47 protein-coding genes, 1 tRNA gene and 3 other annotated features are annotated in these 42,675 nt (G+C 33.8%); of the genes, 44 read left to right on the top strand and 4 right to left on the bottom strand.

Features of this window, described 5'->3' with window-relative positions:
- The 14 genes from Q0U74_RS04865 to Q0U74_RS04800 all read left to right on the top strand — a co-directional run.
- Positions 1–150: DHHA1 domain-containing protein (locus tag Q0U74_RS04865; protein WP_297392984.1), on the top strand; the 150-nt coding region annotated here is incomplete at its 5' end.
- Between the two features lie 47 nt (positions 151–197).
- Positions 198–452, top strand: coding sequence for an IreB family regulatory phosphoprotein (locus Q0U74_RS04860; RefSeq protein WP_297392983.1), 255 nt, complete (start codon positions 198–200; stop codon positions 450–452).
- A 57-nt stretch (positions 453–509) separates the two neighbouring features.
- Positions 510–926 (top strand): Holliday junction resolvase RuvX, encoded by a 417-nt coding sequence (gene ruvX, locus Q0U74_RS04855; protein WP_297392982.1) that lies wholly within the window; start codon positions 510–512, stop codon positions 924–926.
- 8 nt (positions 927–934) lie between these two features.
- Positions 935–1,174 (top strand): DUF1292 domain-containing protein, encoded by a 240-nt coding sequence (locus Q0U74_RS04850; RefSeq protein ID WP_297392981.1) that lies wholly within the window; start codon positions 935–937, stop codon positions 1,172–1,174.
- A gap of 8 nt (positions 1,175–1,182) precedes the next feature.
- The gene (locus Q0U74_RS04845; protein ID WP_297392980.1) at positions 1,183–1,641 is read left to right on the top strand and encodes a Fur family transcriptional regulator; all 459 of its coding nucleotides are present in this window, start codon (positions 1,183–1,185) and stop codon (positions 1,639–1,641) included.
- Positions 1,641–3,302 (top strand): ribonuclease J, encoded by a 1,662-nt coding sequence (locus Q0U74_RS04840; RefSeq protein ID WP_297392979.1) that lies wholly within the window; start codon positions 1,641–1,643, stop codon positions 3,300–3,302. Before Q0U74_RS04845 ends, Q0U74_RS04840 begins: the two co-directional genes overlap by 1 nt.
- A 43-nt stretch (positions 3,303–3,345) precedes the next feature.
- On the top strand, positions 3,346–4,002 hold the full coding sequence (locus Q0U74_RS04835) for an O-methyltransferase (protein WP_297392978.1): 657 nt from the start codon (positions 3,346–3,348) through the stop codon (positions 4,000–4,002).
- On the top strand, positions 3,989–5,218 hold the full coding sequence (locus Q0U74_RS04830; RefSeq protein ID WP_297392977.1) for a U32 family peptidase: 1,230 nt from the start codon (positions 3,989–3,991) through the stop codon (positions 5,216–5,218). Before Q0U74_RS04835 ends, Q0U74_RS04830 begins: the two co-directional genes overlap by 14 nt.
- Positions 5,208–5,825 carry a uridine kinase gene (udk, locus tag Q0U74_RS04825; protein ID WP_297392976.1) on the top strand — a complete coding sequence of 206 codons (618 nt, stop codon included), beginning with the start codon at positions 5,208–5,210 and terminating at the stop codon, positions 5,823–5,825. Before Q0U74_RS04830 ends, udk begins: the two co-directional genes overlap by 11 nt.
- A 44-nt stretch (positions 5,826–5,869) precedes the next feature.
- Positions 5,870–5,977 (top strand) — a sequence feature (ribosomal protein L20 leader region).
- Complete coding sequence (infC, locus tag Q0U74_RS04820) at positions 5,931–6,518, top strand: translation initiation factor IF-3 (protein WP_297392975.1); 588 nt, start codon at positions 5,931–5,933, stop codon at positions 6,516–6,518. (Overlaps the previous feature by 47 nt.)
- 12 nt (positions 6,519–6,530) lie before the next feature.
- Complete coding sequence (gene rpmI / locus Q0U74_RS04815) at positions 6,531–6,722, top strand: 50S ribosomal protein L35 (RefSeq protein WP_019107680.1); 192 nt, start codon at positions 6,531–6,533, stop codon at positions 6,720–6,722.
- Positions 6,723–6,734: 12 nt separating this feature from the next.
- Positions 6,735–7,085: a 50S ribosomal protein L20 gene (rplT, locus tag Q0U74_RS04810; RefSeq protein ID WP_297392974.1), complete on the top strand. Its 351-nt coding sequence runs from the start codon at positions 6,735–6,737 to the stop codon at positions 7,083–7,085.
- Positions 7,086–7,148: 63 nt separating this feature from the next.
- Positions 7,149–8,477 (top strand): TrkH family potassium uptake protein, encoded by a 1,329-nt coding sequence (locus Q0U74_RS04805; RefSeq protein WP_297392973.1) that lies wholly within the window; start codon positions 7,149–7,151, stop codon positions 8,475–8,477.
- A 2-nt stretch (positions 8,478–8,479) separates the two neighbouring features.
- Positions 8,480–9,130 (top strand): TrkA family potassium uptake protein, encoded by a 651-nt coding sequence (locus Q0U74_RS04800; protein ID WP_297392972.1) that lies wholly within the window; start codon positions 8,480–8,482, stop codon positions 9,128–9,130.
- A 33-nt stretch (positions 9,131–9,163) separates the two neighbouring features.
- Here Q0U74_RS04800 and Q0U74_RS04795 read toward each other — a convergent pair whose 3' ends face one another.
- Positions 9,164–9,337, bottom strand: coding sequence for a hypothetical protein (locus tag Q0U74_RS04795; protein ID WP_297392971.1), 174 nt, complete (start codon positions 9,335–9,337; stop codon positions 9,164–9,166).
- Positions 9,338–9,460: 123 nt separating this feature from the next.
- On the opposite strand from Q0U74_RS04795, the gene Q0U74_RS04790 reads away from it, so the two are divergent.
- Genes Q0U74_RS04790 through Q0U74_RS04775 form a run of 4 tightly spaced genes read left to right on the top strand, consistent with a single transcriptional unit; the run spans position 9,461 to position 12,600 of the window.
- Positions 9,461–10,570 carry a DUF3048 domain-containing protein gene (locus tag Q0U74_RS04790; protein WP_297392970.1) on the top strand — a complete coding sequence of 370 codons (1,110 nt, stop codon included), beginning with the start codon at positions 9,461–9,463 and terminating at the stop codon, positions 10,568–10,570.
- Between the two features lie 45 nt (positions 10,571–10,615).
- A complete protein-coding gene (locus Q0U74_RS04785; RefSeq protein ID WP_297392969.1) occupies positions 10,616–11,116 on the top strand; it encodes a DUF4342 domain-containing protein in 501 nt (166 codons plus the stop codon).
- 51 nt (positions 11,117–11,167) lie between these two features.
- Positions 11,168–11,914: an RNA methyltransferase gene (locus Q0U74_RS04780; RefSeq protein ID WP_297392968.1), complete on the top strand. Its 747-nt coding sequence runs from the start codon at positions 11,168–11,170 to the stop codon at positions 11,912–11,914.
- The gene (locus tag Q0U74_RS04775; RefSeq protein ID WP_297392967.1) at positions 11,911–12,600 is read left to right on the top strand and encodes a DUF6873 family GME fold protein; all 690 of its coding nucleotides are present in this window, start codon (positions 11,911–11,913) and stop codon (positions 12,598–12,600) included. The genes Q0U74_RS04780 and Q0U74_RS04775 overlap by 4 nt, the downstream gene beginning before the upstream one ends.
- Before the next feature lie 14 nt (positions 12,601–12,614).
- On the opposite strand, the gene Q0U74_RS04770 is transcribed toward Q0U74_RS04775, so the two are convergent.
- On the bottom strand, positions 12,615–12,953 hold the full coding sequence (locus tag Q0U74_RS04770) for a hypothetical protein (RefSeq protein WP_297392966.1): 339 nt from the start codon (positions 12,951–12,953) through the stop codon (positions 12,615–12,617).
- Positions 12,954–13,113: 160 nt separating this feature from the next.
- Positions 13,114–13,292: a binding site (T-box leader), on the top strand.
- Positions 13,293–13,337: 45 nt separating this feature from the next.
- Here Q0U74_RS04770 and thrS point away from each other — a divergent pair.
- The 13 genes from thrS to Q0U74_RS04705 all read left to right on the top strand — a co-directional run bounded on the left by thrS (position 13,338) and on the right by Q0U74_RS04705 (position 23,084).
- Positions 13,338–15,248 (top strand): threonine--tRNA ligase, encoded by a 1,911-nt coding sequence (gene thrS, locus Q0U74_RS04765; RefSeq protein ID WP_297392965.1) that lies wholly within the window; start codon positions 13,338–13,340, stop codon positions 15,246–15,248.
- Positions 15,249–15,393: 145 nt separating this feature from the next.
- Positions 15,394–15,461: a sequence feature (ribosomal protein L21 leader region), on the top strand.
- A 10-nt stretch (positions 15,462–15,471) separates the two neighbouring features.
- On the top strand, positions 15,472–15,777 hold the full coding sequence (gene rplU / locus Q0U74_RS04760; protein ID WP_019125826.1) for a 50S ribosomal protein L21: 306 nt from the start codon (positions 15,472–15,474) through the stop codon (positions 15,775–15,777).
- Positions 15,777–16,106 carry a ribosomal-processing cysteine protease Prp gene (locus Q0U74_RS04755; RefSeq protein WP_297392964.1) on the top strand — a complete coding sequence of 110 codons (330 nt, stop codon included), beginning with the start codon at positions 15,777–15,779 and terminating at the stop codon, positions 16,104–16,106. Before rplU ends, Q0U74_RS04755 begins: the two co-directional genes overlap by 1 nt.
- A gap of 1 nt (position 16,107) precedes the next feature.
- The gene (rpmA, locus tag Q0U74_RS04750; RefSeq protein WP_019125824.1) at positions 16,108–16,407 is read left to right on the top strand and encodes a 50S ribosomal protein L27; all 300 of its coding nucleotides are present in this window, start codon (positions 16,108–16,110) and stop codon (positions 16,405–16,407) included.
- A gap of 156 nt (positions 16,408–16,563) precedes the next feature.
- Positions 16,564–17,832 carry a GTPase ObgE gene (gene obgE / locus Q0U74_RS04745; protein ID WP_297392963.1) on the top strand — a complete coding sequence of 423 codons (1,269 nt, stop codon included), beginning with the start codon at positions 16,564–16,566 and terminating at the stop codon, positions 17,830–17,832.
- 19 nt (positions 17,833–17,851) lie between these two features.
- Positions 17,852–18,139 (top strand): ribosome assembly RNA-binding protein YhbY, encoded by a 288-nt coding sequence (yhbY, locus tag Q0U74_RS04740; protein WP_297392962.1) that lies wholly within the window; start codon positions 17,852–17,854, stop codon positions 18,137–18,139.
- On the top strand, positions 18,139–18,747 hold the full coding sequence (nadD, locus tag Q0U74_RS04735) for a nicotinate-nucleotide adenylyltransferase (protein WP_297392961.1): 609 nt from the start codon (positions 18,139–18,141) through the stop codon (positions 18,745–18,747). Before yhbY ends, nadD begins: the two co-directional genes overlap by 1 nt.
- The gene (gene yqeK, locus Q0U74_RS04730; RefSeq protein ID WP_297392960.1) at positions 18,737–19,309 is read left to right on the top strand and encodes a bis(5'-nucleosyl)-tetraphosphatase (symmetrical) YqeK; all 573 of its coding nucleotides are present in this window, start codon (positions 18,737–18,739) and stop codon (positions 19,307–19,309) included. Before nadD ends, yqeK begins: the two co-directional genes overlap by 11 nt.
- Positions 19,306–20,184, top strand: a complete 879-nt coding sequence (locus Q0U74_RS04725; protein WP_297392959.1) for an LCP family protein — start codon at positions 19,306–19,308, stop codon at positions 20,182–20,184. Before yqeK ends, Q0U74_RS04725 begins: the two co-directional genes overlap by 4 nt.
- 8 nt (positions 20,185–20,192) lie before the next feature.
- Entirely contained in the window at positions 20,193–20,552 is a 360-nt protein-coding gene (gene rsfS, locus Q0U74_RS04720; RefSeq protein ID WP_297392958.1) for a ribosome silencing factor, read from the top strand.
- Between the two features lie 2 nt (positions 20,553–20,554).
- Positions 20,555–20,932, top strand: a complete 378-nt coding sequence (locus Q0U74_RS04715) for a RidA family protein (protein WP_019125817.1) — start codon at positions 20,555–20,557, stop codon at positions 20,930–20,932.
- Positions 20,933–20,988: 56 nt separating this feature from the next.
- Positions 20,989–21,279 (top strand): rhodanese-like domain-containing protein, encoded by a 291-nt coding sequence (locus tag Q0U74_RS04710; RefSeq protein ID WP_297392957.1) that lies wholly within the window; start codon positions 20,989–20,991, stop codon positions 21,277–21,279.
- Positions 21,280–21,431: 152 nt separating this feature from the next.
- Positions 21,432–23,084 carry a DEAD/DEAH box helicase gene (locus Q0U74_RS04705; protein WP_297392956.1) on the top strand — a complete coding sequence of 551 codons (1,653 nt, stop codon included), beginning with the start codon at positions 21,432–21,434 and terminating at the stop codon, positions 23,082–23,084.
- 120 nt (positions 23,085–23,204) lie between these two features.
- Here Q0U74_RS04705 and Q0U74_RS04700 read toward each other — a convergent pair whose 3' ends face one another.
- Positions 23,205–23,939 carry a Fic family protein gene (locus Q0U74_RS04700; RefSeq protein WP_297392955.1) on the bottom strand — a complete coding sequence of 245 codons (735 nt, stop codon included), beginning with the start codon at positions 23,937–23,939 and terminating at the stop codon, positions 23,205–23,207.
- Positions 23,940–24,141: 202 nt separating this feature from the next.
- Here Q0U74_RS04700 and polA point away from each other — a divergent pair, with 202 nt between their 5' ends.
- The 3 genes from polA (at position 24,142) to Q0U74_RS04685 (ending at position 27,561) form a co-directional block, all read left to right on the top strand.
- Positions 24,142–26,799 (top strand): DNA polymerase I, encoded by a 2,658-nt coding sequence (gene polA / locus Q0U74_RS04695; RefSeq protein WP_297392954.1) that lies wholly within the window; start codon positions 24,142–24,144, stop codon positions 26,797–26,799.
- Positions 26,786–27,376, top strand: a complete 591-nt coding sequence (coaE, locus tag Q0U74_RS04690; RefSeq protein WP_297392953.1) for a dephospho-CoA kinase — start codon at positions 26,786–26,788, stop codon at positions 27,374–27,376. The genes polA and coaE overlap by 14 nt, the downstream gene beginning before the upstream one ends.
- A gap of 109 nt (positions 27,377–27,485) precedes the next feature.
- Positions 27,486–27,561, top strand: a tRNA-Trp gene (locus tag Q0U74_RS04685).
- A 100-nt stretch (positions 27,562–27,661) separates the two neighbouring features.
- Here Q0U74_RS04685 and Q0U74_RS04680 read toward each other — a convergent pair.
- A complete protein-coding gene (locus Q0U74_RS04680; protein WP_297392952.1) occupies positions 27,662–28,162 on the bottom strand; it encodes an OB-fold protein in 501 nt (166 codons plus the stop codon).
- A 232-nt stretch (positions 28,163–28,394) separates the two neighbouring features.
- Between Q0U74_RS04680 and pheS the strand changes: the two genes are divergently transcribed.
- The 10 genes from pheS (at position 28,395) to Q0U74_RS04630 (ending at position 42,463) form a co-directional block, all read left to right on the top strand.
- Positions 28,395–29,417 (top strand): phenylalanine--tRNA ligase subunit alpha, encoded by a 1,023-nt coding sequence (pheS, locus tag Q0U74_RS04675; protein WP_019125808.1) that lies wholly within the window; start codon positions 28,395–28,397, stop codon positions 29,415–29,417.
- A gap of 10 nt (positions 29,418–29,427) precedes the next feature.
- Positions 29,428–31,803: a phenylalanine--tRNA ligase subunit beta gene (pheT, locus tag Q0U74_RS04670; protein WP_297392951.1), complete on the top strand. Its 2,376-nt coding sequence runs from the start codon at positions 29,428–29,430 to the stop codon at positions 31,801–31,803.
- A gap of 10 nt (positions 31,804–31,813) precedes the next feature.
- The gene (gene zapA / locus Q0U74_RS04665; RefSeq protein WP_297392950.1) at positions 31,814–32,365 is read left to right on the top strand and encodes a cell division protein ZapA; all 552 of its coding nucleotides are present in this window, start codon (positions 31,814–31,816) and stop codon (positions 32,363–32,365) included.
- Entirely contained in the window at positions 32,352–34,697 is a 2,346-nt protein-coding gene (locus Q0U74_RS04660) for a U32 family peptidase (protein ID WP_297392949.1), read from the top strand. Before zapA ends, Q0U74_RS04660 begins: the two co-directional genes overlap by 14 nt.
- Positions 34,690–37,062: an endonuclease MutS2 gene (locus Q0U74_RS04655; protein WP_297392948.1), complete on the top strand. Its 2,373-nt coding sequence runs from the start codon at positions 34,690–34,692 to the stop codon at positions 37,060–37,062. Before Q0U74_RS04660 ends, Q0U74_RS04655 begins: the two co-directional genes overlap by 8 nt.
- Positions 37,063–37,071: 9 nt before the next feature.
- Positions 37,072–38,781: an arginine--tRNA ligase gene (gene argS, locus Q0U74_RS04650; RefSeq protein ID WP_297392947.1), complete on the top strand. Its 1,710-nt coding sequence runs from the start codon at positions 37,072–37,074 to the stop codon at positions 38,779–38,781.
- A 175-nt stretch (positions 38,782–38,956) separates the two neighbouring features.
- Entirely contained in the window at positions 38,957–39,559 is a 603-nt protein-coding gene (locus Q0U74_RS04645; RefSeq protein WP_297392946.1) for a hypothetical protein, read from the top strand.
- Between the two features lie 168 nt (positions 39,560–39,727).
- Positions 39,728–40,561 (top strand): exodeoxyribonuclease III, encoded by an 834-nt coding sequence (locus tag Q0U74_RS04640; RefSeq protein WP_297392944.1) that lies wholly within the window; start codon positions 39,728–39,730, stop codon positions 40,559–40,561.
- 1 nt (position 40,562) lies between these two features.
- A complete protein-coding gene (pgeF, locus tag Q0U74_RS04635; RefSeq protein ID WP_297392943.1) occupies positions 40,563–41,285 on the top strand; it encodes a peptidoglycan editing factor PgeF in 723 nt (240 codons plus the stop codon).
- 74 nt (positions 41,286–41,359) lie between these two features.
- The gene (locus Q0U74_RS04630) at positions 41,360–42,463 is read left to right on the top strand and encodes a lipopolysaccharide assembly protein LapB (protein ID WP_297392942.1); all 1,104 of its coding nucleotides are present in this window, start codon (positions 41,360–41,362) and stop codon (positions 42,461–42,463) included.
- Positions 42,464–42,675 lie beyond the last annotated feature (212 nt).

The following is a 42,675-nucleotide window of genomic DNA, read 5'->3' as shown; positions in this document are numbered from 1 at the left end:
GAAAAGAAAATTGCCGCAGGCAAAATTATAAAAGAAATTGCAAAGGTTGCTGGCGGTGGCGGCGGCGGAAGACCTGATATGGCAACTGCTGGTGCCAAGGACTTAGCTAAAGTCGAAGAAGCTCTAAATAAGCTAAGTGACCTATTATAATATTATCAAAATAGATATTTTATGATATAATCTATTTGGAGGTAATTATGGATCAAAACAATAATACACAAATTTTTGAAAAAAGCAGTTTGGAACAAGAGAGAATTAAGAGTGTTTTAAAAGTTGTTTATAATGCTCTAGTAGAAAAGGGTTATAATCCTTCTGACCAAATTATTGGATATATATTATCAGGCGATCCCACATACATTACAAGCCATGATAATGCAAGATCCATGATACAAGAAGTAGAGCGTGATGAGCTTTTACAAGAAATGTTAAAAGTTTATTTAGAAAAGATTTGAGATGGCTAGACCATCTCTTTTACATATTATATATGTACCTGTAAAGGTTGTGGTTATATGAATAGAGTTTTAGGCCTTGATGTTGGCGATGTTTGGATTGGAGTAGCTATTTCAGATGCTTTAATGCTTACAGCTCAACCTCTTATTACAATTAAGAGAGAATCAAATAAACTTGCCTATGATAAAATTCATGACATAATAAAAGAATATAATGTAGAAAAAATAGTGGTAGGTCTTCCAAAGAACATGAACAATACTATTGGGCCACAAAGTGAAAAGGTCATGAAGTTTGCAGAAAAATTGAAAAATAAATTTAATGTTGAAATTGAGTATGTTGACGAGAGAATGACAACTTTAATGGCAGAACAAGTTTTAATAGAGGGTTCTGTTCGCAGAGAAAATAGAAAAAAATATATAGATAAAATTGCAGCGACATATATTCTGCAATCCTATCTGGATAGATTTAATTTATAGGTGATAAAATGGATAAAATAAAATTATATGATGAAGATGGTGTTGAAGTTGAATTTTTTGTTGACGCAAAATTTTCAATTGATGATACTGACTATGTTGCACTCTATACAGATGAAGAAGAGCCAGAAATCTATATATTAAAAGTGATAGAAGATGAAGATGGTGATGAGCTTCTCTCTGGCATCGATGACGATGAACTTGAAGAAGCAAAAAAAGCCTATGAAGAACTTTTGGACGAATTAGAATAGGTGATAATATGGATATAAATATTGAGCCTGTTAAGAAAATCTTAAAAGACAAGGGTTATAAATACACAAAACAAAGAGCTAAGGTATATGAAATCTTTTTGGACAATAAGGATAAACACATGACTACTGAAGAAGTTTATAATTTAGTTGCAAAGAAAGATCCTGAAATGGGCATTGCAACTATTTATAGAACTGTCCAATTGTTTCACAAGCTTGGCATTCTAGATCAAATTGTATTTGACGACAACATTGTAAGATATGAACTTAGAGTTCCAAGTGAAGGTCATAGACATCATCATCTTGTCTGCTTAAATTGCGGAAAAGTCGAAGAAGTTGATATCGACAATTTAAATGAACTAGAAGCTAAAGTTGAAAAAGAAAAGAATTTTAAGATAGTAGACCACACTCTAAAATTTATGGGTTATTGCGAAGACTGCCGCCACAAATTTGAGGAGAAGGCAAATTAATGAAAAACACTAATAAAGTGAAGATAATTCCACTGGGAGGACTTCACGAGATTGGAAAAAATCTTACAGTTGTAGAATACAGAGATGATATTATTATTATCGACTGTGGTATGACTTTCCCAGAAGACGAAATGCTTGGTATTGATGTTGTAATACCAGATGTAACTTATTTGGAAAATAATAAGCATAAGATTAAAGGACTTGTATTAACTCATGGTCACGAGGACCATATTGGTGCCATTCCTTATGTTTTAAGAAAGCTAGACTTAGACATTTATGGAACTGGACTTACTATTGGCCTATTGGAAAATAAATTAAAGGAACACAGACTTTCTAAGGACAAGCTCCATGTAGTTAATGCTGGAGATGTAGTGAAGCTTGGCAAAATGGAAGTTGAGTGGATAAATGTAAACCACTCCATACCAGATTCCTGTGCCCTTGCCATAAAGACACCTCTTGGATATGTTTATCATTCAGGAGACTTTAAGGTTGACTTTACACCAATTAGTGGCAAGCCAATTAACTTAACTAGAATTGCAGAAATAGGCGAAAAGGGCGTTATTGCCATGATTGGTGAATCCACAAACGTGCTTAGACCAGGCTATACAATGAGTGAATCTAAAGTTGGAGAAACCTTTAATAGACTCTTCCAAAACTTGCAAGACAATAGAATTATCATTGCAACTTTTGCATCAAATGTGCATAGGGTCCAACAAATTATAAATTCTGCAGAAAAATATGGAAGAAAAGTTGTCTTATCTGGTAGGTCTATGGTAAATGTTACTGAGACTGCAAGAAGACTGGGACAATTTAGGGTTAAAAAAGACACCTTTGTTGACATAAGAGATATGGATAAGTATGACGACAGCGAAATTGTTTTAATAACAACTGGTTCACAAGGTGAGCCAATGTCTGCCCTTACTAGAATTGCCTATGGAGAACACAGAAAGATTCAGCTTACACCAAATGATGCTATAATTCTTTCAGCAACTCCAATTCCTGGCAATGAAAATGCAGTTACAAAGGTTATAAATAGACTTCTTGAAAGAGGGGCAAAGGTAATTTATGAAACTCTTTCAGAAATTCATGTTTCAGGTCACGCTTGCCAAGAAGAGTTAAAACTAATTTTAAGCTTAGTTAAGCCAAAATATTTTATTCCTGCTCACGGCGAAGTTAGACATTTGATGAAACACGCAAAAATTGCCACTCAAATGGGAATGTCAGAAGAAAATATCTTTATAATGGAAAATGGAAACTGCCTAGAAATTTCGCAAAAAGATGCAAAGATTGTGGGCGATGTTCCTTCAGGAAATATTTTAGTTGATGGACTTGGCGTTGGCGATGTAGGAAATATTGTATTAAGAGACAGAAGACATCTTTCTGAAGATGGACTTATTATAGTTGTCATAACTATTACAAAAGAAGGAAAAGTTGTATCAGGACCTGATATAATATCAAGAGGATTTGTCTATGTAAGAGAATCTGAAGATTTAATTGAAGACGCAAAGAATGTTGTTAGAAAAATCTTAAAGGAAGACTCAAGAGACAATTTAAAGGACTGGAATGGACTCAAGTCTGATATTAGAGATAATTTGAGATCCTATATTTTCAAAAACACAAAGAGAAATCCTATGATTTTGCCAATTATTATGGAAGTTTAGGACATTTAGGGAATCTATTAGGTTCCCTTTTTTTAGAGGAATTATGCCAAATATAAATTACGATTATATAGAAAATTATTTGAGAAATTTAAAAGAAATTAATGATGAGAAACTAAGAGAGATGAATGATTTTGCAGAGGAAAATCATGTGCCCATAATCGAAAGGGAAAGCGAAGAGTTTATAAATTTTTTGATCTCCATGCAAAAGCCAAAAAAAATTCTTGAGCTGGGCACAGCTATTGGTTACTCATCTATTTCCTTTGCAAAGAGAAATAAGTGCATAGAAAAAATCGACAGCGTGGAATTAAAGGGTGAAATGGCAGAAATTGCCCGAAAAAATATTTCTGATGCTGGCTTAGAAAATATTATTTCTGTTCACGAAAGTGATGCCTATGATTATTTACTTGACTTAGAAGAAAAATATGATTTAATTTTTATTGACGCGGCCAAGGGTCAGTACGAAAAATATTTTGACTCTGCACTTAAAAATTTAAGGGAAAAGGGACTTATAATCTGCGACAATGTCCTCTTTAAGGGCATGATTGCAGAGGACTCCCTAGTAAAGAGAAGAAAGATAACTATTGTAAAAAGACTTAGAAAATTTTTAAAGGATATTTCAGAAGACGAGAGATTTATATCCTCCGTGGTTCCCATTGGAGATGGAGTACTTTTAGTTAGGAGAAAAGATGAAGAAGATTGAACTTTTAGCACCAGCTGGTGATATTAATAAATTAAAAACTGCAGTGGAGTATGGTGCCGATGCAGTTTATCTTGGAGGAGAAAGCTTTGGCCTTAGAAAGGCATCAAAGAACTTTTCCCTTGAAGATATTAAGTGGGCAGCAGACTATTTGCACGAAAGGGGAAAGACCCTTCATGTAACTTTAAATATTATTCCTCACGATAAGGACATTGTGGGAGTAGAAGATTACATCAAAAAACTTTATGATATTGGAGTGGATGCCCTAATAGTTGCAGACCCAGGCATGTTTATGAAGGTAAAGGAAGTTGCACCTGATTTTCCAATTCACATTTCAACTCAAGGCTCAGTTACAAATGCCCAGACTGTAAAATTCTGGCAAAAACTTGGAGCAGAAAGAGTTGTAATGGCAAGGGAATTAAGTTTAAAGGAAGTTTCTGATATTATTAAAGAAGTTGGAGATTCCATTGAAATTGAAACTTTTGCTCACGGTGCCATGTGTATGTCCTACTCTGGCAGATGCCTTTTGTCAAATTATATGACTGGAAGAGATGCCAACTTGGGCGACTGCGCACAACCTTGCAGGTATAAGTACCACTTAGTTGAAGAAAAGAGACCTGGCGAATATTTTCCAATTGAAGAACATGATGAAGGCACTTTTATCATGAACTCCAAGGACCTATGTATGATTGAGCACATTGACGACTTAATTGAAGCAGGTATTGCCAGCTTAAAAATTGAAGGCAGAGTTAAAAGTGAATACTATCTTGCCACTGTTATAAGGTCTTACAGAATGGCAATTGACGCTTACTATGCTGACAGAGAAAATTATAAGTACGACCCCTATCTTTTAGAAGAGATAAAAAAAGTAAGTCACAGAGATTTTACTACGGGATTCTTTTATGGCAAAGCCAATGAAAATTCACAAGTTTATGAAGACAACTCCTACATCAGAGGTTATGACTTTGTGGGAATTGTCCTTGATTATGACAAAGATTCAAAGATTGCAACTATTGAGCAAAGAAATAGAGTTTTTGTTGGCGACGAAATCGAAATTTTTGGTCCTGGCATCAAGCACTTTGACTACAAAATCGAAAAGATGTTAGATGAAAAGGACAAGGAAATTGAAGTTGCAAACAAGGCAAAGCAAATTTTTAAGATAAAAATAGATAAGCCTATTGAAAAAGGATTTATTTTGAGGAGAGAAAATGAAGACTAAAGCCTGCATTATTGGCATATGTGGTGGAAGTGGCAGTGGAAAAAGCACTGTCACAAAAAAATTAATTGAGCTTATTGGAAAAGAAAATGTGTCTGTAATTGAGCAAGATTCTTATTACAAAGACCAGTCAAATCTTGTATTTGAAGAGAGAGTTAAGACTAATTACGACCATCCTCTTGCCTTTGACAACGACCTCTTATTTGAACATTTAGAGATGTTAAAGGAAGGTAAGGAAATTGAAAAGCCAATCTATGACTTCTCCCTTCACAACAGAAAAAAGGAAAAGGAGATAGTTTATCCAAAGCCAATTATAATTTTGGAAGGCATCTTAATTTTTAATGAGGTAAATTTAATCGACATCATGGACATAAAAGTTTTTGTGGACACAGATGCCGATGTTAGAATTATTAGAAGAATTAAAAGGGATATGCATGAGAGGGGAAGGTCTCTTGACTCAGTAATAGACCAATACATGGCAACAGTAAGACCATCTCACCTTCAATTTGTTGAGCCTTCAAAGAGGTATGCCGATATAATTATTCCTGAAGGCGGCGAAAATGAAGTGGCAATTGATCTTTTATACCAAAAAATTAAATCTTTAGTATAAAAAATATTTGACAAGATAAAAACTATGTGTTATTATATCATCTGTTATTAAAGAAGAAGTCCGCTTCTCACCTAATGGCAAGGTCATTTAGGTTGTTTTAAAATTATGATGAATTTGCGGGCATCTTTGGGTGCCTGCTTTTTTAATTTACGGAGGTGCTTAGAAATTAAAGAACTTCAAATCAATGAAGAGATAAGGGAAAAGGAAGTCAGATTAGTAGATGATGAAGGCAATCAATTAGGACTTGTGCCTAGGATGCAAGCCATTGATTTGGCTATATCTAAGAAACTGGACTTAGTCAATGTTGCGCCAAACGCAAAACCACCAGTATGTCGTATAATGGACTATGGTAAATACAGATACGAACAAGAGAAGAAAGAAAAAGAATCTAAGAAAAAACAAAAGGTAATCAATATTAAGGAGCTCAGATTAACTCCAAATATTGAAGATCATGACTTAAATACTAAAGCTAATAGAGCTATTGATTTCTTAAAGAATGGTGACAGAGTTAAGGTTTCAGTTAGATTTAGAGGTAGAGAGATGGGTCACACTGATCTTGGACGAGACGTTCTCGACAAGTTTTATGATTTAATTTCTGAGTATGGAGTTGTGGACAAAAAACCTAAAATGGAAGGAAGAAGTCTTGTGATGTTCCTTTCAGAGAGAAAAGACAAAGATAAGTCTGATAATTAAGGAGGATTTTTTATGGCAAAAATGAAAACTCACAGAGCTTCCGCCAAGAGGTTTAAGAGAACTGGTTCTGGAAAGCTTAGAAGATTTTATGCTTATAAAGGACATTTAACTGGTAAGAAAACTGCTAAGAGACTAAGAAAACTTAGAAAGGGCAGTTTAGTTTCTAAAGGTGATCAAAAGAGAATTGATCACATGATCCCTTAATAGGAGGTAAAGATGGCTAGAGTAAAAAGAGGCGTTAACGCTAAAAAAAGACATAATAATATCCTAAAACAAGCTAAGGGATATTTTGGTGCCAAATCAAAATTATTTAGAATTGCAAACCAAGCTGTTATGAAATCTCTAAACTACTCATATATTGGTAGAAAGCAAAGAAAAAGAGATTTTAGAAAACTTTGGATTACAAGAATTAATGCTGCTGCAAGAATTAATGGCATGAGCTATTCTAAGTTTATTAGTGGTCTTAAGAAAGCTAATGTTAATATTAACAGAAAGATGCTTTCTGAAATGGCAATTAATGACCCAGCAGGTTTTGCTAAATTAGTTGAAGTTGCAAAAGGAAATTAATTTAATGCTCCCTTTAGGGAGCTTTTTTTGTATAATGTATATATAAAAATTTACGAGGGTATTATGATTAGAAAATTAAAAAAGAATCCACCTCTTATGGTATGCCTTTCTTTTTTTGCACTGATTTTCTTGGGAGCTTGTCTTTTGGACCTTCCCATAGCAAGTGCAAATGGCGAGAGAATTGGATTTTTAAATGCATTCTTCACATCTACATCGGCATCTTGTGTGACGGGACTTATTGTCGCTAACACTGCCACTCAGTGGACTGCCTTTGGAAAAGTTATAATAATTATTTTAATTCAAATTGGTGGACTTGGCACAATGGTATTTTTATCACTTATTGCCATGGCGCTTAACAAGAGAATTGGAATTACTGAGAGAAGAATTATAAAGGAACAGACAAGTGCAGACACCAGCAAGGGTATCATTAGACTTGTAATTTATATTATTAAATTTTCTTTGATTGTGGAACTTATTGGGGCGATTTTACTTGCCACAAAATTTATCCCAGACTTTGGACTTGAAAGAGGAATTTTATTTTCTATCTTTCATTCAATTTCTGCCTTTTGTAACGCAGGCTTTGACATCATAGGAAATTCTCTAACGGATTATGTGTCTGACTTTACTGTCAACATGACAATTTCACTTTTAATAATTTTTGGCGGTTTAGGTTTCACAGTTTTTATTGACATATATAGAAAGAGAAGATTTAAAAATTTAAGTCTTCACTCAAAGGTTGTAATTTTCTTTACGGCAATGCTACTTTTAGTGGGCACTCTTGCTTTTTTCTTAATTGAATACAGGAGTCCAGCTATGGCAGGTTTGTCTCTAAAGGGGAAAATTTTATCTTCATTTTTTATGTCTGTCACAGCAAGAACAGCAGGCTTTAATACAATCGACATAGGAAAGATGCAAGAAGGCTCTGTAATTGTAACTATTATGCTAATGTTTATTGGGGCATCTCCTGCATCAACTGGTGGAGGAATTAAGACTACAACTTTTGGAGTTTTATTATCATCAACAATTTCTGTTTTAAGGGGAAATAAGGAGACAGAAATATTTCACAAGTCAATACCTTATGAAACTCTTATAAAATCTCTTTGTATTTTCACCTTGGGTTCTTTCTTAGTAATATTTTCATCTCTTTGGATTACGCTAATTGAGCAGGGAAAATTTTTATATTTAGATATTTTATACGAAATTGTTTCAGCCTTTGGAACTGTAGGAGTAAGCAGGGGTATTACTGCAGACTTAAGTTCTCTTTCCAAAATTATTTTAATTGTCTTAATGTATCTTGGAAGAGTGGGAGCAGCAACCTTAGGTGTTGGAATTTTAGATACACATAGAAAGAAACATACTAGATATTCAGAAGGAAAAATTATAGTGGGGTAATTATGAAGACATTTATTGTATTTGGCTGTGGTAGATTTGGCTCTACTGTTGCCACAAGATTATATGATTTAAAAAATGATGTTGTAATTGTAGATTGTGACGAAGAAAAAATTGACGCAATTTCAGAAAATGTCACTGAAGCAGTTATATGTGACCTTGAAGATGAAAAGGCAATGACAGAGCTTGCACTAAAAAATTATGATGTTGCAGTAATTGCCATTGGAGAAAATCTTGAAGCTGCCGTAATGGCAGTCCTTGCATCAAAAGAATCGGGAATCGAAAAAGTTATTGCCAAGGCACCTAATTATAGATTTGGAAAAATTTTGTTAAAGTGTGGGGCAGATAAAATTATTTTCCCTGAAAGAGACATGGGATTTAGACTTGCAAATAATTTATCCAATGATTATTTACTAGATGCCAATGAAATTTCTAAGGGCTATACTATTTATGATTTAAAGGCAAGCCCAAAGATGAATGGTAAAGAAATCCGTGACTTAAAACTTAGAGAGGATTATAATTTTAATGTTTTAATGGTTAAGAGAGCTGGAGAAAATTTTGTAAACCCTCTTGCTTCTTTTAAGATTAAAGAAGAGGACATCTTAACAGTTTTAGGTTCCGATAAGGATATTAAAAGATTTACAGAAGCAAATTAATAAGGGCAGTTGCCCTTATTTTTTTTGCAAAATTTATAAAAATTTTTTTAGAACGAATTCATATACAAGCAGAAGCCAAGCTATGAGGTTAAAGATATAGGAGAGCTTGCCTCTTAGCTTTTCATCTTTAACTATTTTTGTGTATTTAGTTAAAAAGTATCCAAACAAAGCAGTAAGATAGACAATTATTTCAAGATATTTAATCATAAAATCACCACCTTTTTTTATTTTATCACAGACAAAATTTTTAAGTAATACTTTGTTTACATATTATCCTTTATAAACTACAATTAAGTTAATACATAAAAGAAATCAGAAAGAGGAGAGACTATGAAAAAATTAAAAAAACTTTTACTTATGACTTTAGTGGCGACTTCACTAATTGCCTGCAACAAAGACACAAACACAGCCAATGCACCTAAGGAAGAAGTAAAGAAAGAGCCAGAAAAAATAGTTTACTACACACCACTTACTCATGAAGAAAGAGATAATGAAGAACAAGCCAAGAAAAAGATTTTTGCAGTTATGCTTGACAATCACGACGATGCAAGACCTCAAGCACAAATTTCTAAGGCTGACATAATTTATGAGTACAGAGTTGAAGGCGAGTTCACAAGATACATGGCACTATTCCAAAGTAATTTCCCTGAAGGTGTGGGACCAGTTCGTTCTGCAAGACCTTACTTTGTGCAAACTGCCAAGGAATATAATGCAATTTATGCTCACTGGGGCGGATCTGAAGCAGGACTTGCTGAAGTTAGAAATAGACATGTAGTTGACCTTGATGGAATTGCCCTTGAAGGAATAGTCTTCCACAGAAATAAAAATGTTGGCAAGCGTGCACCTCATAATGGATATATTTCCCTTCCTGAACTCGAAAATTATTTAGTTGAGAAAAAGGGCATTGATGTAAATGACAACACTATATCACTAAATTTTTATGACAAGATTGCAGAAATTGAAGGCATAGATGTAAAGGAAATAACACTAAACTTCAACAATAGATACAAGACAAAATTTATTTATGATGAGGCAAGTGGAAAATATAAATACATTCGCCAAGATAAACCTGTTATTGATGAAGCAACAGGGGAAGAATTTTCTACAGATAACCTAGTTGTCCTCTTCCAAAAGGGAGTTGTAGCTGGACCTAAGGGAACTTTAAAAATGGCAAACATAGGAAGTGGTACAGGACTTCTTCTTCAAAAGGGAAAACTTGCTCCAATAAGTTGGGAAAAGGCAAATGAAGATGCAAGGACTATCTTAAAGTATCCTGATGGGACTGAAGTTAAATTTTATCCAGGCAGAACTTTCTTCTCAATAGTTGATGAAGAAAAGGACGCAGTTTACCAAGTTCCACAAACTGAAGGTCAAGAAGGCCAAGATTCTTCTTCTGCAAATACTAATGCAAAGGCAGACGACCAAACTGCAAAAAAATAATTTTAAAATATTTTTCTTGGGTAAGTATAAACACGAGGTGATATTATGATTAATATGACAAAAATTGATTACGTTATAAATGCTACTGGAGCATCCTATGAAATTGTCAGAAAGGCACTACTTGATAGCGACGGCGATGTTGATGAAGCTATAAAATTCATAAGCGATGAAAAATATGACGAAAGCGCTGAAGCTTCAAAGGTTTTCGAGAATGAAGAAGAAAAAGAATCCTACGAAAATCGTGAAAGTAAAACAGGAAGAGAATATGTTGACGAAGTTATAAATTATCTTGACGAAATTGTTGACGCAATAAAAGAAATTTGGAGAAAGGGCAATGCAAGGAGACTTGTAGTGGAAAAGGGCGACGAAACAGTTCTATCTCTTTCCCTAACTACATCTGCCATTGGAATGATTTTGGCGCTTCCTGCATCACTTATTGGAATTTCTGCAGCCTATGTTTATGACTACTCCTTTAAAATAATTATGGAAAATGGCGAAGTCATTGATGTCAAAGAGTATTTAAAGGACAAAAGTAATTTTAAATAAGATAAAAGCTAAGAGCCCTACGGGGCTTTTTTCTTTAAGGCGAGGAGCAAAATGATAATCACAAGTAAAAACAATGAGACCTATAAATTTTTAAAGAGTTTAAAGGAAAAAAAATACAGACAAGAGCATGGACTTTTTATGGTGGAAAAGCCCCTGGTAATGGAAGAGGCAAGGGACTTTAGACCAAAATATATTGCCATAAATGAGACTTCCCTTAAGGAAAATAAATTTTCTGACATAATAAAAAGAGTAAAGGAAGAAGACTTATTTATTTTTTCAGACAATATTTTCAAAAATCTTTGCGATGCAGTGACTTCACCTGGCATAATTGCCTACTACAGTGAGGTTCACAGAGAGTTTCATGAAGAGTCTGGGAAATTTTTGTACTTAGATGACATAAGAGAGCCAGGAAATCTTGGAGGAATGATTAGATCTGCTGATGCCTTTGGTCTTGATGGTCTAATTATTTCGCCAAACTCCTGTGATTTATACAATCCAAAGACAGTTAGGTCCTCCATGTCATCAATTTTTAGGGTCCCAATTTATTTTATGAGCCGGGAAGATTTGGTGAATTTAGATTTTAATATTATTGCAACTTCACTTAACAACTCAAGATCCACAAGGGACTATAAATTTAAGGACAAGGACATTGTAGTAATAGGCAACGAGGCAAAGGGAGTATCCGACTTTTTAATGTCTAATGCCAAGGGTTTTTTAAATATTCCAATCTCTCCCAATGTTGACTCATTAAATGCCAATGTTGCGGCATCAATAATAATTTACGAGATGATGAAATGAAATATGTAATTGTGGCAGAAAACTTTCCAGAAGACTCTGCCGAAAAATTAAAAGCTTATGGAGAAGTAGTGAGGACTCGTGCCAACAAAAACCTTTTAAGGGGGCTTGACACTCATCCAGATATTTTAGTCCATCCACTGCCAAAGGGAGAGCTTGTTGTGGACAGGGATAATTTGGAATACTATAAAAAAATTTTTCCAGACAAAAAAATCCTTCCCTCTCACTCAATTTTGTCAAAAAAGTATCCAAAAGATGTGCCCCTAAATGCCTTCACTTTTAAAAATTATTTCATCCACAACTTAAAATTTACAGATAAAGTTCTCTTAGATTATTACAAAAATTCTGCCTATGAGTTGATAAACATTAAGCAGGGCTATGGCAAGTGCTCTTCGCTTGTGACAGAGGACTTTATCATTACAAGTGACGGAGGAATTTATGAAAGCCTAAGGGACCTTATACCGATTTATAAAATAAATCATGGGGAGATTAGACTTCAAAACTTTAACTATGGTTTTATAGGTGGGGCAAGTGGAGCCTTGGGCAAAAAAATATTCTTCACAGGAGATTTTTCTCATCACTCATCCCATGAAGAAATTTTAAAAATAATAAAAAAACATGACTATGAATTTGAAATTTTATCAAAGGATCCTATAGAAGACTATGGTTCAATATTTTTTATAAAATAATTTACAAACTCCTCTTAAGGAGTTTTTTTATTGTACTTAATTAAGTAAAGGGAGAAAAAAAGTCCAATCACAAAGAAAATTATTGAAGTGAAAGAGTAGTCAACAACTTTGAAAAAATAGAAGATAAAAAAGTTGTTATAAAGAATAGGTATAAGTAAAATATAGAAAAAATAAAAATTTTTATTTTTGTATATAAGGGGTAGTGAAATTAAAATAGGTAGGGCAAGGGAACTTAGACCATGAAAATTTAAAAATGCAAAAAACCCATAAAAACTTTCTTCAAAGACAGGAAGAATTGGTATTGATGCTATTATTATGATAAAAATTAAAAAATATTTTAACTTATTTTTCATACTTACCTCCAAATAATTTTTTCTTCTTTAATAATATCAAAAAAAAGAAAAAAATTGTTTTAAAAACTTTTCACAGGGTAATAAGTGTTAGTAGTTGAGAGAGAATTTCTCTTTACTCTTGAATTTTTAAAAATTATATGTTAATATAAGAGCAATTTTAAAAATGGCTTTGATAAGAAGAGTAGATTATATAAAATTTTTAGAGAGGAAATGGCTGGTGCAAGTTTCCAATTTTGTATTTTTGAAAACTAACTTGGAGCCCCATAGAAAACTATGGCGTATGGATGCGTTAAATCCCTTGAGTTTAATTAAGGTGGAACCACGGTCATCGTCCTTTGGGATGATGACTTTTTTTATTTTATTTTTTAATTTTAGGAGGATATGATGATAATTAAATACCCAGATGGATCACAAAAGGAATATGAAAGTGGCGTAAAGGTAAGTAAAATTACTGGAGACATCTCCCAAGGACTTCTTAGAGATTCCCTTGGCGCAGTTGTCAATGGAGAAATTTTAGGACTTGATGATGAAGTTTATGAAGATGCTCACTTTAAAGTTGTAAAATTCGATGACATTGAAGGAAAGAAAATTTTATGGCACACTGCATCTCATTTAATGGCTTATGCAATTAAGGAACTTTATCCAGAAACAAAATTTGCCATTGGACCTTCAACTGAAGCAGGCTTCTACTATGACCTAGACCTTGAACACAGATTTGTTGATGAAGATCTAAAGGCAATTGAAGACAAGATGAAGGAACTTGCTAAAAAAGATCTTTCAGTAGAAAAAATGGAAGTTTCAAGAGAAGAAGCAATAAAGCATTTCAAGGAACAAAATCAAGATTATAAGGTTGAACTAATTGAAGACCTTCCAGAAGATGAAAAGATCACAATGTATAAGATTGGCGACTTTGTTGACCTTTGCAAGGGACCACATCTTCTTTCAACTAAAAGAATTAAGGCAATAAAACTTCTTTCCATAGCAGGTGCTTATTGGAGAGGCGACTCAAATAACAAGATGCTACAAAGAATTTATGGTATTGCCTTTGAAAAACAAAAACAATTAGATGAATACATTGAAAGACGCGAAGAAGCTGAAAAGAGAGACCACAGAAAACTTGGAAAAGAACTTGACCTCTTTAGCATGCACGAAGAAGGACCTGGCTTCCCATTCTTCCATCCAAATGGAATGATTTTGAGAAACACTCTACTTGATTGGTGGAGAGGAGTTCTAAATGAAAATGGTTACGGAGAAATCCTAACTCCAATTATCTTAAACGAAGCTTTGTGGCACAGATCAGGACACTGGGATCACTATAAAGACAACATGTATTTCACAAAAATTGACGATGGAGATTATGCTGTTAAGCCAATGAACTGCCCAGGTTCAATTTTAGTTTACAATTCAAACAATCACTCATATAGAGACCTTCCAATTAGACTTGCTGAATACGGAATTGTTCACAGACATGAACTTTCTGGAGCACTTCATGGACTATTTAGAGTAAGAACATTTACTCAAGACGATGCCCACGTTTACTGCTTATTCTCACAAGTTAAAGACGAAGTATTTAAGATGATTGACCTTGCTGATTACCTATACAGCACTTTTGGATTTAAATATACAATTGAACTTTCAACAAGACCAGATGACTACATGGGAGACCTTGAATCATGGAACTTGGCTGAAAAGTCACTTAAAGAAGCCCTAGAAGAAAAGAAACTTCCATACACAATTAACGAAGGCGACGGAGCTTTCTATGGTCCTAAGATTGACTTCCACCTAGAAGATGCCATTGGAAGAACTTGGCAATGTGGTACAATCCAACTTGACTTCCAACTTCCAGAAAACTTTGACTTAACTTATGTTGATGAAGATGGAGAAAGAAAGAGACCAGTTATGCTTCACAGAGCCCTACTAGGTTCAGTTGAAAGATTTATGGGTATCCTAATCGAACACTTTGCAGGAAAATTTCCACTATGGTTATCTCCAGTACAAGTTGAAGTTATCCCTGTATCTGACAAATTTAAAGATTTTGCAGAAAAAATTGCAGACAAACTTCACGCTGAAGGACTTAGAGTTCACCTTGATGGTCGTACAGAAAAAGTTGGCTACAAGATTAGAGAAGCACAAGTTAAGAAGATTAACTACATGCTAGTAATTGGTGAAAAAGAAGAAACTTCTGGCAAACTTTCTGTTAGAAAGAGAAATGGCGAAGAAATTGATGGCGTTGATGTAGATGAATTTATCGCATCACTAAAAGAAGAAATCAAAAATAAGACAATAACTGACTAATTTTAAAAATTTCAGTTGAAAATCTTATTAAATAAAGATAAAATCTAAGCAGGTGAAAGCCTGCTTATTTTTTATTATTTTATTTGAGGATTTGTCTAAAAATAGCAAATAATTTCTTTACAAAGCCAAGTCCTTGTGATAAAATACATTGATGTAACCGCACAGAATAGGTTTAAAACTTCGGTGCCTATAATGGCGAGTCTTGTAATGAGGAGGTGCTACAATGTACGCAATTATTGAAACAGGCGGAAAACAATATGTTGTTGAAGCTGGTGACAAAATTAAAGTTGAAAAATTAGATGTAAAAGAAGGCGACAAAGTAACTTTTGACAAAGTTCTTTTTGTATCTGGTGATGAGCCTAAAGTTGGTGCTCCATTTGTTGATGGTGCAAAAGTAGAAGCTAAGGTATTGGCACAAGGTAAAAACAAAAAAGTTGTTGTTTACAAATACAAATCTAAGAAAAACGAAAGAAAGAAAAACGGACACCGTCAACCATACACTTTAGTTGAAATTTCAGGTATTAACTAATGACTAGTATTGACCTTTACAAAAAAGGCGATTATTACTGTGGATTTAAGTCTTGTGGTCATGCAGAGGGCGAATTTGATAAAATTGTCTGCTCCAGCATTTCTACTCTCACTCAAACTCTTTATTTCACACTGATAAATAAACTTGGAGTTTGTGAAAGTGAAATTAAAGACACACAGGGCGACGGATTATTAAAAATAGAAATTTTAAATAGTGATATTTTTAAAAGAAAAGATATTCAAACTTGTTTTGAATTTATGATAATGGGGATTGAGCTTATCGATGAAGCTTACCCAAAATATTTGACACTAAAGATTTTGGAGGTGTAAAATGATTAAATTTGATTTATTGCTTTTTTCTTCAAAAAAGGGAGCAGGTTCTTCTAAGAACGGTCGTGATTCAAACTCAAAAAGACTTGGAGTTAAAAGAGGCGACGGTCAATTTGTTCTAGCAGGCAACATCTTAGTTAGACAAAGAGGAACAAAAATCCATCCAGGCGAAAATGTTATGAAGGGTTCTGACGACACTTTATTTGCTACAGCTGATGGTATTGTGAGATTCACAACTAAGGGCAAGGGCGGAAAGAAATTCGCCAATGTTTACGAAGAAGAAAAAGTTGAATTAGCATAAAGATGAAGCAAGGGAAACCTTGCTTTTATTTTTTTCTTTATTTCTTTGTAAAATCTAAAATTTCACCAAGATTTTACATATTTGACATAAGGTTCAAGTTTTCACTACAATTCTTTGTTAGTTCTATGATATAATTTTAGAAAATGCGAGGTAAAAATGTTTATAGATATAGCAAAAATAAAATTAAAAGCCGGAAAAGGTGGAGATGGCGCTGTCGCTTGGAGACGAGAAAAGTTTGAACCAGCTGGTGGACCTGCTGGAGGCGACGGTGGAAGAGGCGGAAGCGTAATTGTAATGACTGACTCTGGACTTCACACCTTGATGGATTTTAGATACAAAAGAGAATACAAGGCCGAAAATGGACAAAATGGCATGAACAAATTAAAATTTGGAAAAGATGGCGAGGACATAATCTTAAAGGTTCCCGTTGGAACTCTAATTAGAGATGCAAATACCAAGGGTGTCATCTACGACTTAAAGGAAAACAATATGTCTGTCACTGTATGTAAGGGTGGCAAGGGCGGTCTTGGCAATGCAAGATTTAAAACATCAACAAGACAAGCGCCAGCCTTTGCCCAAGCAGGAAATGTTGGCGAAGAAAGAGAAGTAATCTTAGAATTAAAACTTCTCGCTGATGTGGGACTTGTCGGTTTTCCAAATGTTGGCAAGTCAACCCTACTTTCCATAGTAACATCTGCCACTCCAAAGATTGCAAACTATCACTTCACTACACTTTCTCCAAACCTTGGAGTTGTAAAAGTTGATGAAGGCGAGTCCTTTGTTATTGCAGATATACCAGGTCTTATTGAAGGGGCGTCTGAAGGAATTGGACTAGGCGATGAGTTCTTAAAGCATGTTGAGAGAACTGGAATTTTAATTCACGTTCTTGACATTTCCGGCTCTGAATATAGGGACCCCGTTGAAGACTTTTATAAGATCAACGAAGAACTTGTTAGATACAATGACAAGTTAGGCGAAAAGAAGCAAATTATTTTTGCCAACAAAATGGACATGCCAGGTGCCCAAGAAAATCTAAAAAAATTGGAAGAAGAATTTGGCGACAAATACGACATTATAGCAGGCTCTTGTGCAACTACAAAAAATTTGGACAAATTAATGAAGCTAACATATAATAAGCTACAAGAAGTAGATTATAGTGACTACAAGACCTACGATGAAGAGCATGTGGAAGAAGTTACAAGAGAAGAAGGCATAAAAGTATTTAAAGATAATGGCGAATACTTTGTTGAAGGACCTTATATCGACAAACTTCTTCGATCCACAAATTTTGACGATTACGACTCACTTAAATATTTCCAAGAAAATCTTAGAAAGAATAAAGTTGTTGAAAAATTGGAAGAACTTGGGGCAGAAGATGGATGCTCTGTATTTATTGGCGGCTATGAATTTGAATTTTTTGAATAAATAATAGATAGGAGAAAGAATGTTAACAGGAAAAGAAAGATCATATTTAAAGAGCCTTGCCCACAATATGGACCCACTTATCCAACTGGGAAAAGATGGCATAAATGAAGGCTTTTTAAATCAAATAGATAAACTTTTAGAGGATCACGAACTTGTAAAGATAAAAGTTTTGCAAAATGCACCCGTAGAAGTTGACGAAATTGTTGACGAAATATTAGAAAAAACTGGGGCAGAATTTGTGCAAAAAATTGGCAAGAAACTTACAATTTATAGAGAATCTAAGGAAAATAAAAAAATAGAATTGTAATGAAAAAATATGGAATTTTTGGAGGAACTTTTAACCCCATTCACTACGGTCATCTTATGATTTGTGAATATTTAAAGGAAGAGCTTGGACTCGACAAAATTATTTTTATACCGACAGGCAATCCTCCTCATAAGGACCTTGATGTTTCGGCAGAGGACAGGTATGACATGGTAAAGCTCGCCATTGAGTCAAACCCAAATTTTGAAATCTCTGACATTGAAACTAAGAGGGTAAAATTATCCTACACTGTTGATACAGTTATAGAGCTTAAAAAAATTTATAAAGAAGAAAAACTATTTTTCTTAATTGGTCTGGACACACTTTTCCAACTTAAAACTTGGAAAAAAATAGAAGAACTTTCAAAGGAAATTGATTTTGTTGTGGCACTGAGACCAAAATATATAGATATAGAAGAGATAAATAGAGAAGTAAAATTTTTGCGAGATAATTATGGCACCAGTGTGGAAATTATTCACACACCACTCTACGAAATTTCTTCAACGGAACTTAGAGAAAGAATTAAAGAAAAAAAATCTGTTAGATATTTAATTCCTGAAGAAGTTGTGAATTATATTAAGGAAAGCGGGTTTTATAAAGATGACCTATGATATAGAAAAGTATGAGAAAGAAATTCGTGAGAGAATTGGCGAAAAGAGATTTCTTCACACGATTAGGGTAAAAGACACAGCCATAAAGCTGGCAAAGATTCACCATGTAGATGTGGAAAAGGCAGAAATTGCTGGCTTCTTACATGACTGTGCAAAAATAAAAGATAAAGAAGAACTAATTAAAACAGCGAAGGAAAATAATCTTCTCCTAACTAAGGAGATGCTGAAAGCTCCGCAAATTATACACTCTTATCTTGGAGCCCTCTTTGCAAGAGAATTTTATGGCATAGATGATGAGGACATTTTAAATGCCATTACTTATCACACAACTGGCAGAGCTAATATGTCTGACCTTGAAAAAATAATTTTTTTGGCAGATTATATTGAGCCTATGAGAAATTTTGACGGCGTAGAAAGGGCAAGGGAACTTGCAAATAATGATTTAGACGCTGCCATGTATTTCGCCCTAAATAACACCCTAAGATTTTTAGTTGAGCGTGACTTTTACATTGTACCAACCACAGTTATAGCTAGAAATTTTTATAAGGAGATGGATACTTGAAAACTTTTTTTAAAGCCTTTGTCACAACAATTATAGTGGTTTTAGTTTTGGCGCTAGCTGGCGTGGCAGGATACTTTTATTTTCTAGGAAATGAAGACGACGGCAAGCTTGACCAAGATGGAGAAAATCTTCAATTTTTAATGCTTGGAGTGGACTCTCTTGACTCAAAAAAAGCAGATAATGCCAGGTCAGATACAATTATGGTAGTAAATGTAGATGGCAAGAGCAAAAAGGTAAATATAATTTCAATACCAAGGGACACTTACACAAAGATTAAGGGTTACAAAAAGACAAAAATCAACCACTCCTTTAAGTATGGAGGAAGTGAGCTCACTCTTGACACTGTAAATAACCTTCTTGGTACAGATATAAAATATTATGTCACAGTGGACTATAGATTTGTAGAAGATGTAGTGGATAAAATTGGCGGAGTTACAGTTGATGTGCCCATGGACATGAAGTATGAAGACCCAACAGCAGATCCACCTCTGACAATTGATATAAAAGAAGGGACACAAACACTTAATGGCTACGATGCCATTGGATTTTTAAGATTTAGAAAGGGCTATAAGGACGCAGACCTTGGCAGAGTAAAGGCACAGCAACAATTTATGGCGTCACTTTTATCTAAGATGAAGGAGCCAAAGACTTTATTAAAGGCACCCTTCCTCATAGGCTCTTATGTAAACTACTCTGAAAATAATATTCCAGTAAAAAAACTTATTAAGGTGGCAGCCAATATGCGTAGCATAGGCACAGAGGACATAACAACAAATACACTTCCAGGCAGCCCAAAATATATAGGTGGAATTTCTTATTTCATTCCAGACGAGAAAAAAATAAATGTAATGCTTTTAGAATATAATTTCAAATAGGAGGCAAAATGACAGTAGAAGAAAAATTAGATATTATTTTAAAATCTTGTGAATCAAAAAAGGGAATCGATACAAAAGTTTTGGACATAGGGGGCATGACTTCCATCGCAGATTATTTTGTAATCGTAAGTGGAAACTCCTCAGCACAAGTAGATGCCCTTGCTAGGGAAATTGACGAAAAACTTTCAGAACAAGGCGAAGAGCCTATGAACACTGAAGGCAAAAATTCAAGTAGATGGATAATTTTAGATTTTGGTGATATAATAGTACATGTATTCCACAAGGATGAGAGAGAATATTATAATCTCGAAAGATTGTGGGAAGATAGCGACAATAAAAACCATGATCATGAAAATGAGGAGGAATAATAATGGTTAAAACACTACACACTGACAAAGCACCTGCAGCAGTAGGTCCTTATTCACAAGCAACAGAAGTTAACGGATTTATTTTCACATCAGGACAAATTCCACTAGTACCTGAAACTGGAGAACTTGTATCTGACGACATCAAAAAGGCAACTGCAAGAAGTCTTGACAACATCAAGGCAATCTTAGAAGAAGCAGGATCAAGCTTGGACAAGGTTCTTAAAGTAAATATTTTCTTAGACGATGTAAATGATTTTGCAGCAGTAAATGAAGTTTATGCAGAATATTTTACAGAACACAAACCAGCAAGATCATGTGTTGAAGTAGCTAACCTTCCAAAGAAAGCTTTAATCGAAATCGAAGCTATCGCAGTAAAATAATTATTTCAATAATAGACCCTTCGGGGTCTTTTTTTATAAAAGATAAGTGGTGAAAAATGAAAGAGATAAATGTAAATGATATTGATAAGATTAGTGATGCCTTTATCATAGATGTGCGTGAAGATGAAGAAGTATTTGAGACGGGAACAATAAAAGGGGCAGTTCACATCCCTATGATGACAGTGCCAAATAACTTAAACAAAATCCCAAAAGACAGAGAAATTTATATCCTCTGCAGAAGTGGCAGAAGATCTTATGAAGTGGCATCTTACCTAAATGAACTGGGCTACAATGCCATAAACCTTAAGGGTGGAATTATAAAGTATAAGGGAGAGCTAGTAAAATAATTTTTTGCAATTTATTTTTATAAAAATTTCTTAAATATTTTTTGATAAGGAATTTTTTTTGCAGCTTATGTGTTATAATGCCTAAGGAAAGAACTTGAGGACCGAGTGAATCTCGGTCTATTTTTTTGTTCAAAATAGATTAGGAGAATATATTGAGATTTAACGAATTAAATTTATCTAGGGAAGTTTTGCAGGCGATTGAGGAAATGGGTTTTGTAAATCCATCGGAAGTACAGGAGGGCACTATTCCTGAAATTTTAGATGGTCACGATCTGCTTGCGCAAGCTCAAACTGGTACAGGCAAGACTGCTTCCTTTGGCATACCCATGATTGAAAAAATCCAGGACAATAATTATGAAACTTTGCAGGGACTTGTCTTGGTCCCAACAAGAGAACTTGCAAGACAAGTTTCTGAAGAACTTAAAAAACTTTCAAAACATAAAAAATTTATAAAAGTTGTTGCCATTTACGGTGGTGCAGACATGAGAAAACAGCTTAGAGAATTAAAAAGTGGTGCCAGCATTGTAGTCGGCACTCCAGGTAGGGTAATGGACCACATGAAGAGGAAGACTATTGATTTATCCAGTTTAAAATTTTTGATTCTTGATGAGGCAGACGAGATGTTCGACATGGGCTTTAGGGATGACATGAAGACTATAATCGAAAAGACAAATGATGACAGGCAAACTTTATTTTTCTCTGCAACTTTTGACAATGAGATAAAGGAATTTTCAAAACTTTATCAAAATAATCCAAAGAAAGTTATCATCGAGAAGAAGGAGCTTACTGCAGAAAAAATTAAGCAATACTATTTGGAATTAAATAGAAATATGAAAACTGAAATTTTAAATAGACTCTTATTAATCAACAAGCCAAAGAAGGCAATTATTTTCTGCAACACTAAGAGAATGGTTGAGAGCTTAGAAGTTGAGATTGCGCAAAAGGGCTACAAGGTTGATTCACTTCACGGCGATATGCGTCAGTCTTCAAGAGACAATGTCATGAAAAAGTTTAGAAATAATACTATAGACATTTTAATTGCAACTGATGTTGCTGCTCGTGGTCTTGATGTTTCTGACATCGACATTGTTTTTAACTACGATTTGCCACAACAAGCTGAGTATTATGTCCACAGAATTGGTCGTACTGCAAGAGCTGGCAAAAAGGGAGTGTCCTTTACTTTTGTTACTAACAAGGACTATTCAAAATTTAGAGAAATTGAAAAGTATGCCAAGATAAAGATGGAAAAAATGAATCTTCCAACTAAATATGATGTTGAAAAAGAAAGTATGGAAAATTTATTTAACAAGGTTAGCACTAATATTTTAAAGGCTGAAGACAACACTGACTACACTGAAGTTTTAAATAAACTTTTATCCAAGGGCTACAGTCTTTACGACATCTCTGCATCACTTTTAAGGCTGGTAAATGAGTCTTCAAAAAATAAAAAAATCACTGAGCTTGATAAAGTTGACTATGGCAAAAAGTTTGAGATGAATAGAGCTGATAGAAAAGATGGAGCTAAGAGAGATAGCAGTGGCAAAAAGAATAAGGAAATCAAAAAGATTAAGGGACCAAAGATTTTCATCAACAAGGGCAAGAGAGATGGCATTGACTCTCGCGAGATAATTAGACTTGTGGACAAGTACACCAATGTCTCCCCAAAGGAAATTGGAAAGATTAACATTATGCCAAGCTTCACTTTTGTAGAAATTCCAAAAAATATGATTAATGATGCCATAAGAGATCTTGACGGCAAAAAAATCAAGGGCAAATCTTTAAAAGCTGAATATTCTGAAAGATAAAATTTAAAATTTTTAAATCCCCAAAATGAATTTATTTCACTTGGGGATTTTTATTTGCAAATTTTTAAATTTAGCGAAATTTTTTCACAAAAAAAGGAGGTTGCCCTCCTTAATAATTTATTATTTATCGTATGAAATTTTAAAATAATCTAAGTAAGTTTTAAACCTATCTTGTGCCGACAAGCAAGTCTCAACTAAAAATCCCTTTTCTTTTTTATAATTTGAAAGCCCTCTATAATAGAAAAACTTTAAATTTTCACTAATAATAAAGGGTACAATATTATTTTTTAGGCATTCCTTAAAAATAATTAATCTTCCAACTCTGCCGTTGCCATCTTGAAAGGGGTGAATTTTTTCAAAATTATAGTGAAAGTCAATTATATCGTCCATGGTTTTTTCTTCCTTTTTATGGTAGGAGTCCAAAAGTTTTTTCATCTCATAAGCTACATCTTCTGGTAAACTTGTCTCATAACCACCAACTTCATTGGGATATGCCTTATATTCTCCAAGATTAAACCAGTCTTTTTTTGAATCACTTGTTCCAGACTTTAACATTTTGTGAAGATTTTTAATAAATTCTTCTGTTAAAGCTTCATCATATAAGTCAATAATTTTATCAATAGCTTGAAAGTGATTTAGGGTTTCAATTATATCGTCAACATTTAAAGAACTATTAGCATCATCAAGACCAATTGTATTAGTTTCAAAAATTAGTCTAGTTTGCTCTTCACTTAATTTACTTCCCTCAATATGATTAGAATTATAAGTAAATTCAACTTGTAATTTATGATAAATTCCACCACTTATTTTATTGTTTTTTTCATATTTTAAAGTATCTAACAAATTTCTATTCATGCCTATATTATATCCTTTTTCCTTGCAATCATCAACAAAACAAGTATTTATGAATTTTTCATATTTGCTGTAGATGAAAATTCTTATGAAAAAAATTATATATTATTTAAAGAGTTTTGATTCTCCAAATAAAATTATTAGGGATTTTTATTTGCAAATTTTTTCTTTTAAACTCTGTTATAATGTAGTAAGGAGGGTTTTTATGGAAAATAAATTTTTAATTATAGATGGAAGTTCACTTTTTTTCAGGGCTTTTTATGCTCTTCCTCTTTTAAAAACTAAAAGAGGTCTTTACACAAATGCAATTTACGGCTTTGTCATGATGGTGGAAAATGCCATCGAGAAAATAAAACCAAGTCACCTTGCAGTTTGTTTTGACATGAAGGGCAAAACTTTTAGGTCAGACATTTACAAGGACTACAAGGGCACTAGGCAAAAGACTCCCAATGAACTTGAGCAACAATGGCCACTTGTTCGTGACATTTTAAAACACATGAATATAAAAATTTTGGAATCACCAGTTTATGAAGCAGATGACATTGCAGGCACTCTTTCAAAACTTGCCAGCCAAGAAAATTTTGAAACTTATCTTTTAACTGGCGACAAGGATTATTTCCAACTTGTAAATGACAAGACAAAGGTCCTTTTAACTCGCAAGGGCATAACTGAAATGGACATCATAACAGTTGAGAGCCTAAGGGAAGATTATGGCCTTGAGCCTCATGAATTTATTGATTTAAAGGCACTTATGGGGGACCAATCTGACAATATTCCAGGAATTTATGGCATTGGAGAAAAAACTGGACTTAAATTAATTAAAGAGTTTAAAAACATTGAAAATCTTTACGACAATATTGAAAATGTTACGGCCAAAAAGCTAAAGGAGAAATTAATTGACGGCAAAATGTCTGCCTTTATGAGCAAAAAATTGGGAACAATTGTAAAGGATGTGCCAATTGAAGAGTCTTTAGATGATTTCAAAAAAGTGGACTACGATTATGAAAGTCTTTCAAAGATGTATCGTGACTTTGAGTTTAATTCCATGCTTTTAAGACTTCCAAAGGAATACCAAAAGGAAGAAGTGGAAGAAATCTCAGAGGATAATTTTAAATTTAAGGAAATAAAAAACCTAGAAGAACTTGTAGAAAAAATTGAGGAGAAAAAGTCCCTTGCCTTTAAATTTATTTCTGATGGCAAAATTTATGAGGGCGTAAAGCCAATTTATCTTGCCCTAAAAGTTCCTGGTGAAGATGTTAATTTCATTTCTTGGGAAAATATTGATTTCAAAAATTTAAAGAAAATAATGGAAGATGAAGGCATAGAAAAACTTGGCTATGCTTTAAAGGAAGACATAATCGTCTTAATGGATCTTGGCATGGACATAAAGAATTACTGCCACGATGTAGTTATTGCAGAATATATTTTAAATTCCACAAAGAGTGATTACGACATAAATAAAATTTCCATGGACTACTTTAAAAATGGTTACATGGATGAGGAAGACCTCTTAGGCAAGGGGGCAAAGAAAAAAACTTATGCTGACCTTGAAAAAGATGACCTTTTTAAATATTTTGCCTTTATGCTAAACACAATTTACAAATTGGAAGGGCTCCAAAGAGAAAAAATTGATGAAGAAGAGATGACTTCTCTTTACAAGGACATGGAGCTACCTCTAGTTGAAGTCCTTGCCTCTATGGAATATGTGGGCATCAACACTGATGAGGCTGTTCTCGATGAAATTGACGAGAAAATTACTTTAAAGCTAAAGGATTTGGAAGAAGAAATTTATAGAGAAGCTGACGAGGAGTTTAACATCAATTCGCCAAAGCAATTGGGTGTGATTTTATTTGAGAAGATGGACTTTCCAGTTATTAAAAAGACAAAAACTGGCTACTCAACTTCTGCCGATGTTTTGGAAAAGCTTCGTGGCAAGGGAGAAATTATTGACAATATCTTAGACTACAGAAAATTTTCTAAGTTAAAATCAACTTACATTGACGGACTAAAAGCTGTTATAAACAAAAAGACCAACCGCATTCACTCAAGCTTTATGCAAACAGTGACAGCAACGGGAAGAATTTCTTCTACAGAGCCAAACCTTCAAAACATTCCAATAAAAACTGAAGAGGGAAGATTAATTAGAAAGGCATTTTTGGCATCAAAAAATTCAGTTTTAGTTGACGCCGATTATTCACAAATTGAACTTCGAGTTCTAGCTGCACTTTCAAAGGATAAGGAAATGCTTGATGCCTTCAAACATGGCTTAGACATTCACAGAAAAACTGCATCAGAAGTTTTCCATGTTGCTTATGACGATGTGACCAGCCTTCAAAGGTCTGAGGCAAAGGCTGTAAACTTTGGAATAGTTTATGGAATTTCTGACTACGGACTTTCACAAAACCTAAACATACCAAGGAAGGCTGCCAAGGAATACATCGACAACTATTTGGGACACTTTGTGGGAATAAAAAATTATATGTCAAAGGAAATTGAAGAAGGCAAGAAGAAGGGTTATGTTGAGACGATTTTCAAGAGAAGAAGATATATTCCTGAGCTTAGTGCAAAGAATTTTAACATTAGAAGTTTTGGCGAGAGAATTGCCCTTAACACGCCAATCCAAGGTTCTGCAGCAGATATTATAAAAATTGCCATGGTAAAAGTTTACAATGAATTAAAAAAGAGAAAGTTAAAGTCCAAACTTATAATTCAAATTCACGACGAGCTTGTAGTTGACGCTGCAGAAGATGAAGTGGAAGAAGTTAAAAAAATCATGAAGGACTTAATGGAAAATTCCGTTGACTTAAATGTAAAACTTTCTGTGGACATGAACACTGGGGCAAATCTCTATGAGTCAAAGTAAAATCATTGGTCTAACAGGCTCAATTGCAACGGGAAAGTCCCAGGTCTCAAAGTATTTAAAGGACAAGAGCATAAAGGTAGTTGATGCAGATTTAATAGCAAGAGATGTGGCAAATTGTAAGTCTGTAAAAAACAAAATCAAAAAAGTATTTGGCGACGACCTTTACATCAATGGCGAGCTTGACAGAAAAAAATTGGCTGAAATTATTTTTGCAAATAAAATTCATCGTCAAAAACTAAATGGCATAATGCATCCAGAAATATATAAAAAAATAAATAAGGAGACTGAGGGGAAAGAGGAGCTTGTATTTATTGACATACCCCTTCTCTTTGAAAATGAAGATATAAATAAAAAGTATGGACTTGATTTTGACGAGATTTGGCTTGTCTATGTTGATAGGCAAACACAGATAAGAAGGCTCATGGATAGAGACGGAATTTCTAGGGACTATGCAGAGAAAAAAATAAATTCGCAAATTTCTGTTGAAGAGAAGAGAAAAAAAGCAGATGTCATAATTGACAACTCAGGTACTTTAGAAGAAACTTTTAAACAAGTTGAGAAAAATTTAAACAAATAAGAGAAATGTGTTGGAAATTTTCCAGCACATTTTTTTGCAAGGAAAAATTTACAAAATATAAAAATAACTTTACAATTCATGCTTTCTTTGTTAAGATATAACTTGTCCTAGGGGTATAGTTCAGTTGGTAGAACATTGGTCTCCAAAACCAAGTGTCGTGGGTTCGAGTCCTGCTACCCCTGCCAATTACTGATTGCATTTGCAGTCAGTTTTTTTATGCCATTAAAAAACCTTGATTACTTATTACAGCAATCAAGGATTTTTTTGAATGTATAATATTATATTTTATTTAGCTTCGATTTCATCAATGTTTAAATTATAGCCTAAGACTTCTCCAACATCTGTTACATGACCTCTTACAACAACAGTAGAGCCCTTTGAGATGCTGGCAACTACATCTTTTTGTTCATCATTTTGCAAGTAACAAGTTATTCCTGTAATAGTTAAATCAGAATCAACTCCATCTATTCCAATGTACTTTCCAGAACTATCTATTACATAAACTTTTCCAGTTATTTCGAAGTCCTTATCCTTATAAGTTTTTTCTGCATTTAGAGCATTTGAGTCTAAATCAGACAACATTTTGCCAGCGTCAACTGGTGTATATGTAATTTGTTTTGTACTTGTTTCAGCGGCGTTTTTTGTAGAATCCTTTGATTTATCACCCTTAGGCATTACAGCAAATATAATTACAATTACTACTAATAAAATAAACCAAACTCTTTTGTAAAAAGGCTTCTTTTCTACATAAATTTTTCCGTCTTCACCTTTGATTTTTTTTGCCATTGCAAAAACCTCCTTTAAATTTGAATATTTTAAACTTTATAGTTTAATAATATTTCTTAATTTAATTGTATAACGATTTCCCGAGAAATTCAATTGTTAAAATTTTATAGAATATCTATTAAATTTTTCATTTTTCAACTCTACCCCTTGATAAAATGGGAATTTCTATTGAATTTATTTAAAAAAATTTTATAACTATGATATAATTATATATTATGAATTGGAGGTCAACATGAAAGAAAAATTACTTGGAATCAAAGATGAATCCATGAAACTTTTAAATGAAGTTAACACAATTAAAGAAATAGATGAATTAAAGGTTAAATACTTAGGCAAAAAGGGCGAGCTTACTCAAATCCTAAAGGGTATGAAGGATCTTTCTAATGAGGAAAGACCTGTTATGGGCGCTCTTGCCAACGAAGTGCGTGAAGCTATTGAAAAGTCAATTGAGGAAAAGAAAAATGAAATCAATGACAAAATTTTGGAAGAAAAACTTCACGAGGAAAGAATTGATGTCACTTTAAAGACTGACGAACTTATCTTGGGACATAGACATCCTCTAAAGAAAACTCTTGAGGATCTTGAAGATTTATTTACACATATGGGCTTTACTGTTTACGATGGTCCAGAAATCGAAACTGTGGAAAATAACTTTGATCTTTTAAATGCTCCAAAGGACCACCCTTCAAGAGATATGTCTGATACTTTTTATTTTGACAAAAATACAATTCTTAGGTCGCAAACTTCTCCTGTTCAAATTAGGGCAATGAAGGAACATGGCGCTCCAATTCGCATGATATGTTCTGGTAGAGTTTTTAGGTCTGACGAAGTTGATGCTACTCACTCACCAATGTTCCACCAACTTGAAGGTCTTGTTGTAGATGAAAAGATTTCTGTTGCAAATTTAATTGACACTTTAAATTATTTTGTTAAGTCCTTCTTTGGCGAAGACATGAAGACTAGATTTAGACCTCACTACTTCCCATTTACTGAACCAAGTCTTGAAGTTGACACTACTTGTCCATCTTGTGGAGGCAAGGGTTGCAAGGCTTGTGCCTATACTGGATGGTCAATGGAATTATTGGGATGTGGAATGGTTCACCCTAATGTTCTTAGAAACTGTGGCATTGACCCTGAAAAATATTCTGGCTTTGCCTTTGGTATGGGTATCGACAGAATTGCAATGGTTAGATACAAGATCACAGATATTAGAATGATGTTTGAAAACAACAAGAAGTTCTTGGAACAATTTTAAGGAGATAGAAATGTTATTACCGATTAAATGGCTTAAAGATTATGTTGATTTCGATTTTGATGTAAAAAAACTTGCAGATGGACTTTCTAATTCTGGTTCCCATGTTGAATCTGTTATTATTCCATCAGAAGGTTTAGATAAAATTGTAGTTGGAAAAATTGAAAAAATAGAAAAGCATCCCGACGCAGACAAGCTTGTTATTTGCTCTGTAAATGTGGGTGACGAAGTTTTACAAATTGTAACTGGTGCACCAAATGTTTTTGAAGGCGCCATAGTTCCTGTTGCCCTTCACGGCTCTACTGTTGCTGGTGGCGTAAAGATTAAAAAGGGAAAACTTCGTGGAGTTGAATCCAATGGAATGCTTTGTTCTCTTGAAGAACTTGGCTTTGACAATTCAGTTATTCCTAAGGAAGCGAGAAATGGTATTTTTATCTTCCCAGAAGGAACTGAAATTGGAAAGTCTGCTTTGGAAACTCTCTTCATGGATAGCGACATTTTGGAACTTGAAATCACTCCAAATAGACCTGACTGTCTTAGCATAATGGGCATGGCTGTAGAAACTGCTGCATCCTTTGATTTAAAGACTAAGCACAATGAAATTAAAATAGAAAATGAAGTAGATGATTTTTCTGATCATTTTGACGATATAGTTATCGAAACTGAAAACTGCAATAGATATTATTCAAAAATCCTTAAAAATATAAAGATTGGGCCATCTCCACTTTGGATACAAGCTTATCTTATGCAAGCAGGAGTTAGACCAATTTCAAATATAGTTGATTTAACAAACTTTGTAATGCTTGAGTACGGTCAGCCTCTTCATGCCTTTGATTTAGACAGCCTAAAGAACAAAAAAATTGTGGTTAGAATGGCAAAAGATGGCGAAGAAACTGTAACTCTCGATGGCGAAACAAGAAAACTTACAAGTGACGACATTTTAATCACTGACGGCAGTGAAATAATAGGACTAGCAGGAATAATGGGCGGACTTGATTCTGAAATTACAGAAAAAACTGTAAATGTACTTTTAGAAGGTGCAAACTTCAACAAAGAAAACATCAGAAAGACTTCAAGAAGACTTAACCTTAGAAGTGAAGCTTCTTCAAGATTTGAAAAGGGAATCGACCCAAATCTTGCCAAGACTGCTGTTGATAGAGTTTGCCAACTTGCAGAAATGTTAGGCATTGCTGAAGTTGTTGGCGGAAGTAAAGATGTGGGAGATTTTGATAAGGCTCCAAAAGAAATAAAATTAAGACTAGAAAAAGTTAATGACTTAATTGGCGTGGACTTTACAATAGATGAAGTTAAAAATATTTTAAATAGACTTGAAATTGAAACTGAAGTCAAAGAAGATTATCTTCTTGCAAAAATCCCAAGCGTGAGACTTGACCTTGGCATCGAAGAAGATTTAATAGAAGAAGTTGCAAGAATATATGGCTACGACAATGTAGAACCTAAGAAATTAAAGGGAACATTAACTGTAGGAAGAAAGCCAAGATTTAGAAATGTTGAAGACAGAATCAAAAATCTTTTAATTGGTCTTGGTTACTCTGAATTTATGACTTACTCCTTTGTCAGCCCATCTTCTTATGAAAAGGCAAATTATAAAGAAGATGAAAAAAATATTATAAGAATTTTAAATCCACTTGGAGAAGATTATTCAATTATGAGGACAACTATTGTGCCTTCTATGATTGATGCCCTTGCCAAAAACTATGTTAGGGGCAACGAAAATGTTGGCGGATTTGAAATTGGAAATACCTTCTTCCCAACAGATGGTGAGTTACCTGCCGAAAAGTTAAAACTAACAATGGGCTTTTATGATTTAGGAGATTTTTATTATTTAAAGGAATCTATTGAAAAGCTCTTGTGGTATCTTGGCATTGAAGACCTTGAAGTTAGAAGAAAGGAAGTTAGCTTCTTGCACCCAGGTAGGTCAGCTGAATTTATTTTAAAGGGCGAAAGCCTTGGCGTCTTAGGAGAAGTTCATCCAAAGGTTCTTGAAAATTATGGTTTAAAGAAAAAGGCCTATGTAGCAGAACTTGACTTTGACAAAATTGTTGAAAACACTATTGGCAATTACACTTACAAAGAACTTCCTAAGTACCCAACTATGAAGAGGGACTTTGCCTTTGTTATGGATAGAGATATTGACTCAGTTGAACTTGAAAAGATCTCTAAAAAATATGGCAAAGAACTTTTGGAATCCTTTAAGGTGTTTGACATTTACCAAGGTGAAAATATAGAAGAAGGAAAGAAATCTGTAGCCTTCTCACTTGTATTTAGAGCAGCCGACAGAACTCTTGAAGATGCTGAAGTTACAGAAATTTGTGAAAAAATAGTTGCTGAGATTGAAAGCGAAATTAAAGCTAAACTAAGATCCTAAGGAGGCTATTATGTCCGATACAAAGAGAATCGAAGTCACTATTGACGACATGAAATTTTATGTCAAGGGTAATGACAAGGAAGATTACATTAAAGAGCTTGCAGCAGATCTTGACATGAAGATCAAGGAAACTGCAAAGAGTAATTTTAAATTGAATCAAGTGCAGACTCTTGTGCTCTGCGCCTTAAACCTTTTAGATGATTTTGAAAAGATGAAGTCTGACAGGAATGACTTGGCAAATTTAGACGATGACAAAAAAGAAATCATCGAAAAAATGGAAGAAATTAAAGATTTAAAGAAGCAACTTTCAATTTTTGAAGAAGAAAATAAAAAAGTAAATACAAATTTCAGAGAACTTCAACAGAAAACTCTTGATGTAGAGGACAGAAATAGGAAAGTAAATAGAGATCTTCTTGAAAAAAATAAAGAAATTACTGATTTAAAAGAAGAAATTCAAAAACTTGAAGGAAATATTTCCACACTAGAAGAAAAAAACAACAATGCATCGAGAAGAATAATTGATTTGACAAGAGAACTGGAAAGTCTTTATGAAGAAAAGTAAATATGAACTCCTAGCACCTGCTGGTGATATGGCTGCCCTAAGGGCTGCTGTATCGGCAGGTGCTAATGCTGTTTATTTGGGCTATGACGAATTTTCCGCCAGGGCTAAGGCAAAAAACTTCGACAAGGAAGAGTTAATGGAAGCAATTAACTACGCTCACCTAAGAGGCGTAAAAATTTATATTACCTTTAACATTTTAATTGCTGATTTTGAAATAAAAAGAGCCATGGATAGGGTGAAGATGCTTTATGAAATTGGAGTTGACGCACTTATCTTACAAGATTTAGGTATAGCTTGGGAAATCCGAAAGAACTTCCCAGATTTTGAAGTTCATGCATCAACTCAAATGGCAGTAAATAATTTTTACGGAGCAAAATTTTTAAAGGACATGGGTTTTACAAGAGTAGTTCTTGCTCGTGAAACTCCTCTTTTTGAACTAGAAAAAATTAGGGAGCTAGACATTGATGTGGAGACCTTTATTCACGGAGCCCTATGCGTTTGTTACTCTGGCGAGTGCCTCATGTCTTCTATGATAGGTGGCAAGTCTGGCAATCGCGGAGAGTGTGCCCAAGCTTGCAGGAAGTCATATGAAATTTTAGATTTTGATGGAAATAAAATTGGAAAGAGACTTTACTATATTTCTCCAAAGGACTTAAACACCCTAGATGACGTGGCAAAAATAATAAATTCTGGTGGCTACTCCTTAAAAATTGAAGGGCGAATGAAAAACCCAGAATATGTCTACACAGTTGTGTCATCCTACAAAAAATCCTTGGAAGGCAAACTAACTTTAGAGGATAAAAATGATACAGAGCAAGTTTTTAACAGAGGCTTTACCAAGGGACTTTTTAATGGCGACTTTGGAAATGACTTCATATCATCTGATAGACCTGACAACAGAGGCGTTGAAGTTGGAAAAGTTCTTGGGGCGACAAAAAACTCTGCGAAAGTAATTTTTGATGAAGATGTATTTGAGGGCGACGGTCTAGAATTTATTTCTAGCAGTGGAAGATTTGGAATGAGGTCAAATTCCTTCTATGAGGCAAATATTCCTCATGAGATAAATTTATTTAAGGCTCCAATTTTAAATTCTAAAATAAATAGAACTTTTTCAAAAAAACTTTATGAAAAAGTTGATGAAAAAATTGAAAATTTTGACTACAAAAGAGAATTAGATATAGATTTAAGGATAAAAATTGGCGAAAGACCTCTTATTAAGGTAAAAACTGGGGACTTATCTACAAATTTTGAACTTGATAGAGTGGTTGAAGTGGCAAAAAAATCTGGACTAGATAGAGAAAGAGTCATTGAAAATATTTCTAAGACGGGAGACAGTATTTTCCGTGTAAAAAATATTGACCTTGATTTAGACGACAATGCCTTCCTGCCAATTTCTGCCATCAATGAACTTAGAAGAGAAGCCACAAAAATTTTAGAAAATAGAATTTTAGAGGGCTCAATTGATAGGTTTGAAATAGAAAATAATTTAGAAAATAAAAATTTTGAAAAGAAAAATAAAGATAAAAAAAGTAAAATTAAAGTATTTTTCAATAAATTTAAGGACTTGGAAAAATCTTCTTTAAAAGATATTGATGAGATAATAATTCGCGCCAAGGACTTAGAAAAATTTAATAAAAAACATAAAAATCGAGAAGTTTCAATTTATCTCGACAAGTTTTATTCCTACTATGAACTGGAAAATTTAAGGGAATATATTTTAAAAAATCAAAATGTCAGGGGAATTTGGGTAAATAATCTTTCGGAATATCATATTTTTAAGGATGACAGTCTTGAAATAAATGGCGACATTGGTCTAAATGTTTTTAATAAAGTCACTTCAGACTTTTTATGTAATTTAGGCTTAAAGTCTATTACACTTTCGCCAGAATTAAATTCCGGGCAAATTCAAAAAATTATTAACAAGAATGATGCTGAGATAAATGTGATTTCCTACGGCAGAGTGCCAGTTATGACTATGAAGCACTGTCCCTTCTCTGTCATAAAAAATTGCAAGGACGAGAAAAACTGTCCGACTTGCAAGTATAAAAATTATCTCTTGAGAGATGAGAAAAATGTGGACTTTGAAGTCCTAAGACAAAATACTTTTACGGAAATTTTTAATTCTTATCCAATTTTACTGGACGGATATGTAAATAAACTCCTAGAAAACAAGGTGAACCTTCTCATCTTGGCAGATGAATTTACAGATGATGTTGTAAAATTATACAAAAATTACAAGGAAGATGACTTTAAAAAGATAAAAAAGAAATTAGAAAACAAGTACCAACAGGTGACTAAGGGACATATTAATAGGGGGATTGTCAGTGGATAATTCTTTTAAGAGAGCGTCGAAAACTTTGGAGTTTGACAAAGTTTTAGCTGAACTTAAAAACCTTGCAAGTGCAAGTATTACAAATGAATACATCGAGGGCGTGGAGATTTCTACAGACTTTTTTGAGATAAAAGAAAGGCTAAACGAGACCAACGAAGCCCTAAAATTAGTTTTGGCAAAGGGAGAGCCACAACTTTTTGGCATAGTTGACATAAAAAGTATTATCAAGCGTGTGGAAATTGGCGGAGCTCTTTCCGCCGGATCTCTTTTAAAGGTTTCTGACTTTTTAAGAGTTTCAAGGGGTCTTAAAACTTATTTAAAGAGGGATTCCAACAGAGAGGAAGAAATAAAATTAAATTACATCAACAAGTTAATCGAAGATCTTTACACTGAAAAGAGCCTTGAAGATGAAATTAATTCAAAAATTATTTCTGAAGAAGAAATTGCCGACGACGCTTCTCGTGAACTCTTGAGAATTAGAAGAGGAATTGCGGCAAAAAAGGATTCCATAAAAAATAAATTAAATGGAATTTTATCTTCTCATGCAGACTTTTTGCAAGATGCCCTTGTAACTCTTCGTGATGGCAGATATGTTGTGCCAGTAAAAATCGAAAACAAATCCAGAGTTAAGGGTCTTGTTCACGACATTTCTGGCTCAGGACAAACAGCCTACATTGAACCCATGGCAGTTGTTGATGCCAATAACGAGCTCAAGGAACTTTATATAAAAGAAAATCTTGAAATCGAAAAAATACTTAGAGAGCTTTCAGAACTCCTTGCAGAATCTGCTGAAGATATAAAGTCAAATCAAGACAAATTAATTGAGCTGGACTTTATCTTTGCCAAGGCGAAACTTGCCATAGAATATCATGCAAATATGCCAAGGCTAAATAATGAAGGCAGAATTAATTTGATAAATGCCTACCATCCTTTCTTAGACAGAAAAATTGCAGTTCCCATTGACATAAATCTTGGAATAGATTTTACATCACTAATTATCACTGGACCAAACACTGGTGGTAAGACTGTAAGTTTAAAGACTGTTGGACTCTTATCCCTTATGACTCAGTACGGACTACTTATTCCAGCAGAAGAAACTTCAGAGATTGCAGTTTTCGAAAAAGTTTTTGCAGACATAGGCGACGAGCAATCAATTGAGCAGTCCCTCTCAACTTTTTCATCTCACATGGTAAATATTGTTTACATCTTAAAAAATGTGACAAGAAATTCTCTGGTTCTCTTTGACGAACTTGGTGCAGGCACTGACCCAACAGAAGGGGCAGCGCTGGCAAGGGCAATAATGGAATTTATGTTAGAGAAAAATATCAGGTGCATGTCTACAACTCACTACAATCAGTTAAAGGTCTATGCCCTCACAACAGATGGCGTTGCCAATGCAAGTATGGAGTTTGATGTTGACACTCTTTCACCAACTTATAGACTTTTAATTGGCGTCCCAGGAAAATCTAACGCCTTTGAAATTTCAAGACGCTTGGGACTTCCTGATGAAATAATTGAGAAATCAAAAAAACTTTTGTCGTCTGAAAATATTGAATTTGAAGATGTCCTTAAATCTATTGACAAGGATAGGACTAAGATAAGAGAATACAAGGAAGAGCTTGAGAGAGAAAAGCTTGACTTAGAAAAGGAAAATAAGAGACTTCAAACAAAGATAAAAAATTTGGAAGACCAAAAAGAAAAGATTTTAGAGAAATCTCGTGAAGAAGCAAAAAGGCTTCTATTAAACACAAGAGAAAATGTGGATATTATTTTATCTGAAATAAATGAAGTTAGGGACAATATAAGCTCTGAAAACTCAAAGAGAATTCAAGAGGCACAAGACCTCTTGCGTGAAAGTCTAAAAAATTCCAGAAGTGATTCTGAACTTGAAATCAAAAAAGTTTCCAACCCAATTAGGGAAATAAAAGTTGGCGACAAGGTGAGGACCTCTCTTGGAAACATGGCAACAGTAGTGGAACTGCCTGATAATAAGGGCAATGTCCTTGTCCAGTCGGGCATTATGAAAATGAAGATGCCAAAGGAAAGTTTGACGAGAATTGATGTGCAAGAGGACACTACAAAGCACAACACGAGAAATATTTTGAGAAACAAGGCATCTAATGTTAAAAGTGAAATTGACATTAGAGGAAAAAATTTTGAAGATGCCAGAGATATTGTTGATAAATATTTAGATGATGCCTATCTTTCTGGACTAAAATCAGTTAGAATAATTCATGGAAAGGGCACAGGTGTCCTTAGACAAAAACTTAGAGAACATTTTAGAAATATAAAAATAGTAAAATCTTTTAAAGATGCAGAGTACAATGAAGGTGGCGACGGAGTAAGTGTCGTAACCTTAAAGTAAGGAGTCAAGATGATAAATTTTAGAGAAGAAATAATAAAAATACTTGATGAAAAAATCGAAAGTTTAAAGGCAGAAGAAATTGACAAAATGGTAGAAGTGCCACCAAATTATGAACTTGGTGACTTTGCCTTTCCAGTTTTTAGCTTGGCAAAAATTTACAGAAAAAATCCTGCCATGATTGCAGAAGAACTTGCCGGAGAAATTAAGTCAAAATATTTTGAAAAAGTTGAAAACAAAAATGCCTACTTAAATTTTTACATCAACAAAAGTCTTTTGACAGAAGAAATTTTAAAGGAAACTGTGAGCAAAAAAGAAAATTTTGGCAAGTCAGATATAGGAAAGGGAAAAAATATTGTCCTAGATTATTCTTCTACAAATATTGCTAAGCCTTTCCACATTGGTCACATTAGGTCCACTGTTATTGGAGATTCCCTAAAAAGGATTTTTAATTTCTTGGGCTATAATACAGTGGCAGTAAATCATTTGGGAGACTACGGAACTCAATTTGGTATGTTAATCTATGCCTACAAGACATGGGGTAACAAGGAAGAAATTGAAAATGACCCAATTCCTGAACTTTTGAAACTATATGTAAAGGTAAATGAAGTTTGTGAAGAAGATGCAGAAGTAAAAGAAGAATGTCGTTACTGGTTTAAGGAACTTGAAAATAAAAATGAAGAAGCTGTAAAAATTTGGAAGTGGTTTAGAGAGATTTCTCTAAAGGAATTTAACAGAGTTTACGACATGCTTGACATTCACTTTGATTCCTACAACGGAGAATCCTTCTACTCTGATATGTTACCTGAAGTAATAAAGGAAATTAGAGATAAAAACTTGTTGGAAGAATCAGAAGGTGCTGAAATTATAAATCTTGATAAGTATGATCTTCCACCAGCAATTGTTGTAAAATCTGATGGCACTTCAATTTATTTGACAAGAGACATAGCTGCTGCAAAATATAGGGAAGAAAATTACAATCCAGACCAAATTATTTATGTTGTTGCAACACAACAATCTCTTCACTTTAAACAACTTCGTGCAGTTTTAAAGGAAATGGGAGAAGACTTTTGGGACAAGATAAATCATGTTGCCTTCGGCATGGTTTCTCTTGAAGATGGAACTCTTTCAACTAGAAGGGGTAAAGTTGTCTATCTTGAAGATGTTCTTAATAGGGCAATTGATAAGGTTCGTGAAATTCTTGACGATAGAGAAAAAGAACAAGGTCAAAAAATGGAAAACAAGGAAGAACTTGCTGAGGTAGTTGGCATTGGCGCCATAAAATTCCAAGAATTATTCAACGGAAGAATCAAGGACTACACTTTTAACTGGGACAAAACTCTTTCCTTTGAAGGAGAAACTGGACCTTATGTGCAATATGTTCACGCAAGAATTTGCTCCCTATTAAAGAAGGGCGACTTTGACATAAATAATGAAATTGACGCAAGCCTTCTTACAGAAGAAAGTGAAATTAATATTATAAGAAGTCTTTACAACTTCACCAATGTTGTAATTGATGCTTGTGAAAAGAATGAACCTTACTTTATCACAAGATACACAGTTGAACTTGCAAAGAACTTCAACAAATTTTACAATCAAACACAAATTTTAGTTGATGATGAAAAATTAAAAAATACAAGACTTATGCTTTGCTTCGCAGTTAAAAATGTAATAGCAAGTGGACTTGACTTACTTGGAATCAAAGCACCAGAAAAGATGTGATGAGATGAATTTTTTTGAAGACTTACAATTAGTTTATAAAAAGGCAGGACAGGACACACTTTTAAAAATAAAGAAGGCCCCACAATTTTTAATTTTTCCTTTTATATATGGAATAATTTACACTTTGGGATTTTTCTTTATTGGAAACTTCCTTGGAATGTTTCTTGGAGGTTTAATGGGATTTGTAACTCCACTTTTGACATCTCTAATTCTTTCAAGCTACTTTTCTGTTTTAAGTGATTTGATTTACTACAACAGAATTAGTTTTAGGAATTTTTCAAAAACTTTTATGGCTTATTTTGCATCAATTTATTCAGTGTATTTTATCCTTATGATAATTTCCTTTTTGATGCCAGCCCTAGGTGGAGTCATGGGTGCAACAACTCTTGTGGGAGCAGTAATCGCTCTTGCCATTAATCCAATTGCTGAATCAATTTATATAAGGGGAGAGTATTACACATCAGCTTACACTCACTCACTTGAATTTATGAAGGAAAATTTTCTCCTTTGGACTATACCATTTTTGATTTATCTTGGCATACTTCACCTTCTTGGCTTTGACTTTGCCATGATGATTTCATCAAATTCAATTGTAGATATTCCTCTTGGAGAAAATATAATGACGGGACTATCCTATTTGAAACCAATAGATCCTTACAATATAAAAGTTTTAATAGCCAGCATCATCACTGCTGTCTATGCAATCTTTAGGGGTAACCTCTATAGGATTTTAGTTGGTTCAACAAGAAGAAAGAGAGCCTATATGGGCGAACTATAAAAATTTATTGACTAAAAGACTTGACTAGTTCAGGTCTTTTTTTAAATGAAAAATTTTGCTAGCAATAAAAATAAAATAAATTTAAAATTTAATTGATAGAAATTTTTCTATTTGATAGGATTTAAGGTAAAGATATAAAAATAAAATTTATAAAAATAGGAGGAAAAAATGAAAATAATATCCTGGAATATAGATTCTTTAAACGCAGCTTTGACTAGCGACTCCTCTAGGGCACTCATGTCAAGAGCAGTGCTTGCGACAATAAAAAATGAAGATCCAGACATAATTGCAATCCAAGAGACAAAGCTACCACACAATGGACCTAGCAAGAAGCACAAGGAAATATTGGCAGAAGACTTCAGCGACTATGATTATGTTTGGGTTTCATCTTGTGAACCAGCTCGCAAGGGTTACGCAGGTAACATGACTTTTTATAAGAAGGGTCTTATGCCTCTTGCGACTTTTCCAAAAATTGGAGCGCCAGATACTATGGACTTTGAGGGGAGAATACTTACTCTTGAATTTGAAGATTTTTTCTTCACTCAAGTTTATACACCTAATGCCGGCAATGAATTAAAGAGGCTTCCCCTAAGACAAATTTGGGATGAGAAGTATGCAGACTACCTAGAAGAACTTGACAAGATAAAACCTGTCGTTGCCACTGGAGACTTTAATGTAGCTCACAAAGAAATTGACCTAGCTCACCCAGAAAACAATCACATGTCTGCTGGCTTTACTGATGAGGAGAGAGAGGGATTTACGAACTTGCTAAATAGAGGTTTTATTGATAGCTTTAGACATATTAATGGAGACATTGAAGGAGCCTACACTTGGTGGGCACAAAGAATTAAGACATCAAAGATAAATAACTCTGGCTGGAGAATTGACTACTTTTTAGTCAGCGACAGAATAAAGAACCTAGTTAAAGATTCAAAGATGGTGGACTCTGGAGAAAGGCAAGATCACGCCCCAATTTTACTAAACATCGACTTGGAAAAATAAGATGAAATCCGAATTTTTAGAAAAGAATGGGATAATAAATCTCATAAGTGGAATGGAGTACTCTCTATCCTATGCAAAAGAGGGAGAAAAAGTTAAGGACTATGTTAAAGATATATTAAAGAGACTTGACATAAATCCTAATGAAATTTACTCATGCATCCAAACTCACACAGATAAAATTGCCTACTGTGACGGGGAAAATGGAGATAAATTTATCTACGGCAGAAATTTTAAGGACACAGACGGACTTGTAACTAATAAGAAAAACATAGCTCTGCTCTTAAAATTTGCCGACTGCACTCCCATAGTTCTTTACGATAAAAAGAAAGAAGTTCTTTCCATAATTCACTCTGGCTGGAGGGGAGCAAAAAAGAAAATTCCAGCAAAAGCCCTTGATAAAATGAAAAGGGAATTTAAATCAGACCCAAAGGATATAATCGCCTATATTGGACCGAGTATTGATATAGAAAATTATGAAGTTGGCGAAGAAGTCTACGAGGAATTTAAGGATTTTAAAAACAGAGGTAAATTTTTTAAAAAAATCGGGGGAACTTGGCACCTTTCCATGGTTGATGTAAATAAAGAGCTTTTATTAGATGGAGGAATAGAAGAGAAAAACATAGACATATCAGAGGAGTCAACCTACAACAACTTAAAGCTTCATTCGGCAAGAAGAGAAGGCAAAACCTATGGTCTAAATTCCATGGTGGTCATGATGAAGTAAAGCTTAAGACATATTTTTTATCTGCTAGCATTTATTGTATTGTCAAATAAGAATTAGAAAAAAGAGGAAATTTAATGGAAAATCTTTTTAAAGAAGAATTGAACAAAAAATTAAAAAATATAGTTTTTATAGATTTAAAAGAAGATTATAGACTTGGGGAACTTGTACTTCCATCTGGTTTCTCACTTCCCATAAAACTAGACTATCTTATAGAAGGAATAAAAGAAAAAGAATTAGAAGAAGAGATAAATTTAGAAAAAATTGTAGAGGCAATGCTCTATCTCTTGGGAATTGACCCTGATTTTAAATTTGCAGAGAAATACAGAAAAGTCCTAAAAAAATTAGAAATAGATTTAAAAAATTATGCCATGCACAAGGCATATATAAATCAAGAAGAACCCTTGGATTCCTATATCTTCTTAAGGGGCTATGAAGAAGTAAAGGGAAGGGACGCCGACATAATTTTTAAAGAAGCAAATATATTGGAGTCCATTTACAACAAATTAGAATTAGAAGATGACTACGAAAAGGCAGACAAATTACTAAATATCATTATAAAAAAATACAACGAGGTCTTAAATGAAGATGAAAATTACAGCCTAGCCTATTACAGACTTGCCTACATCAACTTGTCCCTACAAAAATACATCAAGGCAAACATGTACTTTGAAAAATTCATAAAACTATCAGATAGCGAAGAATTAAAGGACGAAGTCAGAAGAGAAATGGAAACAATAAGAGACAGCGTGAACTTTGACTCAGCAAAGACCTATTTATCCTACGGAGAATACGATAAGGCTCTAAACTTATTGAGGGACATCTCTGAAAACTTTAATAAGGATGAAAAGTTCTATTATGCCCTAGCCATCACACACTATAATCTAGGAGACCTAGAAGGGGCAGAAGAATTTGCAAAAATATCAATTGAGAAAAAAGCACTAGAAGAAAATGTAAATTTACTGTCAACACTTTATGCATCTAAAAATAAATTCGAAGATGCCATAGAAATTTTAGAGATGGGACTATCTGAAATAGAAAATTCCTATCCCTTAAACTACAATTTAGGGATCCTATATTTGAACAAAAAAGACCTAGAAAAGGGAATAAAATACCTGGAAAAGGCAAATGAAATTAGTCCAAACAAAGAGCTAGAAAAATTTATAAAAAATTTAAAATAAATGTTGACAGCCTATAAAAACCATTGTATACTATACAAGTTGTCTCTTGAGACAACCTTCTTAAAAAGAGAGTAAAATAAAATAAAAAATTGTAAATTTTACTTGACAAAGAATTTTTAAGAAGTTATAATAAATAAGCTACTTAAAAAAGTAGCAGTGAAACATGATAATTAAATAGTGTGAAGATAAAAAGATTCGTAATAGAATCACAG

The organism is uncultured Peptoniphilus sp., from assembly GCF_946998875.1.
In the GTDB taxonomy this organism is placed as follows: domain Bacteria; phylum Bacillota; class Clostridia; order Tissierellales; family Peptoniphilaceae; genus Peptoniphilus_A.
The sequence above is the reverse complement of the archived record's forward strand: the minus strand, read 5'-3'. Positions and strand labels throughout refer to the sequence as shown.

Coding starts and splice junctions, on each gene's coding strand:
- Q0U74_RS04850 (WP_297392981.1), top strand. CDS start 935: ATGGATAAAATAAAATTATATGATGAAGATGGTGTTGAAGTTGAATTT.
- zapA (WP_297392950.1), top strand. CDS start 31,814: ATGTCCGATACAAAGAGAATCGAAGTCACTATTGACGACATGAAATTT.
- Q0U74_RS04715 (WP_019125817.1), top strand. CDS start 20,555: ATGGTTAAAACACTACACACTGACAAAGCACCTGCAGCAGTAGGTCCT.
- Q0U74_RS04805 (WP_297392973.1), top strand. CDS start 7,149: ATGATTAGAAAATTAAAAAAGAATCCACCTCTTATGGTATGCCTTTCT.
- Q0U74_RS04630 (WP_297392942.1), top strand. CDS start 41,360: ATGGAAAATCTTTTTAAAGAAGAATTGAACAAAAAATTAAAAAATATA.
- Q0U74_RS04645 (WP_297392946.1), top strand. CDS start 38,957: ATGGGATTTGTAACTCCACTTTTGACATCTCTAATTCTTTCAAGCTAC.
- yqeK (WP_297392960.1), top strand. CDS start 18,737: ATGACCTATGATATAGAAAAGTATGAGAAAGAAATTCGTGAGAGAATT.
- rpmI (WP_019107680.1), top strand. CDS start 6,531: ATGGCAAAAATGAAAACTCACAGAGCTTCCGCCAAGAGGTTTAAGAGA.
- Q0U74_RS04775 (WP_297392967.1), top strand. CDS start 11,911: ATGAAATATGTAATTGTGGCAGAAAACTTTCCAGAAGACTCTGCCGAA.
- Q0U74_RS04640 (WP_297392944.1), top strand. CDS start 39,728: ATGAAAATAATATCCTGGAATATAGATTCTTTAAACGCAGCTTTGACT.
- coaE (WP_297392953.1), top strand. CDS start 26,786: ATGAGTCAAAGTAAAATCATTGGTCTAACAGGCTCAATTGCAACGGGA.
- udk (WP_297392976.1), top strand. CDS start 5,208: ATGAAGACTAAAGCCTGCATTATTGGCATATGTGGTGGAAGTGGCAGT.
- ruvX (WP_297392982.1), top strand. CDS start 510: ATGAATAGAGTTTTAGGCCTTGATGTTGGCGATGTTTGGATTGGAGTA.
- pheT (WP_297392951.1), top strand. CDS start 29,428: ATGTTATTACCGATTAAATGGCTTAAAGATTATGTTGATTTCGATTTT.
- Q0U74_RS04710 (WP_297392957.1), top strand. CDS start 20,989: ATGAAAGAGATAAATGTAAATGATATTGATAAGATTAGTGATGCCTTT.
- Q0U74_RS04680 (WP_297392952.1), bottom strand. CDS start 28,162: ATGGCAAAAAAAATCAAAGGTGAAGACGGAAAAATTTATGTAGAAAAG.
- pgeF (WP_297392943.1), top strand. CDS start 40,563: ATGAAATCCGAATTTTTAGAAAAGAATGGGATAATAAATCTCATAAGT.
- Q0U74_RS04780 (WP_297392968.1), top strand. CDS start 11,168: ATGATAATCACAAGTAAAAACAATGAGACCTATAAATTTTTAAAGAGT.
- Q0U74_RS04845 (WP_297392980.1), top strand. CDS start 1,183: ATGGATATAAATATTGAGCCTGTTAAGAAAATCTTAAAAGACAAGGGT.
- polA (WP_297392954.1), top strand. CDS start 24,142: ATGGAAAATAAATTTTTAATTATAGATGGAAGTTCACTTTTTTTCAGG.
- Q0U74_RS04700 (WP_297392955.1), bottom strand. CDS start 23,939: ATGAATAGAAATTTGTTAGATACTTTAAAATATGAAAAAAACAATAAA.
- argS (WP_297392947.1), top strand. CDS start 37,072: ATGATAAATTTTAGAGAAGAAATAATAAAAATACTTGATGAAAAAATC.
- thrS (WP_297392965.1), top strand. CDS start 13,338: ATGATAATTAAATACCCAGATGGATCACAAAAGGAATATGAAAGTGGC.
- rplT (WP_297392974.1), top strand. CDS start 6,735: ATGGCTAGAGTAAAAAGAGGCGTTAACGCTAAAAAAAGACATAATAAT.
- Q0U74_RS04860 (WP_297392983.1), top strand. CDS start 198: ATGGATCAAAACAATAATACACAAATTTTTGAAAAAAGCAGTTTGGAA.
- Q0U74_RS04770 (WP_297392966.1), bottom strand. CDS start 12,953: ATGAAAAATAAGTTAAAATATTTTTTAATTTTTATCATAATAATAGCA.
- rpmA (WP_019125824.1), top strand. CDS start 16,108: ATGATTAAATTTGATTTATTGCTTTTTTCTTCAAAAAAGGGAGCAGGT.
- Q0U74_RS04790 (WP_297392970.1), top strand. CDS start 9,461: ATGAAAAAATTAAAAAAACTTTTACTTATGACTTTAGTGGCGACTTCA.
- Q0U74_RS04785 (WP_297392969.1), top strand. CDS start 10,616: ATGATTAATATGACAAAAATTGATTACGTTATAAATGCTACTGGAGCA.
- Q0U74_RS04830 (WP_297392977.1), top strand. CDS start 3,989: ATGAAGAAGATTGAACTTTTAGCACCAGCTGGTGATATTAATAAATTA.
- Q0U74_RS04795 (WP_297392971.1), bottom strand. CDS start 9,337: ATGATTAAATATCTTGAAATAATTGTCTATCTTACTGCTTTGTTTGGA.
- Q0U74_RS04800 (WP_297392972.1), top strand. CDS start 8,480: ATGAAGACATTTATTGTATTTGGCTGTGGTAGATTTGGCTCTACTGTT.
- rplU (WP_019125826.1), top strand. CDS start 15,472: ATGTACGCAATTATTGAAACAGGCGGAAAACAATATGTTGTTGAAGCT.
- infC (WP_297392975.1), top strand. CDS start 5,931: ATGATGAATTTGCGGGCATCTTTGGGTGCCTGCTTTTTTAATTTACGG.
- obgE (WP_297392963.1), top strand. CDS start 16,564: ATGTTTATAGATATAGCAAAAATAAAATTAAAAGCCGGAAAAGGTGGA.
- rsfS (WP_297392958.1), top strand. CDS start 20,193: ATGACAGTAGAAGAAAAATTAGATATTATTTTAAAATCTTGTGAATCA.
- Q0U74_RS04660 (WP_297392949.1), top strand. CDS start 32,352: ATGAAGAAAAGTAAATATGAACTCCTAGCACCTGCTGGTGATATGGCT.
- pheS (WP_019125808.1), top strand. CDS start 28,395: ATGAAAGAAAAATTACTTGGAATCAAAGATGAATCCATGAAACTTTTA.
- yhbY (WP_297392962.1), top strand. CDS start 17,852: ATGTTAACAGGAAAAGAAAGATCATATTTAAAGAGCCTTGCCCACAAT.
- nadD (WP_297392961.1), top strand. CDS start 18,139: ATGAAAAAATATGGAATTTTTGGAGGAACTTTTAACCCCATTCACTAC.
- Q0U74_RS04835 (WP_297392978.1), top strand. CDS start 3,346: ATGCCAAATATAAATTACGATTATATAGAAAATTATTTGAGAAATTTA.
- Q0U74_RS04755 (WP_297392964.1), top strand. CDS start 15,777: ATGACTAGTATTGACCTTTACAAAAAAGGCGATTATTACTGTGGATTT.
- Q0U74_RS04840 (WP_297392979.1), top strand. CDS start 1,641: ATGAAAAACACTAATAAAGTGAAGATAATTCCACTGGGAGGACTTCAC.